The 56,383-nt window shown below is 58.9% G+C and carries 51 protein-coding genes and 1 tRNA gene (2 of these 52 only partly in view); 23 read left to right on the top strand and 29 right to left on the bottom strand.

What is annotated here, in order from left to right; genetic code table 11:
- Positions 1 to 590, bottom strand: the beginning of a protein-coding gene (locus QIT27_RS00510) for an efflux RND transporter permease subunit (protein WP_285262582.1). 2,551 nt of this gene lie to the left of the window's left edge; only the first 590 of its 3,141 coding nucleotides appear in the window; it begins with the start codon at positions 588 to 590; the stop codon falls past the left edge of the window.
- Complete coding sequence (locus QIT27_RS00505) at positions 590 to 1,654, bottom strand: efflux RND transporter periplasmic adaptor subunit (RefSeq protein ID WP_285262581.1); 1,065 nt, start codon at positions 1,652 to 1,654, stop codon at positions 590 to 592. Before QIT27_RS00505 ends, QIT27_RS00510 begins: the two co-directional genes overlap by 1 nt.
- Before the next feature lie 184 nt (positions 1,655 to 1,838).
- Between QIT27_RS00505 and QIT27_RS00500 the strand changes: the two genes are divergently transcribed.
- Positions 1,839 to 3,023 carry a BaiN/RdsA family NAD(P)/FAD-dependent oxidoreductase gene (locus tag QIT27_RS00500; protein WP_285262580.1) on the top strand — a complete coding sequence of 395 codons (1,185 nt, stop codon included), beginning with the start codon at positions 1,839 to 1,841 and terminating at the stop codon, positions 3,021 to 3,023.
- Between the two features lie 84 nt (positions 3,024 to 3,107).
- Here QIT27_RS00500 and QIT27_RS00495 read toward each other — a convergent pair whose 3' ends face one another.
- The 4 genes from QIT27_RS00495 to QIT27_RS00480 form a co-directional block, all read right to left on the bottom strand.
- Positions 3,108 to 3,407 (bottom strand): YqjK-like family protein, encoded by a 300-nt coding sequence (locus QIT27_RS00495; RefSeq protein WP_253017245.1) that lies wholly within the window; start codon positions 3,405 to 3,407, stop codon positions 3,108 to 3,110.
- Positions 3,382 to 3,786, bottom strand: coding sequence for a phage holin family protein (locus QIT27_RS00490; protein ID WP_159341671.1), 405 nt, complete (start codon positions 3,784 to 3,786; stop codon positions 3,382 to 3,384). Before QIT27_RS00490 ends, QIT27_RS00495 begins: the two co-directional genes overlap by 26 nt.
- Positions 3,786 to 4,118 (bottom strand): ElaB/YgaM/YqjD family protein, encoded by a 333-nt coding sequence (locus QIT27_RS00485; protein WP_159341672.1) that lies wholly within the window; start codon positions 4,116 to 4,118, stop codon positions 3,786 to 3,788. The genes QIT27_RS00490 and QIT27_RS00485 overlap by 1 nt, the downstream gene beginning before the upstream one ends.
- Positions 4,119 to 4,193: 75 nt before the next feature.
- Positions 4,194 to 5,225 (bottom strand): phospholipase A, encoded by a 1,032-nt coding sequence (locus tag QIT27_RS00480; RefSeq protein ID WP_285262579.1) that lies wholly within the window; start codon positions 5,223 to 5,225, stop codon positions 4,194 to 4,196.
- Between the two features lie 179 nt (positions 5,226 to 5,404).
- On the opposite strand from QIT27_RS00480, the gene mscK reads away from it, so the two are divergent.
- The gene (gene mscK / locus QIT27_RS00475) at positions 5,405 to 8,740 is read left to right on the top strand and encodes a mechanosensitive channel MscK (RefSeq protein ID WP_285262578.1); all 3,336 of its coding nucleotides are present in this window, start codon (positions 5,405 to 5,407) and stop codon (positions 8,738 to 8,740) included.
- A gap of 3 nt (positions 8,741 to 8,743) precedes the next feature.
- Here the strand turns inward: mscK and QIT27_RS00470 are convergent, their stop codons facing one another.
- Genes QIT27_RS00470 through QIT27_RS00460 form a run of 3 tightly spaced genes read right to left on the bottom strand, consistent with a single transcriptional unit; the run spans position 8,744 to position 12,810 of the window.
- Positions 8,744 to 9,496 carry a TlyA family RNA methyltransferase gene (locus QIT27_RS00470; RefSeq protein WP_285262577.1) on the bottom strand — a complete coding sequence of 251 codons (753 nt, stop codon included), beginning with the start codon at positions 9,494 to 9,496 and terminating at the stop codon, positions 8,744 to 8,746.
- 35 nt (positions 9,497 to 9,531) lie between these two features.
- Positions 9,532 to 11,556, bottom strand: a complete 2,025-nt coding sequence (locus QIT27_RS00465; RefSeq protein ID WP_285262576.1) for a hypothetical protein — start codon at positions 11,554 to 11,556, stop codon at positions 9,532 to 9,534.
- A gap of 30 nt (positions 11,557 to 11,586) precedes the next feature.
- The gene (locus QIT27_RS00460) at positions 11,587 to 12,810 is read right to left on the bottom strand and encodes an ATP-grasp domain-containing protein (RefSeq protein WP_285262575.1); all 1,224 of its coding nucleotides are present in this window, start codon (positions 12,808 to 12,810) and stop codon (positions 11,587 to 11,589) included.
- A gap of 208 nt (positions 12,811 to 13,018) precedes the next feature.
- Here QIT27_RS00460 and QIT27_RS00455 point away from each other — a divergent pair, with 208 nt between their 5' ends.
- The 3 genes from QIT27_RS00455 (at position 13,019) to QIT27_RS00445 (ending at position 14,732) form a co-directional block, all read left to right on the top strand.
- On the top strand, positions 13,019 to 13,348 hold the full coding sequence (locus tag QIT27_RS00455; RefSeq protein ID WP_009100748.1) for a DUF1820 family protein: 330 nt from the start codon (positions 13,019 to 13,021) through the stop codon (positions 13,346 to 13,348).
- A gap of 84 nt (positions 13,349 to 13,432) precedes the next feature.
- Complete coding sequence (locus QIT27_RS00450) at positions 13,433 to 14,068, top strand: TIGR04211 family SH3 domain-containing protein (protein WP_159341678.1); 636 nt, start codon at positions 13,433 to 13,435, stop codon at positions 14,066 to 14,068.
- A 31-nt stretch (positions 14,069 to 14,099) separates the two neighbouring features.
- Positions 14,100 to 14,732: a thiopurine S-methyltransferase gene (locus QIT27_RS00445; protein ID WP_285262574.1), complete on the top strand. Its 633-nt coding sequence runs from the start codon at positions 14,100 to 14,102 to the stop codon at positions 14,730 to 14,732.
- 20 nt (positions 14,733 to 14,752) lie between these two features.
- On the opposite strand, the gene QIT27_RS00440 is transcribed toward QIT27_RS00445, so the two are convergent.
- The 5 genes from QIT27_RS00440 to cysP all read right to left on the bottom strand — a co-directional run bounded on the left by QIT27_RS00440 (position 14,753) and on the right by cysP (position 19,276).
- A complete protein-coding gene (locus tag QIT27_RS00440; protein ID WP_159341680.1) occupies positions 14,753 to 15,346 on the bottom strand; it encodes a YajG family lipoprotein in 594 nt (197 codons plus the stop codon).
- A 110-nt stretch (positions 15,347 to 15,456) separates the two neighbouring features.
- Positions 15,457 to 16,551, bottom strand: coding sequence for a sulfate/molybdate ABC transporter ATP-binding protein (locus QIT27_RS00435; RefSeq protein ID WP_285262573.1), 1,095 nt, complete (start codon positions 16,549 to 16,551; stop codon positions 15,457 to 15,459).
- Positions 16,548 to 17,375: a sulfate ABC transporter permease subunit CysW gene (gene cysW / locus QIT27_RS00430; RefSeq protein ID WP_285262572.1), complete on the bottom strand. Its 828-nt coding sequence runs from the start codon at positions 17,373 to 17,375 to the stop codon at positions 16,548 to 16,550. The genes QIT27_RS00435 and cysW overlap by 4 nt, the downstream gene beginning before the upstream one ends.
- The gene (gene cysT / locus QIT27_RS00425; protein ID WP_159341683.1) at positions 17,375 to 18,229 is read right to left on the bottom strand and encodes a sulfate ABC transporter permease subunit CysT; all 855 of its coding nucleotides are present in this window, start codon (positions 18,227 to 18,229) and stop codon (positions 17,375 to 17,377) included. Before cysT ends, cysW begins: the two co-directional genes overlap by 1 nt.
- Positions 18,230 to 18,238: 9 nt before the next feature.
- Positions 18,239 to 19,276 (bottom strand): thiosulfate ABC transporter substrate-binding protein CysP, encoded by a 1,038-nt coding sequence (gene cysP, locus QIT27_RS00420; protein WP_159341684.1) that lies wholly within the window; start codon positions 19,274 to 19,276, stop codon positions 18,239 to 18,241.
- 243 nt (positions 19,277 to 19,519) lie between these two features.
- Here cysP and rpe point away from each other — a divergent pair, with 243 nt between their 5' ends.
- Positions 19,520 to 20,218 (top strand): ribulose-phosphate 3-epimerase, encoded by a 699-nt coding sequence (gene rpe, locus QIT27_RS00415; protein ID WP_159341685.1) that lies wholly within the window; start codon positions 19,520 to 19,522, stop codon positions 20,216 to 20,218.
- A 58-nt stretch (positions 20,219 to 20,276) separates the two neighbouring features.
- On the opposite strand, the gene QIT27_RS00410 is transcribed toward rpe, so the two are convergent.
- Positions 20,277 to 21,575: an NAD(P)/FAD-dependent oxidoreductase gene (locus tag QIT27_RS00410; RefSeq protein ID WP_285262571.1), complete on the bottom strand. Its 1,299-nt coding sequence runs from the start codon at positions 21,573 to 21,575 to the stop codon at positions 20,277 to 20,279.
- Positions 21,576 to 21,719: 144 nt separating this feature from the next.
- Between QIT27_RS00410 and QIT27_RS00405 the strand changes: the two genes are divergently transcribed.
- A complete protein-coding gene (locus tag QIT27_RS00405) occupies positions 21,720 to 22,379 on the top strand; it encodes a phosphoglycolate phosphatase (protein ID WP_285262830.1) in 660 nt (219 codons plus the stop codon).
- A 3-nt stretch (positions 22,380 to 22,382) separates the two neighbouring features.
- On the opposite strand, the gene QIT27_RS00400 is transcribed toward QIT27_RS00405, so the two are convergent.
- Complete coding sequence (locus tag QIT27_RS00400) at positions 22,383 to 23,300, bottom strand: metal ABC transporter solute-binding protein, Zn/Mn family (RefSeq protein ID WP_159341688.1); 918 nt, start codon at positions 23,298 to 23,300, stop codon at positions 22,383 to 22,385.
- A 292-nt stretch (positions 23,301 to 23,592) separates the two neighbouring features.
- Between QIT27_RS00400 and QIT27_RS00395 the strand changes: the two genes are divergently transcribed.
- The 5 genes from QIT27_RS00395 to trpC all read left to right on the top strand — a co-directional run bounded on the left by QIT27_RS00395 (position 23,593) and on the right by trpC (position 30,705).
- Positions 23,593 to 25,332: an NAD(P)H-dependent oxidoreductase subunit E gene (locus tag QIT27_RS00395; protein ID WP_285262570.1), complete on the top strand. Its 1,740-nt coding sequence runs from the start codon at positions 23,593 to 23,595 to the stop codon at positions 25,330 to 25,332.
- Positions 25,329 to 28,145, top strand: coding sequence for a formate dehydrogenase subunit alpha (gene fdhF, locus QIT27_RS00390; RefSeq protein WP_285262569.1), 2,817 nt, complete (start codon positions 25,329 to 25,331; stop codon positions 28,143 to 28,145). The genes QIT27_RS00395 and fdhF overlap by 4 nt, the downstream gene beginning before the upstream one ends.
- A gap of 86 nt (positions 28,146 to 28,231) precedes the next feature.
- Positions 28,232 to 28,837 (top strand): anthranilate synthase component II, encoded by a 606-nt coding sequence (locus QIT27_RS00385; RefSeq protein WP_083024600.1) that lies wholly within the window; start codon positions 28,232 to 28,234, stop codon positions 28,835 to 28,837.
- 36 nt (positions 28,838 to 28,873) lie between these two features.
- Positions 28,874 to 29,893 carry an anthranilate phosphoribosyltransferase gene (gene trpD / locus QIT27_RS00380; RefSeq protein ID WP_285262568.1) on the top strand — a complete coding sequence of 340 codons (1,020 nt, stop codon included), beginning with the start codon at positions 28,874 to 28,876 and terminating at the stop codon, positions 29,891 to 29,893.
- Between the two features lie 8 nt (positions 29,894 to 29,901).
- On the top strand, positions 29,902 to 30,705 hold the full coding sequence (gene trpC, locus QIT27_RS00375) for an indole-3-glycerol phosphate synthase TrpC (protein WP_285262567.1): 804 nt from the start codon (positions 29,902 to 29,904) through the stop codon (positions 30,703 to 30,705).
- A gap of 42 nt (positions 30,706 to 30,747) precedes the next feature.
- Here the strand turns inward: trpC and ydiJ are convergent, their stop codons facing one another.
- The 3 genes from ydiJ to QIT27_RS00360 all read right to left on the bottom strand — a co-directional run bounded on the left by ydiJ (position 30,748) and on the right by QIT27_RS00360 (position 35,892).
- On the bottom strand, positions 30,748 to 33,849 hold the full coding sequence (ydiJ, locus tag QIT27_RS00370; protein ID WP_285262566.1) for a D-2-hydroxyglutarate dehydrogenase YdiJ: 3,102 nt from the start codon (positions 33,847 to 33,849) through the stop codon (positions 30,748 to 30,750).
- 88 nt (positions 33,850 to 33,937) lie between these two features.
- Positions 33,938 to 34,528, bottom strand: a complete 591-nt coding sequence (locus QIT27_RS00365; RefSeq protein WP_285262565.1) for a DUF4202 domain-containing protein — start codon at positions 34,526 to 34,528, stop codon at positions 33,938 to 33,940.
- 110 nt (positions 34,529 to 34,638) lie between these two features.
- Complete coding sequence (locus QIT27_RS00360; protein WP_159341696.1) at positions 34,639 to 35,892, bottom strand: dicarboxylate/amino acid:cation symporter; 1,254 nt, start codon at positions 35,890 to 35,892, stop codon at positions 34,639 to 34,641.
- Positions 35,893 to 36,135: 243 nt separating this feature from the next.
- Between QIT27_RS00360 and serS the strand changes: the two genes are divergently transcribed.
- Positions 36,136 to 37,413: a serine--tRNA ligase gene (gene serS, locus QIT27_RS00355; RefSeq protein WP_285262564.1), complete on the top strand. Its 1,278-nt coding sequence runs from the start codon at positions 36,136 to 36,138 to the stop codon at positions 37,411 to 37,413.
- Here serS and QIT27_RS00350 read toward each other — a convergent pair.
- On the bottom strand, positions 37,355 to 38,185 hold the full coding sequence (locus QIT27_RS00350) for an SIMPL domain-containing protein (protein ID WP_159341698.1): 831 nt from the start codon (positions 38,183 to 38,185) through the stop codon (positions 37,355 to 37,357). The genes serS and QIT27_RS00350 overlap by 59 nt on opposite strands.
- 194 nt (positions 38,186 to 38,379) lie before the next feature.
- Between QIT27_RS00350 and QIT27_RS00345 the strand changes: the two genes are divergently transcribed.
- The gene (locus tag QIT27_RS00345) at positions 38,380 to 39,513 is read left to right on the top strand and encodes an AI-2E family transporter (protein WP_159341699.1); all 1,134 of its coding nucleotides are present in this window, start codon (positions 38,380 to 38,382) and stop codon (positions 39,511 to 39,513) included.
- A gap of 88 nt (positions 39,514 to 39,601) precedes the next feature.
- On the opposite strand, the gene trxA is transcribed toward QIT27_RS00345, so the two are convergent.
- The gene (trxA, locus tag QIT27_RS00340; RefSeq protein WP_159341700.1) at positions 39,602 to 39,985 is read right to left on the bottom strand and encodes a thioredoxin; all 384 of its coding nucleotides are present in this window, start codon (positions 39,983 to 39,985) and stop codon (positions 39,602 to 39,604) included.
- A 276-nt stretch (positions 39,986 to 40,261) separates the two neighbouring features.
- On the opposite strand from trxA, the gene cysB reads away from it, so the two are divergent.
- A complete protein-coding gene (gene cysB, locus QIT27_RS00335) occupies positions 40,262 to 41,236 on the top strand; it encodes an HTH-type transcriptional regulator CysB (RefSeq protein ID WP_253017289.1) in 975 nt (324 codons plus the stop codon).
- Between the two features lie 58 nt (positions 41,237 to 41,294).
- Here the strand turns inward: cysB and QIT27_RS00330 are convergent, their stop codons facing one another.
- Both QIT27_RS00330 and pabB read right to left on the bottom strand, forming a co-directional pair.
- Positions 41,295 to 41,915 (bottom strand): phosphoadenosine phosphosulfate reductase domain-containing protein, encoded by a 621-nt coding sequence (locus tag QIT27_RS00330; protein WP_285262563.1) that lies wholly within the window; start codon positions 41,913 to 41,915, stop codon positions 41,295 to 41,297.
- Positions 41,916 to 42,033: 118 nt separating this feature from the next.
- Positions 42,034 to 43,392 (bottom strand): aminodeoxychorismate synthase component I, encoded by a 1,359-nt coding sequence (gene pabB, locus QIT27_RS00325; protein WP_285262562.1) that lies wholly within the window; start codon positions 43,390 to 43,392, stop codon positions 42,034 to 42,036.
- A gap of 250 nt (positions 43,393 to 43,642) precedes the next feature.
- Between pabB and QIT27_RS00320 the strand changes: the two genes are divergently transcribed.
- The 5 genes from QIT27_RS00320 to prpF all read left to right on the top strand — a co-directional run bounded on the left by QIT27_RS00320 (position 43,643) and on the right by prpF (position 50,435).
- Positions 43,643 to 44,386 (top strand): GntR family transcriptional regulator, encoded by a 744-nt coding sequence (locus QIT27_RS00320; RefSeq protein ID WP_285262561.1) that lies wholly within the window; start codon positions 43,643 to 43,645, stop codon positions 44,384 to 44,386.
- Positions 44,387 to 44,398: 12 nt separating this feature from the next.
- Positions 44,399 to 45,298, top strand: coding sequence for a methylisocitrate lyase (gene prpB, locus QIT27_RS00315; protein WP_285262560.1), 900 nt, complete (start codon positions 44,399 to 44,401; stop codon positions 45,296 to 45,298).
- An 80-nt stretch (positions 45,299 to 45,378) separates the two neighbouring features.
- Positions 45,379 to 46,506, top strand: coding sequence for a bifunctional 2-methylcitrate synthase/citrate synthase (gene prpC / locus QIT27_RS00310; protein WP_285262559.1), 1,128 nt, complete (start codon positions 45,379 to 45,381; stop codon positions 46,504 to 46,506).
- Between the two features lie 31 nt (positions 46,507 to 46,537).
- Positions 46,538 to 49,177, top strand: coding sequence for a Fe/S-dependent 2-methylisocitrate dehydratase AcnD (gene acnD / locus QIT27_RS00305; RefSeq protein ID WP_285262558.1), 2,640 nt, complete (start codon positions 46,538 to 46,540; stop codon positions 49,175 to 49,177).
- 79 nt (positions 49,178 to 49,256) lie between these two features.
- Positions 49,257 to 50,435, top strand: a complete 1,179-nt coding sequence (prpF, locus tag QIT27_RS00300; protein ID WP_285262557.1) for a 2-methylaconitate cis-trans isomerase PrpF — start codon at positions 49,257 to 49,259, stop codon at positions 50,433 to 50,435.
- A gap of 66 nt (positions 50,436 to 50,501) precedes the next feature.
- On the opposite strand, the gene QIT27_RS00295 is transcribed toward prpF, so the two are convergent.
- Positions 50,502 to 50,786: a ComEA family DNA-binding protein gene (locus QIT27_RS00295; protein ID WP_159341707.1), complete on the bottom strand. Its 285-nt coding sequence runs from the start codon at positions 50,784 to 50,786 to the stop codon at positions 50,502 to 50,504.
- 273 nt (positions 50,787 to 51,059) lie between these two features.
- Here QIT27_RS00295 and pyrF point away from each other — a divergent pair, with 273 nt between their 5' ends.
- Entirely contained in the window at positions 51,060 to 51,761 is a 702-nt protein-coding gene (gene pyrF / locus QIT27_RS00290) for an orotidine-5'-phosphate decarboxylase (protein WP_253017304.1), read from the top strand.
- On the opposite strand, the gene lapB is transcribed toward pyrF, so the two are convergent.
- From lapB to QIT27_RS00275, 3 genes are all read right to left on the bottom strand, one after another.
- Positions 51,762 to 52,955: a lipopolysaccharide assembly protein LapB gene (gene lapB, locus QIT27_RS00285; RefSeq protein ID WP_285262556.1), complete on the bottom strand. Its 1,194-nt coding sequence runs from the start codon at positions 52,953 to 52,955 to the stop codon at positions 51,762 to 51,764. It lies immediately after the preceding gene.
- On the bottom strand, positions 52,956 to 53,261 hold the full coding sequence (locus tag QIT27_RS00280) for a lipopolysaccharide assembly protein LapA domain-containing protein (RefSeq protein ID WP_159341710.1): 306 nt from the start codon (positions 53,259 to 53,261) through the stop codon (positions 52,956 to 52,958).
- Between the two features lie 98 nt (positions 53,262 to 53,359).
- The gene (locus QIT27_RS00275) at positions 53,360 to 53,656 is read right to left on the bottom strand and encodes an integration host factor subunit beta (protein ID WP_139525607.1); all 297 of its coding nucleotides are present in this window, start codon (positions 53,654 to 53,656) and stop codon (positions 53,360 to 53,362) included.
- A gap of 222 nt (positions 53,657 to 53,878) precedes the next feature.
- Between QIT27_RS00275 and QIT27_RS00270 the strand changes: the two genes are divergently transcribed.
- On the top strand, positions 53,879 to 54,172 hold the full coding sequence (locus tag QIT27_RS00270) for an FAD assembly factor SdhE (protein WP_159341711.1): 294 nt from the start codon (positions 53,879 to 53,881) through the stop codon (positions 54,170 to 54,172).
- A complete protein-coding gene (locus QIT27_RS00265) occupies positions 54,132 to 54,530 on the top strand; it encodes a hypothetical protein (protein WP_253017306.1) in 399 nt (132 codons plus the stop codon). Before QIT27_RS00270 ends, QIT27_RS00265 begins: the two co-directional genes overlap by 41 nt.
- Positions 54,531 to 54,534: 4 nt before the next feature.
- On the opposite strand, the gene nadB is transcribed toward QIT27_RS00265, so the two are convergent.
- A complete protein-coding gene (gene nadB / locus QIT27_RS00260) occupies positions 54,535 to 56,121 on the bottom strand; it encodes an L-aspartate oxidase (RefSeq protein ID WP_285262555.1) in 1,587 nt (528 codons plus the stop codon).
- Positions 56,122 to 56,313: 192 nt separating this feature from the next.
- A tRNA-Leu gene (locus tag QIT27_RS00255) sits at positions 56,314 to 56,383 on the bottom strand; it runs 17 nt beyond the window's last position.

The raw sequence follows: 56,383 nt of genomic DNA, 5'->3' as shown, positions 1-56,383 counted from the left end.
CCGCGAGCCGCCAAGGCGTTACGGTCGAGCCAGATGCGCATGGCATAATCCTGCCCGCCGCCCACGCGAACGCGGGCAACGCCCGGCTGCACCGAGAGGCTATCGACAAGAAAGCGGTTGGCGTAGTCGGTGAGCTCGGCAATTGAGTAGTCCGCTCCCGAGAGGCTGAGCCAAACGACGATCTCTTCGCTGCTGTCGGCTTTGGTAACTTCCGGGTTGTCGGCGTCGTCGGGTAGGTTGCGCAGTGCGCCTGAAATGCGGTCGCGGATATCGTTAGCGGCAGCGTTGATATCCATGGTGATGGCGAATTCGATCTCGATGCGCGAGCGGCCATCTTCACTTTGCGAGGTGATGAGTTCGATGCCCTCCACCCCGGCAATGCGATCTTCTAACACTTGGGTAATGCGTGTTTCTACTACGCTGGCAGAGGCACCGGGGTAGCGGGTATCGATACTGACGATGGGCGGGTCGACCGTAGGGTATTCTTGCAGCGGCAAGCGGTTGAGCGCCAGCAAGCCAAAGGCAATGATCAGGGCGGCAATCACCATGGCCAGAACGGGCCGCTGGACGGAAATGTCGGATAAACGCATTAGCGATCAGCCTCCAGCAGCGAGCGAATGTCCGTCGTGTCATCGGCAATGCCCAATATGCGTACTTCCTGGCCTTCCCGGGCGAGCTGCAGGCCGTGAATCACGACCAAGTCGCCTTCACGAATACCTTCCAACACCTCGACTTCTCCACTGCGCCGCTCGCCAATAGCGACTTCACGACGCTCTAAGCGCGGGGCCTCTTGCTGTTGAATCACCATGACAAAATGGCGGTTGCCGCTGGGTTGAAGGGCGGCTTCGGGCAGCACTAACGCATCGCGCACGCGCTGCTGCACGATGACTTCCATCAGCATGCCAGGGCGCAGCTTTAAGTCAGGATTGGCCAACTCGGCGCGCACGTTGACGCTGCGGGAGACGGGGTCGATACGGGTGCCGATACTCGAGATCTCGCCGCGAAACACTTCATCCGGGTACGCGGCGGTGGTGGCGCTCAGGCTCAGCCCAGCTGAGAGTCGGTCTAGAAATACTTCGGGCACGGTGAAGTCGAGTTTCATGACGTCGAGCTTGTCGAGAGTCACCAGCGCCATGCCAGGCGTAACGAGTGCGCCCACACTGACATTGCGAAAGCCCACCCGGCCGCTGAACGGCGCGTGGATGCGATAGTTTTCCAGGCGGGCTTCCAGCGCTTGGGCATCAGCTTGCGCTTGGCGAAGCTGGGATTGAGTATCTTCGACGTCGGCTCTGGCCGCGAGGTTGCGCTGCTGTAGCTGCGAGGCGCGGCCAGAGGCGTTACGCCGTTCATCGGTAATGGCTTGGGCAGCCCGTAACAGCGCCTGCTCCTCGCTGTCTTCGAGGCGAATCAATAAACGGCCACGCTCGACCTGCTCGCCATCGTCGAAATTGATTTCAGCGATGGTGTCCGTGACGGTAGCGGATAGGGTAACGCTCTCATCGGCGTTCAAGGTGCCCAACGCTTCCAGCGGATCGGACCATGTTTCGGTCTTGACGTGGTAACCAATGACCGGTGGCTGCGATTGCGCATAGGCACCAGCGGCCCATCCTAGCAGGAGCAAGAGGCAGCAAAAAAAGCGTTTAAAAGCGAACATAGGTGTCTCTATCGTATTGAGCAGGAGGCGCAGCTGAGAGCAATCGTTAGCCATAACGCCCAGCGGTGTTGTTGCGACTAGGTTTTTCTTATGCTTTTCTTGTACATAGCTTTTTAAAATGTACAGTAATTTAGGGCGTCTTACCTGCTAAAATGCCCGACTTTTCATCTTGGGAGCCTCTGTTATGGTCTACGACGTCGTGGTCATCGGCGCGGGTGCTGCGGGATTGATGTGTGCGGCACAGGCTGGCTATGCCGGGCGACGTGTCTTAGTGCTCGACCATGCAAACAAAGCGGGTAAAAAAATCCTAATGTCTGGGGGAGGCCGCTGTAACTTTACCAATCTTGATACAGCGCCTGGACACTTTTACTCTGAAAATCCTTATTTTTGCATTTCTGCGTTGAAACGTTATCGCCCGGAACATTTTGTATCGCTGGTCGATACCCACGGCGTCGACTACGTGGAGAAAGCGCCTGGGCAACTCTTTTGCGCCGACTCTGCCAAAGAAATCGTCCGGGTTCTACTGACCGAGTGTGACTGGGCGGGAGTGGAAGTGGCGCTCAAGACGTCCATCTCGCGACTGGAGCGCCAAGGCGAGGGCATGCGCTTGACCACTTCCATGGGTACCATCGATGCAGGCGTGGTCGTGGTCGCCACAGGAGGGCTCTCCATTCCCACTATGGGCGCGACGGGCTTTGGCTACGAAATTGCGCGCCAGTTCGGCCTGGAGGTGCTGCCCACTCGCCCCGGCCTGGTGCCGTTTACCCTGAGCGATAGCTGGAAAGAGCGTGCCGCAGCGCTTTCCGGGGTCAGCTTGCTCACGGCGGTAAGCTGCAAGGAGGCGCGCTTCGTCGAACCGATGCTGTTCACTCACCGGGGGCTCTCTGGGCCGTCCATGCTGCAGATTTCCAGCGTATGGGAGCCGGGTAACGTGATCTCCATCGACCTCTTGCCGGGCGAAAACGCGGCTGACGCTTTGCGTCATGCGCGTCATGAAACCCCAAAAAGGCTGCTGTCGACGTGGCTAGGCGAGCGTTTCCCTAAGCGTATTGCCCAGGCGCTGCAAGAGTGGTACCCCGATGCTCACTTGGCCAGCCCGTTGGCGCAGTATAGCAACGATGCGCTCGATGTTTGGGCCCAGCGGCTCAACCAATGGCAGCTAAAACCGGCAGGCACGGAAGGGTGGCGCACGGCGGAGGTCACCATGGGGGGCGTGAGTACCGATGCAATCTCATCGAAAACCTTCGAAGTCAAAGACCTTCCACAGCTGCGCTTTATTGGCGAAGTGTTGGATGTGACGGGGCAACTGGGCGGCTATAACTTTCAGTGGGCGTGGGCCAGCGGCGTCGCCTGTGGTCAAGCGTGCTAGGCGCTATTGATGCGCACGAAAAAGCCGCTGCGTTGCTCCGCAGCGGCTTTTCTAAAGCCTCAGCTCAGCGAATATGATGTGAGATCACGTCGCCACTTTGGTCAGTAACTTCAATTTCCTAAAGAGCATGTAGCCTGCGAGCACCTTACGGCCAGCCGCCATGGCACCGCCAGGATGGCGCGCAATGCGCAAAGCCGCGATGCCGCCGATGGCATACAGGGGAAGCTTGAGGCTTTTCCATTGACTGTCCAGCGGCGACGACGCGCGTAGAAGCGTGTCGCTGTCGATCAGCATGTCGATGCGCTGCTGCTCCAGCTCAGCCAGTAATGCCGCCTTACGCTCTGCTCGGGTAGGCGGTTTAACGACGCTGTCGTGACGGCTCATCCTCATTCACCTCCAGCAGGGCGCGATCAGCGGCGAGCTGCTTTAGTGTTTCTTTGAGCAGCGTGTGACGCTTGGCTTGGCGCAGGGCAATGACGGCCAGCAAAATGCTGAGTGCAATGAGCACGCCAGCGCTAACGCTGATCGCGGTCAGGCGATACGTATCCCAAAAGAGCACGACCACCAAAGCGGTTAGCGTGGCGACGCCAAGTAGCAGTAGCAGAAGGCTGGCACCTGCCAGCAGCAGCAATACCAATAGACGTGCGCGCTCTTCCTCTAACTCCAAAACCGCCAAACGCAGGCGGGTTTCACTGTTGGCAACCAGTGTTTTTAGCAAGCGTTTGGCGGCAGAAAAGACGCGTTGGGTAGGACCCAAAGCCATTAGCGACGTCCGAGCAGCATACCGACGACAAGGCCAGCGGCGGCACCGATGCCGATGCTAGTCCAAGGGTTTTCACGAACATAACGGTCACAGCAGTCGACCTGCTCGGAGAGCGTTTCGCGGGTATCTTCGTAGAAACGTTCGCCGCGTGCTTCCAGGCGGGCACGGGTATCCTTCAAACGTCGTTCGGCACGCTCGCGCAGATCGCGCATTTCACCGCTGGCGTCTTTGGAGGTGGCGTTCATCAGCTCTTCGACGGTCTCGCTGAGGTGACGCAGATCCTCTTTCAACTGGTCAGCACGGGCGGAGGTGTCTGTATTACGTTTTGCCATGATGTCTTCCTTTGACGAGTAAATGAGTGACGACTCCAGCATAGCAGTCGTCACCGGATAGACAACCCTACCGGGTTAACGGTTCAGCCCGGTGGCGCTGAATAGTGGGTTGAGGCTGAAACCAAGGCTCAAGCGATGCACGCGATGGTTGTAGTCGATCATGCTCTCCCCGTATCCGTAATAGTACTGCACATGGGCGCGAACGCCATTGAATGCGGGCCAGCTGTAATCGACCTGCGTGCCGTAATTGCCAGCGCTGGGGTTACCGCGCAGTTGACCGGCAACTTCATGATTGTTCTGCAGACGCTTGGCGAGACGAATGTCGCCATAGCCGACGAAGCGCTCGATGTCTGGGTTGTCATCGTCGCTCTCTGACTCTGGCACGCGCCAATGAGGCGCAAGGGTGAGCGCCCAATCACCGCTTTGGAAGGTGCTTTCCAGGTATACCCGGTTCCAACTCCGCGAGAGCGGGTCGGAACGGCCATTTGACTGGTGGATGAATGACACGCGATTGCGCGTATTTACCCAGCCCAGACCACTCCAGGCGTTGTCGAAGTCGATGAACACTTCAGGCTCGTAGTTGGTTTCCCGGAAAGGGGAGGAGGCGTCGGTATTGTAGGCCTGCCACCAGCTACGCTGGGTATAGGCGAAATAAACGTCGCCGATGTCACCAAAGACATTCTCTGCCAAGTTGAACTTGGCACTAAACTGAAACTTGACTTCGCCGCTATCCGGCTGTACTTCATCGGAAATGCTGCGGAAGTTCTCGACATTCTGGTTCGAATTGTAGCTGATGGGAAACAGGTAGTTGGTACGGTGCGTGGTGATCGAGAACGGGTTACGCGACGACTCCTGTTCCAACTGACGTCGCTCGCTCAGGTCTTCCAGCGCCGCTTCTACCGGCAGTGGTTCCGGTTCGACACCCCGTGCCGCCTCTTTAGGCGCTTCGATTTGCTGCAGTTGCTGGCGCAGTTGGTAAAGCTCGGTATTGAGTGCCTGAATACGCGCCTCAATGTCTTCTCGGGAATCGGCCAGAGCACTTTGGCTGAGCACGGTCGCGCTCGCGAAGGCCGCCATACCGGTTAACAGCAGTTTTCGGGTAACCATCAACGTGGCTCGCAAAGTAAGAGTAGAGATATACCAGCGTTGTTTCTATACAGGCCGCCTGTGTAAGTCAACTCTCGATGCAAAGGGGCACGGACAAGATTGCGTCACGATGGCTTACCTATGACAATAAGCCCCTTGCCCGACTTAGCGGGTCGACATGTCAATGAGGCATCCGTCACGTGGTTAGAAATGCCCTGAAGGCGGCCATCGGCTGCCTATGTATGGTGGCGATGTTAGCAGGTACCGCCACTGCTCAAAGCACTCCGGTTGAGCGCGTCCCTCCTCAAACAGAGCTGACCGAACGCCTAGCGGCGCTGGAATCGCTCGACACCGAGCTCACCGAAGACCAGCAGCGCGATCAGGCGGCACTGACCGCTGCCTTGCAAGCCTACGAGCGGCTGCAGGCCATCGAAGAGCGTCAGCAGGCGCTGGAACAGCGGGTCAACCAAGCCCCTGACCAGCTGCTGCGTTTGGAGCGCGAGCTGAGTGATGCCGAAGAGGAGAGCCAACAGCTATCGGTCGATCGCCTCAGCGATATGCCTTTAGAGGCGTTAGAGGCCGAGCAGGCGGACGCCGTAGTCGAGCTGCAGCAGCTACAGAGCCAAATGGCGGAAGTGAACTCCCAACTGCTTGCGGCACAAACGCTGCCGGAGCGGGCACAGCAGGCCATTTCCGATGCGCTGCAGCGCGCCGAAACGCTACGCCGTGAGCACGATACCCGTGCGGCGCTGCTCGCCGACCGCCAGCTCTCGGCCCGTGAGGATGCGCAGCTCATTCAGTGGCGCTTGGAGCGAGCACTGGCTGAGCAAGAGGTGAGCCTGAACCAGCGAGAGCTGAGTGCCAACAGCCGCTTGCGCGAGCTGGCCCAGCAGCGCCGCGACTTGCTGGCCTTGCAGATTGATCAGCAGGAGCAGCAGCTTAACCTGCTGCAGGGCGTCATCGACCGCCAGCGACGCCTTCAGTCCGAGCAGGCCATTGCCGATGCGGCCAAGAATGACCCACTCATCGCGGAAGGGCATCCGGTCGTGTTGAACGCTCAGCAGCTTAACCAAACGCTGAGCCTAGAGTTACTGCGGGCAACCGACCGCGCCAATGGCATCGTGCGGGAGAACATCGAGGCGCAGCGCCAATTGGAGCATGTTCGCCAGCTTCAGCGCAGTCTCAACGAGCAGATGGAAGCGATTCGTGGCAGCCAGCTGCTGTCGCGTATTCTCCGCGAGCAGCGCCAGTCGCTGCCGGACGTGGTGCCGCGGCGTGATTTACAGGACGAAATCGCCGACCTGCGTTTGAAACAGTTCGACCTCATTCGTCAGCGTGACCAGCTTCGCCAAGGGGAGCGCTTGGCCACCCAGCGCCTGGAGGAAGCCGGGGTCGATGTCACGCCGGGCTTGGTAGACTCTCTCACCCGGTTGTATCAGTCTCGTCGCGAATTGGTCGAGCAGCTCGAGCAGGCTTATGGCAGTTTGCTGAGCTCAGCCATCGAGCTGCAGCTCAATCAACAGCAGCTGCTCACCACTACTCGCGATCTGCGCGCCACGATCGATGAGCAGCTCTTTTGGGTGGCCAACAGCCGCCCGCTGGACGTGAACTGGCTGCGTCAACTCCCCCAGCATCTCAAACAGGAGTGGTACGAAGGGGAGTGGCGTGCCGTGTTACCGACCCGCTGGCAGGGACTCTCGTGGGATTTGCTGGTGGGCGCGCCGTTGCTGCTGCTGAGCGTGGTATTGATCGCCTTACGTGGTCGGATCAAACAGCGTTTGGCGCTGATTCATTCGCAAATTGGCCGTTTGAAGAGCGACACCCAACTGCATACCCCCAAGGCCGTCCTGCTCAATGCGCTGTTGGCGTCGCCGGGGCCGCTGGCGCTTGCGGGAGCGGGCGTTGCCCTGCGCACTGCCGAGGGTGGCCTTTCACTAGGGCTGTCGCCTGCGCTGCTTCAGCTTGGCTTGAGCTGGTTCGTGATCGCACTGGGGCGGCGCTTGCTGGTGCCCGATGGTGTGGCGGAGCGCCACTTCACCTGGGCGCCAGCGTATAACGCGCGGCTGCGCCGCCTGTTGATCGGCCTGGGGGTTGCCCTGGTGCCGGTCGTGGCCATTGCGGCCATGTCCGAACAGATGGAAACACCGCTGGCCATGCGGCCAGTGGCCATGGGGCTGTTCATGAGCGGGCTGGTGGCCATGGCTTGGTGGCTGGCGCAGCTCATTCTTGCTCATGTGCCGATTTTTGGTGTGCGGCTTTTCAGGTTGATCCTGGGGTTGGCGATGGCCGCCGTGCCGCTGGTGCTGATGGGGCTGGTCGCTTGGGGTTACGAGTACACGGCGCTCAGGCTGGTGGCGCGCTTTGCCATTACGCTCTACTTGCTGGGGCTTTGGGTCGTGGTGGAAGCGACGGTCGTACGCAGTTTGGCCGTGGCCGCCCGTCGGCTGGCGTATCGCCGAGCGCTGGCGAGGCGCCGAGCCCAAGTGCAAGAGGGGGCCGAAGGTGGGCTGGAGGTGGTCGAGGAGCCGCCGCTGGATATGGAAAAGATCAATGCCCAGTCGCTGCGTCTTTCCAAGCTGATCCTGCTGATTGGCTTCAGTGCGCTGCTCTATTTGGTGTGGTCGGACCTGCTCTCGGTGTTGGGTTACTTGGATCAGGTGTCGCTTTGGGAGGCGGGCGAGGGCGATTTGGTCGACAACGCGCTCTCTATTTCTGACTTTTTTACGGCGCTGCTGGTGGTCGCCGTCACCTTCATCATGGCCCGTAACCTGCCTGGCCTGCTCGAAGTGATGGTGCTGTCACGCTTGGCGCTCAAGCAAGGGAGCGCCTATGCCATTAGCTCGTTGCTCTCTTACACCATCGTGGGAACGGGCATTGTCATGTCGCTGGCGACGTTGGGGGTCTCTTGGGACAAATTGCAGTGGCTCGTGGCGGCGTTGAGCGTGGGGTTGGGTTTTGGTTTGCAGGAGATCTTCGCCAACTTCATTTCGGGGTTGATCATTCTGTTCGAGCGTCCTATTCGTATCGGTGACACCATTACGTTAGGGAATCTTCACGGCACGGTCAGCCGGATTCGCATTCGGGCTACCACGGTGACCGACTTCGATCGCAAAGAGATCATCATTCCTAACAAGACCTTCGTCACGGATCAGCTCATTAACTGGTCGCTGTCTGATAACGTGACCCGCGTGGTGCTGACCTATGGGGTAGCCCATGGCTCCGACTTACCGTTGGTGCATCGGCTGTTGCGCCAAGCCGCCGATGAAAATGCCCGCGTGCTGGATGACCCGGAGCCTCAGGTGTTCTGCTTGAGCTATGGGCCGCACAGCTTGAATTTCGAGTTGCGAATTTTCGTCAACGACTTGTTGGACCGCCTGTTCGCCGCCGATGAGGTGAATTGTCGGGTGGATGAGCTGTTCAAGGAGGCGGGAGTGAAGATCGCCTTCGAACAGCTCGATGTATGGCTGCATCGTGAGCAGGGGGAGTCGGTGAAAGTGCAGTCTCAACCGACTCTCCCGCCTGCCACATTGAGCTAGCCGTTAGCGTTTGCTGGCGAGTAGGAGAAATTCTCGGTTGCCATCTCCGCCGGTGATGGGGCTCTCTTGCCAGTGGCTGATGGCAAGGCCGCACTGCGCGCAGGCGGTGCGTATTTTTTGCTCCACCTCTGCGTAGCGACGAGGTTCTCGCACGACGCCGCGTTTATCCAGCGCCCCAGGGTCCAGCTCGAACTGCGGTTTGACCAGCGATAGAAGTTGCCCGCCAGGGGGCAGCAGCGCGGCAATCTCCGGCAGAATCAGCGTCTGGGAGATGAACGACACATCCATCACCGCAAGATCAATGGGGCGCTCGGCCAGCGCGTTCAACAGCGCCGCTGCCCTGCTCATGTGGCGGGCGTTAAGGCCCTCCAAGCAGGTCACGCGCGGGTCGCTGCGCAGGTGGCTGGCGAGCTGGTCGTGACCCACTTCCACACCAATCACGTGTCGAGCGCCAAACTGTAGGGCGCAATCGGTGAAGCCGCCCGTCGATTGGCCGATGTCCAGCACGCCTCGCTCGTCGAGGCGCATGTCCAGCGCGTGTAACACGCCCTCTAGCTTGAGCCCCGCACGGGAGGCGTAGCGCTCCTCTGGGTCTTCGTCGATATGCAGCGGCGTGTCCAAGGGCCACTTTTCCGAGGGTTTGGTGAGCCGCGTACCATCGCGCAAAAAAACGCGCCCGTTTTTGATCAGCCGTTGGGCACGGGTACGAGAACTGGCCAGCCCTTGGCTGACCAGCAGTTGATCGAGTCGTATCATCGTGGTCGTGTCTATCGTGGTTGAGGCGCCCCGTGTTACTGGGGCCCTGGGTCGGCCTGTAAGTCAGTGGATGGAAGGCGGGTCGCTCCCCAACTACGGTGCAAAAACCCCTTCACACGCTCCAGCTCTTCATCGGTGACGGTGGCCAGTTCGCCACGCTCCAGCGGGTCGTAGTGATAAATATAGAGCCGTGAGGTGAATTGCTCGAAGGGCAGGGAGGCTTCGCCAAAACGCTCGCCGTTGCCGGACGTGCTGACCTTGACGCCATCCCCCCAATCCTGGCCGCTGTCGTTGTTGGGGTTGTAGAAGTAGATCCGCATGACGTCGTTAGGATCCAGCGAGGCCCGCAAAATCGTAATGGCATGCCAGCCGATGAAACGCGCGGCGCTGTCGGTGACGGCGATACCGGCAGGCTGGGGATGAATCAGCGGCTGGTTGCCGTTGTAGTAAGGGTGATAGCTGGCATAGAAGTGGCGAATGAACGTATCCACTTCGCAGAGCTTACCGGTGGCGACATCGACGTTAATACTGAACCCGCGGCCAGACCACCAGCCGTGAAATTCGGGGTTCACCCAGCGGTGGGGGTCACCTTCCCGGCCAATGCAGCGTCGCCCCATTTCCGCGTAAATGCGGTCCAGGTGAGGCACCACGATCAAAGACACCGGGTCGAGGTCCATCGGCAGTTCGGCGGCCACGCCCGATACGCTCTCGTTGGAGGAGATGGGCTGGCCTTCGAAGTGCATGATGATTTCGTCATCCCGCGCGGCCCAGGTGACCATTTGCAGCAGATAGTCCGGGTCGTTATACGCCCACATCGAGAGCGCCCGGGCCGATTGGCAGGTTGGGTTATTGCCCTGGCCCACGCCCAGCGGCAGGCCCAGCATGCACAATACGCCCTCGATGAGTCGGGCACGGGGGGAGGCAACCTCGCCATAGGCCAGCGACAGCCGAGCCTCGGCCCACTCGGAGAGCTGAAGATTTAGCTGACGCCACATGGCTGGGGCCACCGGCGGCTGGTAGAGGATGCCGCGCTCTAGCAGAAGCGCTAATCCATACACCGCTTGTGCCGTCGCTGGATAGACGCCGCTGCGAATCAGCGCATGCACCAGCTCGCGGTAGCACAGCAAACAGTCGCGGCCCGTGGAGGAGAGCCCCAGCGCTTCGGATAGCAGATGGTCGCCCTCTTCCAACAGGTAGCGCAGCAGTACCGCATGGTAAGGGGAGACCAGGCCAGTATCGTGCATGGCGCGGGCAAAGCCGGTGGATTCGGCTTGTAACGTGGCGTTATCCATGCGCTCTAGGCGTGCGCGATAAATATCGATGCCGGGGTCTTCACGGCACGCCTGGGTCGGACCGTACAGCGAGCTAACCAGTCTATCGGCCCCGTGGCCGCTGGCTCCCAGGTCGATCTCGGGGTTGGCCTGACACAGTGCGATCTGAGTGATCATCTGTTTGATGGCATCGACCTGAATGGGTCGCTGTTTGAGGATGCGCCAAATTTCATCGATCAACTGGTCGATGACGTACTCATAGCCGATGCGCTCGGCCAAGTGTTGAAACAGGTGGCGAGAGATGTTCGCCAAACGCCCCTGGGTCTCCCGTTCGGCTTCACTGGGCGCATTGAAGAGAAGCCATAGATTGATCGCCATGACTTGAGTCAGGTAGTGGTGCGCCTGCTCTTGGGAAATAAGGGGATGGGGGTAATCGCCTTTAGCTACGGCCAGTAATCGCAGCTCGCTCAATGCTTCAATGACGACCACATTGGCATCGGCGCTTTTAAGCGAGTAGGTCGTCAATGTGGGAATTAGGTATTGTGGCGTCTCCCAATCCGATCCGGCAAAGATGCCAGCGGATTCAAAATCCGCCGCGCGCTGCTCTAGAGCAGCACAGCCGCCCGCCTGCATGAGCACGCGCCTAGCCGTATCCAATACGCGGGGCAGCTTTGCGGGTTTAGAAAAGGCAGGCGCCTGCGAAAGCAGGCGCACCGCATCATCGAATTTGCTCAGTAATCCATCGAGCTTGCCATCTTCGGTGGAAGTGGCTTCTTGCTTGGTCGTCACGGTGACTCCTTATCCCAGCCTTGGCGGGGATTATACATAGAAGTCGAGATCTTCTTGGCGTTTGAGCAGATCGCGAATCGTATGCGCATCGTCGCCTTTAAAGTAGATCAACCCCCAATGCGTACCAAAGGCGGTGCGTTTCGTGACGGTCTCTTCCACCGGTGGTGTCAGTTCGTGAGACTCGAAGTACGGGTGATCTTCCGTCTCTTCCGGGATTTCCAGACGGCTGACGACCCGGCGGCGCGGGTAAACCCCAAAGCAGCCCGCGAAGCCGTCGGCATCGACGATCTCTTTCGGGAAGAATTCAGCCACTTCTTCTTTAGTGCTTTTCGGATCGAAGACCAGCATAGACGCCTGGTAAGCGTTAAAGCCGTAAACCCGCTCCAGCAGTTCGAACACCTTGAAGCCCGGCGGACGGTAGGCCACTTCGCCAAAGTACATCTCGCCGTCGCTGGTGACGAAGTATTCGGGGTGAATCAGGCCAAACTCAATATCAAACGCCTTGATCAGTTTTTCGATCTGCGCGGTGATCTGCTCACGGTATTTTTCTAGTTCTGGAGAGGCAGGTACGAAGACGGAATAGCCTAGCGTGACGTACTCGGAAATGTTCAGGAAGGCGATTTTGCCGTCATGAATCCACGCCTCTACGGCGAACTCCCAACCGTCCAGGTGCGACTCCATCAACACCGGAAACTCTTCATCCGGGATGGTATCGACTTCGTCAGGGGTTCGAATGACCCGGTGGCCCAGGCAGCCCGCTTTATCAAACGCTTTGAGGTGAATCGGGTCGTTGGGGTCGCCATCGAGTTTCAGCAGCGTCTGGTTGACCCGCTTGAGGAAGCGAATCACGTCCTCTTTGTCATGGGCTTCTTCGAAAATGCCCACGCGAATCCCGCCAAGCTGGGCGCGACGTTTCATCAGCGCTTTGTCACGTAGGAGCAACGATTGTCCGTAAAGACGCGGGTTGTCCAGCAGTACCGAGTTGATGGCGCCCGCCCACTCCACGGTCTCTTCGAACAGGGGGATCGCGACGTCGACGCCTTTCTCTTTCAGCGTCTCGGCGATCTCCATGGAGCGGTCGTTGAGACGCTCGAAGTTCCAGGGGACATAGGGGATGTCGTGCTTTTGGCAGTACTCTTCCGCCCAGTCGGGTGCCACCACAATATATCGACGGTCAAAATTTTCCGCCGCTTCGATCGCATTGAGGCTCCAGCCTAAGAGGGCGATATAGCCCTTATTGGGATCCTTTTGCATGGTGTTGACTCCTCTGGGGTGATGAATGGTCTTGCCAAATACTCTCTTCACCATACACGACCCAAACCATTCTGGGCTAATTAGCAGCTTCTGAAGCGAAAATAGGGGGAATTCGCTGACTTTGGCGATGTCTGCTAAAGGGCAACACGCGAATATGGTAGGCTTGCGGCTTAACGATACGTTCAAGTGGCAAGAGGAATAGGCCAAGATGGCGGCCAAGCCGATCTACCGTGTGGTGGTTCACCAGCAGGGTGAAATTTGGGATTTATACGTCAGAGAGATATTTCAGAGCGAACTCTGGGGCTTTATTGAAGTCGAGGAGTTTGTCTTTGACGATGCGTCGCGGGTGGTGGTGGATCCAGGAGCGGAAAAACTGCAGCGTACCTTCGAGGGGGTCAAGCGTAGCTACCTGCCGTTGAACGCCATTGTGCGGATTGACGAGGTGGAGCGTGAAGGCCCGCTAAAGGCCGTGAAAAGTGATGCCCGCGTCGCAGAGTTTCCTCGTCCCTTCCCGTTACCGCCCCGCGGGGAAGGGTAAGCGCCTAAGACATGCGCAACGCTTTGAGCGACACGCGCGGCGGCTTCGTCGGCCACGCGCGTTTTTTGATCAGGACATGACGTCATGCAAGTAGAAAAATTTCGCAGTAATTGTTACGCCGCCGCGATAGGCGTGCTGTTAAGCGTGAGCAGCCAAGCAGCGCTGGCTCAATCCGATAGCCAAGCCTGGGTCAGCGATGAGCTGAGCACCTATGTACGTAGCGGGCCGACAGATGGCTATCGCATTGTGGGTACGCTCAATGCAGGCGAGCAGGTCGAAGTGCTCGACACCAGCGGTGACTACACACGCGTTCGCAGTAACAGTGGCGATACCGTGTGGGTACTCAGCAACGAGCTGCAGCAAACGCCCAGCGCGCGCCAGCAGCTCCCCGAGCTGCAAGCTCAGGTAGACGAGCTGACCCAAGAGTTGGACGGTATCAACGAAAGCTGGGAACAGCGGGTCTCCTCGATGACCGAAACGCTAGACATCCGCGAGCAGCGCATCGCTGATTTGGAAGCCCGTAACCTCGAGCTGGACAATGAAGCCGAACAGTCGCGCCAACAGGTGCGCGCGTTGCAAGCCCGTCTGGATACGCAAGAGGAAGACTTGCTGATGCGCTACTTCATGTACGGTGGCGGTGTGGCGGGCGCTGGCCTGCTGGTGGGGTTGATCGTGCCGCATTTGCCGCGCCGTCGTAAAAAGCGGGACCGCTGGTTCTAAGCGCGAGTTCCCAGTCATCGAGAGGTAGCTCATGGAGAATCCCTGGCGACAGCGTTGGCAAGAGGGGCGGATCGGCTTTCACCTTGAGGAGGCGCACCCGGCTCTGGTCGAACACTGGCCTACACTTGGCGTGGCAGAGGGGACCAAAGTACTGGTGCCGCTCTGCGGTAAGAGCCTGGATATGCGCTGGCTTGCTGATCGTGGGCATCCGGTGCTAGGAATCGAGCTGGCGCCGGAGGCCATCGAACAGTTCCTGGCCCAGCGCAGCGGCGGCGTTTCGCGCTATCGCCAAGCGGGGTTCGAGGTGTCTCGTCAGGGCAGCATCGAGCTATGGTGCGGTGATTTCTTTCATCTGCATATTCAACAGGCGGCAGAAGTGGGCGCGTTCTATGACCGGGCCTCGCTGATTGCGCTGCCGCCAGCGACCCGTGAGCGCTACGCCTTTCATTTGGCTCAGCTGATTCCGCCCGGAGCGAAGGGGCTATTGGTGGGCCTCACCCATGACGCTGGCGACGCGGGGCCGCCTTTCAGCGTGCCGGATGAGGAGATCGAACGGCTGATGGCGCCTAATTTCCGCATCGAGCGGCTTGCCCATCTGCCTGCCGATGACCGTGGCCGCAGCGAGAGCCTGTGGGCTCTGGAACGCCGCGGGCCACGGGTATGAGGGCTCGCTTGGCGAGCAACTCAACGAGCGAGCAGCTGGCCTAGTTCTGGGTCGCTGAACGCTCGGTTCAAGCCATCGCTGAGTAGGTCATTGAGCATGCGCGTATTGGCATCCTCACCGGGTTTGATCGCATAGCCCTGCGTACGGCGAGAGGTATACGTGCCGGTGTAGGTCGTCCCCTGGTTTTGCGCAATGGCGCGGAACACTCCTTCGATACGCGCTTCGTCGATCAGTGGCTGCCCGCTATCCCCACGCCCATAGTGCAAGCTGGCCAGCTCCAGCGTCAGGCTAGGGCGGTCCTGGGCGGCTTCCCGCGTGGGTGTAAAGCCCATGTCTCTGGCAGCGCGTTCTGCTTCGGCCTGCAGTTGTGGGATCAATTCATGGCTGTTGACGGTGATTTGCGCCGTCGACATGCTGCCGCCCGCTCGGGTACCAATCACTTCACTCGGCCGTGCATCGACGGCCACCACGGTGACCTGCTGGCCAGAGCCGGTTTGCGGCACGTTTGCGCTACGCGTAGGGTTGAGCTGAAGGTATTGAGGGCTGGCACAGCCCGCCAGCAATACGGTGGCCAACAGCGCAGCAGACGCGCGTAAAAAGTGACGCCGACGCATAAAACTCTCCGCAATCATCGTGGTTGTACGAGATAAATGTCTGTCGTAACAAGGCATTGAGGGTGAAAGCCCCAGTATAGCGCTGTGTTAACGCGAGAAGCCAGCAGCGCCTAGGCCACGCGCGCCTGTTGCTCGGGCGTTTTAGCGTCCTCTTTGAAGCGGTGCCACTGGCGTGGATGGGCGAACAAGCGCTGCCCACGGCGCATGTGTAAACGCTCGAAGTCGGCGTGGCGCACGGTGGCTTGCCAAGGTTTTGCCAGCCAGTCGGCCTCGAGCTCTACGCGCACTTCGGCCCCGACCGGGGAGATAGCGGTAATCGTCACCGGCAGGTGGCTCTCGGCGCTGGGCTCTTCCGCTAGACGCACCTCATGGGGGCGCAGCAACAGCTCTTCGTCGCCATCGGGCAAGTCGACGTTCAGGTGCGCGTCACCGCAGGTCAGCACGCCAGCGCGAACGCGCCCCTCTAGGTGATTCACATCCCCCAAGAACTCGAACACGAAGCGGTTCTTCGGCGCGCGGTAAAGGGTATCCGGCGTGTCGATTTGCTCGATGCGACCGTTGCTCATTACCACCACGCGATCAGACAGCTCCAGCGCTTCTTCTTGGTCGTGGGTGACGAAGACGCTGGTAAAGTTCAGCTCGTCGTGCAGACGGCGCAGCCAGCGGCGCAGATCCTGGCGCACCTTGGCATCCAACGCGCCAAACGGCTCATCGAGCAGCAGTACGTCAGGTTCCACGGCGAGCGCGCGAGCCAGCGATACGCGCTGCTGCTGGCCGCCAGAGAGCTGCGCAGGCAGGCGGTTCGCCAAGTGCTCGAGCTGGACCATTTCCAGCAGTCTAAACACCCGTGCCCGAATCTCGCCGTTGGAGGGGCGGCGCTTCTTCGGCATCACCGTAAGGCCAAACGCCACGTTGTCGTAAACGCTCATATGGCGAAACAGGGCGTAGTGCTGAAACACGAAGCCAATACGCCGATCGCGAACGTGCACGTTGGTCACGTCACGGTCGCCAAACAGGATTTTGCCGGGCTGAGGAGAGCGGTCGGCATTCTCCAAACCGGCAATGATCCGCAGCAGGGTGGTTTTGCCCGAACCGGAAGGGCCTAGTAGACCTACTAATTCACCTTCGTGAATATCCAGGTTGATCGGTTCGAGCGCCTGGGTGTTGGCAAAGTGCTTGGCAATATTCTGTAAGCGGATACTCATGAGAATGCCTCCCGGCGCGATGCGCGCCATTCCAGGCCTGCCTTGGCCGCAAGCGTTAACAGGGCAATCAGGGCCAGCAGGGCGGCGCTCGCGAACGCGCCCACGGCGTTGTAATCCTGATAGAGCTGCTCTAGATGCAGCGGTAGCGTATTGGTTTGCCCACGAATGGCCCCTGAGACAACCGAGACCGCGCCAAATTCACCCACCGCGCGGGCGTTGGTGAGGATGATGCCGTAGAGCAGTGCCCAGCGGATGTTGGGTAGTGTGACCCGCCAAAACGTCGTCCAGCCGGAAGCGCCCAGCGTTACAGCGGCTTCTTCTTCCCGTGAGCCTTGGGCCTGCATAAGCGGGATTAATTCACGCGCCACAAACGGGCAGGTGACGAAGATGGTGACCATCAGAATGCCCGGCCACGCGAACATTAGCTGAATATCGTGAGTGTCGAGCCAACTGCCAATCCAGCCGTTGCGGCCATACAGCAGTAGATAGATCAAGCCCGCCACGACGGGAGAAACGGCAAACGGAATATCAATCAGCGTTTGCAGAATGCGCCGCCCAGGGAAGCTAAAGCGCGTCACCAGCCACGCCAGCGCGACGCCAAACACCAAGCAGATGGGGATGGTCATTAACGCGATGACCAGCGTGAGACCAATCGCGTGCAGGGTGAAGGTATTGCTCACGTTCTCCCAAAACACCGCCACACCTTGGGAGAACGCCTGAGCAAAAATAGCCACCAGCGGCAGCAGCAGAAATAGCGCAGACAGCAGTAGGGCTGCGCCAATTAATAAGCGCCGCATTAAAGGCGCATCACCAATCCGGCGCATTATCCTTTCCCTCCATGCAGACGACGCACAAAGCGGCCCTGCCAGATATTGATGGCGAGCAGCAGCGCCAGAGAGACAAACAGCACCACCGAGGCAATGGCAGACGCCCCCGCGTAGTCATACTCCTGCAGTTTGACGAAGATCATCAGCGCGGTGATTTCGGTTTCGTAGGGCATGTTGCCAGCGATAAAAATAATCGCGCCGAACTCACCTAGTGAGCGCACGAAGGCAAGCCCGGTGCCGGTGACAAGCGCGGGCCATAGATGCGGCATAATCACTCGGCGAAACGCCACGCCATCGGTGGCGCCCAGGGACATCGCGGCTTCGTCCACCTCGGCAGGCAAATCTTCAAGCACCGGCTGCACCGTGCGCACCACGAAGGGAATACTGGTGAAAGCCATCGCCAGCGCAATCCCTACCCAGGTATACGCGATCTGAAGCCCCATCGGCTCGATGATACTGCCTACCCAGCCATTACCCGCATAGAGCGTGGCCAGGGTGATGCCAGCCACGGCAGTGGGCAGGGCGAAGGGGAGGTCCATCAAGGCATCGAGCAGGCGCTTGCCAGGAAACTCATAGCGCACGAGCACCCAGGCCAGTAGCAGGCCAAACACCGCATTCACCAGCGCGGCCACCGCCGCTGCGCCGATGGTGACCATGTAACTGGCGACCACGCGGCCCTCGGTGATGATCGCAAGGTACTCGGCCAAGCTCAGTTCGGAAAGCTGACCAAACAGGCCCGTCATTGGTAGTAGCAATACTAGCGAGATGAACAGCACGCTGATGCCCATCGACAGACCAAAACCCGGCAGCACGCGCGTGCTGCCGGATCGCCAAAATGCTAACTGGCTCATGGGATACCGTTAACGACGTTGCAGTTGATCGAGTAGAGCCCCGCCTTCGAAGTGGGTCTCCATCGCTTCTTCCCAGCTACCGAACACGTTTTCGACTTCGAACAGCTCGGTGTCGGGGAACTGGTCGGCAAACTCTTCAACCACCGTCTCGTTATGGACGCGGTAGTTAAAGCCTGCCAATTGGCGCTGGGCCTCTTCGGTGTAGAGGTACTCCAAGTAGCTTTGGGCTAAATCGCTGTTGCCGTTGCGCTCGGCGTTCTCACCCACTACGGCCACCGGGAACTCGGCCAGAATGCTTACCGGCGGGACGACCACTTCGTAGTCATCGCTGCCGTATTCGCTGCGGATGTTGTTCACTTCGGATTCGAAGCTGATTAGCACGTCACCAATGCCGCGCTCGATAAAGCTGGTGGTCGCGCCGCGACCGCCGGTGTCGAACACCGCCACGTTGCCCAGGAACGTGCGCATGAAGTCTTGAATCTGCTCTTCATCGCCATCGAACTCGTTCTCGGCGAAGCCCCAGGCGGCAAGATAGGTATAGCGGCCGTTACCGGAGGTTTTCGGGTTAGGGAAGACCATCTGCACGTCCTCTTTGACGAGGTCGTCCCAGCTCTCGATGCCTTTCGGGTTGCCTTTACGCACCAGGAACGCGGTGGTGGAGTAGTAGGGCGACGCGTTGTTCTCAAACGCATCCTGCCAATCTTCCGCCACCAAGCCAGCATCGGCGAGTACCTGCACGTCGGTAACCTGGTTAAACGTCACTACGTCCGCACGCAGGCCCTGCATGATGGCGCGCGCTTGGGCAGAGGAGCCACCGTGGGACTGGCTGATAGCGATCTCTTCGCCATGCTCTTCTTCCCACCACGCCTGAAACTCAGGGTTGATCGCGGCGAATAGCTCGCGGGCGATGTCGTAGGAGGAGTTCAGCAGCTCGCGCTCTTGGGCGACAGCGGCGCTGGAAAAGGTCATGCCAGAGACGGCGGTGCCCACGGCAGCGGCCAATAGACTGCGGCGAAGGCCGGTACGGAATGCAGAGGATAATGTCATTGCAGACTCCTTAAGGCTGAGGGCGATGTCATCGCGATGCCGATAAGGTTAAACCTAGGATTGGGGAATTACAATTGTGTTTTATATTCTATTTGGAAATATGTCTGGGCATATCGAGACAAGCGATGGGGACTTCTTGGGGAGGCCCTGGGCATAGGGCTTCTGAGTTGGCTCTGGTAAGATGGCCCGCTCGTGATTATCTCCGTTTCTTTCTCCCCGTTCCGCCTACTCGAGGACCCTTTCATGAGCGCTGCACAGGATTTTTTGATTGCCCCGTCGATACTTTCCGCTAATTTTGCGCGGCTGGGCGAGGAGGTCGATAACGTGCTGGCGGCCGGTGCCGATGTGGTGCATTTCGATGTGATGGATAACCACTACGTACCGAATCTGACCATTGGGCCGATGGTATGTAAGGCGCTGCGCGATCATGGCGTGACGGCGCCGATCGATGTGCACCTGATGGTGAAACCGGTGGATCGCATGATCAGCGATTTTATTGATGCCGGGGCCAGCTACATTACCTTCCACCCCGAAGCCTCCGAGCATATCGACCGCTCGCTGCAGCTGATTCGTGACGGTGGTTGTAAGGCGGGGTTGGTGTTCAACCCGGCAACGCCGCTTTCGTATCTTGATTATGTGATGGACAAGGTCGATATGGTGCTGCTGATGAGCGTCAACCCCGGCTTTGGCGGCCAGTCGTTCATTCCCGGTACGCTGGACAAGCTGCGTGAGGCACGGGCACGTATCGACGCTTCGGGCTTGCCCATTCGCTTGGAGATCGATGGGGGCGTCAAAGTCGATAATATCGCGGATATCGCCGCCGCCGGTGCCGATACCTTTGTAGCGGGTTCAGCGATCTTTAACGCCCATCAGGCAAGCGACCCGCACGGCTACGACAGCGTGATTCAGCAGATGCGCGCGGAGCTAGCTAAGGTTCGCTGAGGCGGAAGGCGCGCTAAGACATAAGAGGGGCGGGCTGATCCCCGCCCTTTGCATGTCCTTAGTGAAGTTTCATGCGTGGTTTGAGGTAGCGGTTCAATTTATCCACCAGCCAGGCAAGCCCGGTTTTTGGCGCACCGTGAATAGAGAGTTGATGCATACGGTAGAGCGATGCGTAGGCTTGGCGCGCCAACCAGCCCTCCAAAAACAGCCCCCGCGATGCCGAGCTGCGCATCAAGTTCCCGACCGCATCGTAGCGGGCCAGCGATACCAGCGAGCCGTGGTCGTGGTAGATGAAGTCTTGCAACGGCTTTTTGGTCAGGCATCGCTCAAGGTTCTTCGCCAATAGCTTGGCCTGCTGATGCGCGGCCTGAGCGCGCGGCGGTACCGTGGCCTCATCGCCTTGGGGGCAGCAAGCGCAGTCACCCATCGCAAAAATATGCGGGTCGTCCACGCTTTGCAGCGTCTGCTTGACGTTGATCTGATTGCGTTTGTTGGTGCTCAAGCCTAGCTCGGCCAAAAATGGCGGCGCTTTGATCCCTGCCGCCCACACGTTGAGATCGGTGTCGATCACCTCTCCGTCGCCTGTGACCAGCTGATACTCCTGGGCTTCTTGAATCGCCGTGCCGACATGCACGGTGACGCCCATGCTCTCCAACTCCTGTTGAACGGTCTGGCTGATACGTTCGGATAAACCGGGCAGCAGTCGTGGAGCCGCTTCGATCAAGTGTACGCTGATCGTTTGGTGATCCACCGCCGTGACGCCATAGGCATTGAGCAGGCGCGAGGCGTCTAACAATTCCGCCGAAAGCTCCACCCCCGTCGCACCGCCGCCGACAATCCCAATGGTGAGCTGGGTGTGCTGGCGCAGGTTGGGGTCGGTATAGCGCAGGAAGGTATTGATCATATCCCGCTGGAAGGCTTTGGCCTGCTGGGGGGAGTCGATGAAGTGGCAGTGCTCTGCAACCCCTTGGGTGCCAAAGTCGTTGGAAACGCTGCCCAGCGCCAGCACCAAGTAATCGTAGGTGAGCTGCCGGGCGGGCAGGACCTCCACGCCATCCTCGTCTTCGATGGGGGCCAGGTGAATGACCTTCTGTTCCCGATCCAAACCGTTGAGAGAACCGCGCTGGTAACGGTAGTAGTGGGCCGAGGAGTGCCCACGATAATCCACTTCATCCATGCTGGAGTTGAGCACCCCGGTGGCCAGTTCGTGCAGCAGCGGTTTCCATACGTGGGTGGCGTTGCGGTCGAGTAGGACGATCTCGGCACGCTTTTTTTTACCTAGCGTATGTCCAAGACGCGTGGCTAGGGCTAGCCCGCCCGCACCGCCGCCCACAATCACAATTCGGGGAATGGCCATTACTCTCTCCTTGGCAAATATAGCCACAGCATAGAACTTTCTGCAGTGTATGACGAAGGTCTAAGCGGGTAAGATGACTGAATTAATCGACATTATCGTGAACCAGTAGCTTAGACGCATCAGTGAGGCCAGCTCGTGCATACCATGTTGCAAGGAAAGCGGTTAATTGCCTTTGATTTAGACGGCACGTTAATCGACTCGGTGCCGGATTTGGCCGTTGGCGTACAGCGGGCGCTGCACGACGTGGGGCTGGCTCAACCGAGTGAAGCGCAGGTGCGCGACTGGGTGGGCAATGGGGCGCAGGTGTTGGTGGAGCGAGCACTGAACTGGGCGCTTAGTGTTCCTCCCGAGGCAGCGCTGCAGCAGAGCGCCTATGACGCGTTCATGCGCCATTACGGGGCCGCCCCCAATGCGTTAACCCAACCCTATCCCGGTGCCTTTGAAGCGCTTCATGCGCTGCATGAAGCGGGTTTTGTGCTGGCCTTGATTACCAATAAACCCGAGCGGTTCATCGCGCCTATTTTAAGCCACTTTGGCGTGCTTTCGCTGTTCACGTCGACGGTGGGTGGCGACTCGCTGGCCGAGAAAAAGCCCAGCCCGCTGCCGCTTCTGCACGTTGCCCAGACGCTGGACATTACCCCTTCGGCGAGCGTGATGGTGGGGGATTCCCGTCACGATATCGCAGCGGGCAAGGCGGCGGGCTTCACCACCGTGGCGCTGCCGTATGGCTATAACCACGGCGACCCCATCGAGCAGAGCCACCCGGACCTGCTCGTGGCCTCGCTTCGTGAGCTGGTAAGCTAGCGGCTACTCCCCGGCCCTGGCACCCCCTAGGGCCTCGTGCAGCAGCTCTGCGTTGTAGCGCAGCATGGCAGGGTAGTTATAAGCGGGGCCGTCGGGTTCGCTCAACGTATCCACGTAAAGCGGGCCTGCCAGTGTCAGGCCGGTCTCACGGGCCAGAGCATCCATGTGGATATAGGGCGTCGTGCTCTCATAGAAGAGAGCGGGCGGCCGCTTGTCGGCGAGCCGTTTGCTCATGGCAGCCATGGCATCCGCACTGCCCATCGTTTCGCTATTCATGCCCCAAATGGCAGCGAATTCAAACCCATAAGCGTGGGCGAAATAGCTCAGTGCCGCTTCGCTCGTGGTGAGCAGGCGGTTGGTTTGAGGAATCCCTTCCAAACGCTCGGTGAGTTGCTGGTCGAGCAGCACCAGCGCCTCTTTAGCTTCGGCTGCGCGGGTTTGGAAGGCCGCGGCCTTCTCTGGCGAGTGCACGCTGAGCGTTTGAGTAATGACATCGAGATAGGCCGCCGCGCCTTTAGGGTCCATCCACATATGCGGATCAGGACGCCCCTTATGCTGGCCCTGTTGTAATGCCAGAGTGGGGTAATCGGCGGTTTCGGCCAGGGCCATCAGTGTGAGCGTGTCACTGGCCATCGCTTCGACATGGCGAATCCACGGCTCTAGCCCATGGCCGTTATAGAACACGATATCGGCCTCTTCCACGGCGAGTACGTTAGGCGGGGTAAGCTCCCAGCGGTGTACGTCTTCACCAATCGGTACGATAGTCGTAATGGCGATGTCGTCACCGGCAACGCGTTTGACCAAGTCCTCGATCACTGAAAAAGAGGCAATGATCTTGAGCGACGACGCGGCGAGCGCTGGGGAGGAGGCGAGGAGTGCTGCTAACAAGAGCGTGATGATCCAAGGGGTTCGCTTATCCATGCCACGCTCCTAACTCATTAAAATGACAGCAAATAATAAAGAGAGTCGCGCCCCGTTGCCAGTTTTGCTCTGCTGGGTGAGCTGCTGTGGCAAGTGGCAAGAGACTGAAAGGCGCGATGGTTTCCCCGCTGACGCTTAACCTCTATGCTATGAAAAAGCCGTCAACGCAGGCGTCGCTCGTGGCGGGCTGCCCCATCAAGTCGCTTTCGTAACGTTTGGACGCTTCATTGAGCATAGCGGCTTTGACGGCGGTATTTGTAACGTTCTTTGGCCTAGCTCTGGATGGCGCGTCATGACCTCTCAACCTATTACGTCTTCTCGCCGCCGTCGCGGCTACCCAAAAGGGCGCGATGTGGCCCCTGTGGCGCTGGCGGCGCTTCGCGATTTGTTGGGCGATGAGCGCCAAACGCCCCGCTTGAAACGTCGCGACCTGCTGATAGAGCATTTACACGCCATTCAGGATGCCCACGGCTATTTGTCACTCGTCGAACTGCGTGCTCTAGCAGCCTACATGAACCTGCCTATGGCAGCGGTGTACGAGACGGCGACGTTCTATGCCCATTTCGATGTGGTGCACGACCACCAAGCGCCCCCGCCGGATACGACGATTCGCGTCTGTGATTCTCTTTCCTGCCAATTAGCGGGGGCCAGTGCGCTACACAAAGCGTTGGAAGCCCGCGTCGATCCTGACTGTGTACGGGTGATCCGTGCGCCCTGCATGGGCCGTTGCGATACCGCGCCGGTGGCCGAGGTGGGCCATCACCATGTGCTGTATGCCACCGCAGAAGGCGTCGAGGCCGTAGTGGATACCGGCCACTTTCACCCTGAAGCGATTTTGTGGCAGCGGCTTGACGCCTATCAGCAGGCTGGCGGTTACCAGTTACTGGCCCATGTGCGCAGCGGTAAGGTCAGCATTGATGATGTGCTGCAGGCGCTTGAAGTCTCGGGCCTGCGAGGCTTGGGGGGCGCAGGCTTCCCTACCTTTAAAAAGTGGCAGGCCGTGCGCCAAGCCGCCGGGCCGCGCTACTGCGTGATTAACGCTGATGAGGGCGAGCCGGGGACGTTTAAAGACCGCTACTATTTAGAGCGCGCGCCGCATCAGTTTCTTGAGGGCGCGCTGGTCAGCGCCTGGGCGATAGAGGCCGAGGCGCTCTATATCTATCTGCGCGACGAGTACCCCGGTCTGCACCGCGTGCTCCATGAGGCGATTGCAGAGCTGGAGCAGGCGGGTTTAGTCGCACCTGGATTCATCATCATGCGCCGGGGCGCTGGGGCCTATATCTGCGGCGAAGAGTCGGCGCTAATTGAATCTCTGGAGGGCAAGCCAGGTAAGCCGCGCCACCGCCCACCTTACGTAGCCCAGCAAGGGCTTTTTGGCCGCCCCACGCTGGTCAATAACGTTGAAACCGTCTATTGGATTCCCGCCATTTGGCGCAAAGGGGCGGAGTGGTTTGCCGGGCATGGGCGCAACGGTAGGCGCGGTTTACGCAGTTTTTCCGTCTCCGGGCGAGTGAAAAAGCCCGGCGTGTACTTGGCGCCAGCAGGCATCACGCTGCGCGAGTTGATAGAGGAGTATGCCGGCGGCATGGCGGAAGGGCATAAGCTTGCCGCTTACCTGCCCGGCGGCGCCTCGGGTGGCATTCTGCCCGCCAGCAAAGCCGATGTGCCGCTGGATTTCGACACGCTGCAGGCGCACGGCTGCTTTATTGGGTCAGCGGCGATTATCGTGCTGTCTGATCAGGATAATCTTCAAGCGGTGGCCACCAACCTGCTGGCTTTTTTTGCCGATGAGTCCTGCGGGCAGTGCACGCCTTGCCGGGTAGGCACCGAGAAAATGCTCAGCCTGCTAGAGCGTCCTCAATGGGACGTACAGGCGCTGACTCGACTGGCGCAGGTGATGCAGGACGCCTCGATTTGCGGCCTGGGGCAAGCGGCACCGAACCCCGTGTTAGGGCTGCTCAAGGATTTCCGCCCTGCGCTCGCCCAGCAGCAGATTATCGTCAGCGATGCCGCTGAAGGGAGTGCACCATGACCGCTTCGTTCACTATTGTCTTGGATGATCAAGAAGTCACTGCCTACCCCGGAGAATCCCTTTGGCAGGTAGCCAAGCGCGCCGGAGAGACCATTCCCCACCTCTGTTTCAAAGATGCCCCCGGCTACCGCGCCGATGGCAACTGCCGAGCCTGTATGGTGGAAGTGGAGGGCGAGCGTGTGCTGGCAGCAAGCTGTATCCGCGAGGCCAAACCCGGCATGGTGGTGCGCAGCGCCCACTCGTCCCGTGCCACACAAGCGCGTGAAACGGTATTGGAACTGCTGATGGCCGACCAGCCCAGCCGTGCCCAAAGCCCTGACCGCTCCAGCCACTTCTGGGAAGTAGCCGACCAGTTGGCGGTCGACGAAGCGACCGTTAAGTCGTGGCTGCCGCCACGCCGTAAAGCAGCCGTCAACCATGCAGCGGCGGCGCCAAAGGTGAGCCAGCCAGATACCAGCCACCCGGCGATGCACGTCAACTTGGACGCCTGCATTACCTGCAACCTGTGCGTGCGCGCCTGCCGCGAGGTGCAGAGTAACGATGTCATCGGCATGGCGCAGCGGGGCGCCGCCGCCACCGTGGTATTCGATTTTGCTGACCCGATGGGCCAAAGCACCTGCGTGGGCTGCGGCGAGTGCGTGCAAGCGTGCCCCACCGGGGCGTTAATGCCTGCCACCGTGGTCAATGCCGCAGGTCAGGGCGATTCTCAAAGCCAGCGGCAGGTGGATTCCGTGTGCCCCTACTGCGGGGTGGGCTGCCAGCTGACGTACCATATTAACGACGATGCCCTGGCTTATGTGGTAGGGCGCAACGGCCCCGCTAACCAGAACCGCCTGTGCGTGAAAGGCCGGTTTGGGTTTGATTACGTGAGCCACCCGACACGCCTGACCAAGCCGCTGATACGCTTGCCTGGGATTCCCAAGACTCTCGACCCTACCTTTGACCCTGCCAATCCTTTCAGCCATTTCCGTGAGGCCAGCTGGGACGAAGCGCTGGAAATCGCGGCGGGTGGCCTAATGGCGATTAAGCAGGCGCAAGGCCCCAAAGCATTGGCGGGCTTTGGCAGCGCCAAGTGCTCTAACGAAGAGGCGTGGCTGTTCCAGAAGCTGGTGCGTACCGGTTTTGGCAGCAATAACGTGGACCACTGCACGCGGCTTTGCCATGCCAGTTCCGTCGCAGCGCTGATGGAGTGCCTGGGTTCAGGCGCGGTGACCGCTTCGTTTATGCAGGCGCTGGAGGCCGACGTGGTGATTCTAACCGGCTGCAACCCGGCGGTGAATCACCCCGTGGCGGCGACATTCTTTAAACAGGCAGCCAAGCAGGGTACCGAGATCATCATTCTCGACCCTCGCGGGCAGGCGCTGGATGCTTACGCAAGCATGAGCGTGCGCTTTACACCGGGGGCAGATGTATCGCTGTTCAACGCGCTGCTCCACGTGATCATCGCGGAATGCCTGTATAACCAAGCCTACATCGACGCCCACACCGAAGGCTTTGAAGCGCTCAAGCAGAGCGTGGCTCACAGCACACCGGACGCCATGAGTGCGCTGTGCGGCGTAGCCCCCGACACCATTCGTGAGGTGGCGCGCCGCTACGCTAACGCCGAGAAAGCGATGATTTTCTGGGGCATGGGTATTTCTCAGCACACCCACGGTACCGACAATGCCCGCTGTTTGATCTCGTTGGCACTGGCCTGCGGCCACACCGGTCGCCCCGGAACAGGCCTGCACCCGCTGCGCGGCCAGAATAACGTGCAGGGTGCCTCAGATGCGGGGCTGATTCCCATGGTGCTGCCGGACTACCAGCCTGTGGGCGATAGCCAGCTTCGCGCCGCGTTTGAAGAGCTATGGAACACGCCGCTGAGCGATGAGCCTGGGCTGACGGTGGTGGAAGTGATGAATGCGATTCACGCAGGCGAGGTGCGCGGTATGTACATTTTGGGTGAAAACCCAGCGATGTCTGACCCGGACCTTACCCACGCCCGCGCCGCGCTGGGTAAGCTTGAGCATTTGGTGGTGCAGGATCTGTTTATCACTGAAACCGCTCAGTTCGCCGACGTGATTCTGCCTGCCTCTGCGTGGCCCGAAAAAGACGGCACCGTGACCAACACTAACCGCCAAGTACAGCTGGGCAGGGCGGCATTACCGCTGCCAGGAGACGCTAAGCCGGATTGGTGGATCATCCAAGAGATCGCTAACCGCTTTGGGCTGGGCTGGCGCTATCAGCACCCGCAAGACGTGTTTGCCGAAATGCAGCAGGGCATGCACTCGTTCAACCATATTAGTTGGGAGCGGCTAGCGCGGGAGAACTCCGTCACATACCCCTGCCCAGCCGAGGATGCCCCCGGCCAGGATGTGGTCTTTAGCGACGCCTTTCCGCGCGCTGGCGGGCTGGCTAAATTCGCCCCCACGCGCCCGCTACCGCCGGATGAGCCGGTGGATGATGATTACCCCACGGTACTGACCACTGGCCGCCAGTTGGAGCATTGGCATACGGGCTCCATGACGCGGCGTGCCCAGGTGCTAGACGCCCTAGAGCCAGAAGCGGTCGCCAGCCTCTCACCGGGCGAACTCCATCGCCTGGGGGTGGCACCGGGTGAGAGGCTCACCATAACCACGCGGCGTGGAACGATCACACTGACCGCCAGAGTGGACGATAAAATCCCCGATGGGATGGTCTTCGTGCCGTTTGCCTACGCCGAGGCCGCCGCCAATCTGCTCACCAACCCGGCCCTGGACCCCTACGGCAAAATACCCGAGTTCAAGTACGCCGCTTGCCGCTTGAGCAAGGCAGAGCCAGCCTTAGTTTCCTAAGCGCTGGCAAGCCCTGCAATGAGCCCCTCTGTTGGGGTATCATCCTGGTAATGCGGTTTTATTTATGTGATGGAGTAAGCGGGGCGATGGCGCAAGCGCAGGCAGTGCAACGGGTGTTGATGCTCGATAACTACGACAGCTTCACGTTTAACATCGTCCAGTACCTGGGTGAGCTGGATGCCGAGGTGATGACCTATCGCAACGATGAGATTACCCTGGAGCAGATGCGTGCCCTGGCGCCTACCCATCTGGTGATTTCGCCCGGCCCGTGTACGCCCAATGAGGCGGGCATTTCGCTAGCGGCCATCGAGCATTTTGCGGGCAAACTGCCTATTTTGGGCGTTTGCCTGGGGCATCAGGCCATCGGCCAGGTGTACGGCGGCAAGGTGGTGCGGGCACCCCAGGTGATGCACGGCAAAACCTCGGCCGTGGTACACCGTGGGCAGGGCGTGTTCAGCGGGCTGGAAAACCCGCTGGAAGTGACGCGGTATCACTCACTAGTCGTTGAGCAGGAGAGCCTGCCCGACTGCCTGGAAGTGACCGCCTGGACCGCCGAGGATGACGTAACGCCCGGGCTGATCATGGGCTTTCGTCACCGTACCCTTGATGTGGAAGGGGTACAGTTCCACCCTGAGTCGATACTCACGCGCCAGGGCCATGCGTTATTGGCCAATTTTTTACAACGCGGCTGATCGCCAAATTCATACGCTTTAGGGGCTTTCCTGCTCATGCAAATGCGAGACGCAATTAACGCGGTGATGCGCCGCGAAGACCTCTCTTTCAATGCGATGCACGCACTGATGCGCCAGATCATGACCGGCGAAGCCTCCGACGCGCAAATTGGCGGCCTGCTGGTGGGGCTGGCCATGAAAGGCGAAAGCGCTGAAGAGATTAGCGCCGCCGCCCAGGTGATGCGCGATTTAATGAAACGCGTCGAGCTACACACCGAGAACGTGGTGGATATCGTCGGCACCGGCGGCGATGGCGCGAACCTGTTTAATGTGTCCACGGCGTCTAGTTTTGTGGCCGCCGCTGGCGGTGCCCATGTGGCTAAACATGGCAATCGCAGCGTTTCCTCTTCTTCTGGCAGCGCCGATTTATTCGATATTGCCGGCATCTATCTCGACCTCAAGCCTGAGCAAGTGGCGCGCTGCATTGAGCAGGTAGGCGTTGGCTTTATGTTCGCACCCAACCACCACCCAGCCATGCGCTATGCCATTGGGCCACGGCGGGAAATGGGCGTGCGTACGCTGTTCAATATTCTTGGCCCGTTAACCAACCCCGCCAGTGCGCCCAATCAAGTGCTGGGCGTATATTCCGCGGAGCTAGTGCCTCTGATGGCCGAAGTATTGCGCAAGCTGGGTAGCCGCCATGTCATGGTGGTGCATTCTGAAGATGGACTGGATGAAATCTCCCTGGCAGCACCCACTCTGGTGGCAGAGCTAAAAGAGGGCGAGATTACCCAGTACACGATTACGCCCGAATCCCTGGGCATCGAGCGCCAAAGCCTCGCCACCCTTAAAGCGTCCAGCGCGGAAGATAGCCTGCGTTTGGTGAAAGCCGCACTTAGCGGTGAAGGAGCGGCGGCAGATATGGTGGCACTCAACGCCGGGGCTGCGCTCTACTGCGCGGGCGTGGCCGATAGCTTTAAAGAGGGCGTGATGGTGGCCCAGGATGCCCAGGCCTCCAAACTACCGCTTGAGAAGCTCCGAGAGCTTTCGCACTTCACTAGCGTCTTTAAAGGGTAAAACTTCCAATGAGTGACCAGGCAACGCCGACTATTTTAACGCGCATTTTGGCCCGTAAAGACCAGGAAGTCGCTGAGCGTCAGCAAGCAGTATCTGAAGCGGATCTGCTAGCGCTAGCGGAGAAGCAGAGTGCGCCCCGTGGCTTTATTGAAGCATTGAATCAGCGTATTGCGGCAGGCGACGCGGCAGTCATCGCCGAGGTGAAAAAAGCCTCGCCCTCTAAAGGCGTGATGCGTGAAGAGTTTCACCCAGCGGATATTGCCAAAAGCTACGCCCAGGGCGGCGCAGCGTGCCTTTCCGTGCTTACCGATGCCGACTTCTTTCAGGGCCATGAGGATTACCTGATTGCCGCTCGCGATGCCTGCGACCTGCCGGTGATCCGTAAAGACTTTATTACCCACGGCTATCAGGTCACTGAAGCGCGCGCCATCGGTGCGGACTGCATCCTATTGATTGTGGCGGCGCTCAATGACGCTCAGCTGCGCGACCTGCACCAGCAGGCCAACGCATTGGGGATGGATGTGCTGGTGGAAGTTCACGATGCAGAGGAACTAGAGCGTGCCCTGTCGCTGGACCTAAAGCTGGTTGGTATCAATAACCGCAACCTGCACACCTTTGACACCAGCCTGAATACCACTCTGGACCTGCTGCCGCGTATCCCTGAAGGCGTGACCGTGATTACCGAGTCAGGCATTCACACGCGTGATGACGTAGAGCTAATGCGTGACCACGAGGTCAATGGCTTTTTGGTCGGTGAAGCGTTTATGCGCGAAGAGGACCCTGGTTTGGCCCTCAAGCGGCTGTTTTTCTAAACGCCCACACGGATATCAGCAAGCCTCAGCAGGCCAGCCGCGTTAGCGGCTGGCCTGTTTGATACTGGTCAGCAGAGCTTGCAGAGGGTGGGGCAGGGTTTGCGCCGAGTAGCGTTTCACCTGGCTGCGGCAGGAGTAGCCGGTGGCCAGTAGCTTACCGCTGTTCTCTTCCGCTTCCACCTGGGGCTGCCACGACTGGGCGTAGATCGTTTTCGAGGTAGCGACGTTACGGGTCTCATGGCCGTAGGTACCGGACATACCGCAGCAGCCCGTGGTGGCCAGCTCTAGCTGCAAACCAAACGCTGCAAATACCTGCTGCCACGCTTTTGGGCTGCCCGGCGCATTGGTTTTTTCGGTGCAGTGGGAAAGCAGCTTAAAGCCAGGGTCTTTGAGCGTTAGCTGGCCGGGGGCGAGGGTGTTGACGCGGGTGGCTAGCCACTCCTGCAGCATCAGTACGTTCGGCACTTGCTCAGGGCCCAGCGCTTTGACGTACTCCTGGCGGTAGGTCAGCGTCATGGCGGGGTCGATGCCCACCATGGGCACCTCGAACTCACTAAGCGCGCGAAGGCGTTTGGCCTGCTTTTCTGCCGTGCGCTCAAAAGCACCTAAAAAGCCCTGTACGTGCAGCGGCTTGCCGTTGGCGGAAAACGGCATGACGAACACGCGCAAGTTTAGCCGCGATAGCAGCTCTACCACATCCATCACCAGCTTGGCTTCAAAGTGGGTGGTGAAGGCGTCTTGCACAATCACGACGCTGTTGGCCCGCTGCTGCTCGGTGAGTAGCGCAAGCGATGTGGGCGTGGCTTCCGCAACGCCCCAGGCGCGCAGCTGTTTTTTCACGCTAGCGCGAGATAGCGCGGGGGAATCGCTAATGCCGAGCCCTTTCTGCATGAGTTGCTCTACCCAGCGCTGGCCAAGGGCGGCGTTATACAGCGGAGCCATCTTGGTTAACGCAGGCAGCATAAATTCGGTGCCGCCAATCACGTAATCCCGCAGCGGGCGCAGATAGCGGCCGTGATACACTTCTAAAAACTGCGAGCGGAACTGCGGTACGTTGACTTTGATCGGGCACTGTCCCGCGCAGGACTTACACGCCAAGCAGCCCGCCATGGCGTCGTAGACTTCGTGGGAGTAGTCGTGGTGCTGCTGGCGGCTAACGGTGTTCATCACCCGCTTGGGGAAGCTTTTGATAAAGCCCCAGGTGCGCTCGGCTTTCTTTTTGCGCGACTCTTCCACCACGTCGATGCCCGCTTGCGACTGCAAGCGCAGCCACTCACGAATCAAGCTGGCGCGGCCTTTGGGGGAGTGGCGGCGGTCGCGGGTGGCCTTCCACGATGGGCACATGGGGTCGTCCACATCGTAGTTGTAGCAAGCGCCGTTGCCGTTGCAGTACACCGCTGCGTCATAGGCCTGCCAGGCCCGCTCGTCAATAGTGCGGTCGAGCTGGCCGCGCATGGGCACGCCGTCAACGGTGAGCAGTTCCGGGTCGCTCTCTTTCGCAATCAGCGTGGTACTTTCAGAAGGTGAGGCGATCTTGCCGGGGTTGAGCTGGTTGTGCGGGTCGAACGCCGCCTTGACCTGCTGCAGGCAGGGGTAAAGCTCACCGAAGAACTTCGGCCCGTACTCGGAGCGCACGCCTTTACCGTGTTCGCCCCACAGCAGCCCGCCGTACTTCTGGGTGAGCGCAGCGACTTCATCAGAAATCTCGCGAATCAGCGCTTCCTGGGCGGGGTCTTTCATATCCAGTGCCGGGCGCACATGCAGCACCCCCGCATCCACATGCCCAAACATGCCGTAGGAGAGCTGGCGCGCATCCAGCGCGGCGCGGAACTCGGTAATGAAGTCGGCCAAGTGTTCCGGCGGAACGGCAGTGTCCTCCACGAACGGCAGCGGGCGTTTTTCCCCCTGAACGTTACCCAGCAGACCCACCGAGCGTTTGCGCATGGCGTAGACTTTCTGGATCTGCGGGCGGCCTTCCGCCAGGGTGTAGCCTAATCGCTCTACGGTGGCATCCTGGCTCAGGTGCTGGGTAAACGCCGTTACACGCGCTGCGAGCTGTTCGGGGTCATCGTCGTTGAACTCGATCAGGTTGATGCCCTGAATAGGCGTGCTGCCCGCCGGGAAAAATTCTGCCACGCTGTCCCAAACGAGGTCTTCCATCGCCAGTTGCAGCACGGTGTCGTCCACGGTTTCAATGGACGTTGGCTTCGCGCTGCTGGCCATCAACGCTTTGGCATCCCGCAAGGCATCCATAAAGCTTGGGTAGCGTACGTTGACCAGCGTGGAGTGCTTGGGAATCGGCAGCACGTTGAGCACGGCTTCGTTTAAAAAGCCCAGGGAGCCTTCCGAACCGCACAGCAGACTATTCAGGTTAAGCTGGCCCTCTTCGCGCAGATGCGCTAGGTCGTAGCCGGTCAGGCAGCGGTTGAGCGGCGGGAATGTTGCTTCGATCAGCTCCCGCTGTTGATCGATTATCGTGGCGGCAGTGCGGTGTACATTGCCTAGCACACCCTCTTGCGCCAGCGCCTGCTGCTCCTCTTCCGCGTTGAGTGGGCGGCTGTGTAAATGCTGTCCGCCGAGCAGAATCGTATCCAGCTCTAGCACGTGGTGGCGGGTTTTGCCGTACTGGCAGCTACCCTGGCCACTGGCATCGGTGGAGATCATGCCGCCAATGGTGGCGCGATTCGATGTTGAAAGTTCAGGGGCGAAAAACAGCCCATGGGGTTTCAGCGCGGCGTTGAGCTGGTCTTTGACCACGCCTGCCTGTACCCGCACCCGGCGGGCTGCCACATCAATCTCAATGATTTGGTTCATATGGCGGGAGACATCCACCACGATGCCATCGGTCAGCGACTGGCCGTTGGTACCGGTGCCGCCACCCCGTGGGGTCAGGACGATATCCCGATGGGGCAGTTCGGAGGCAAGCTTGGCAAGGCGCTCTAAGTCTTCGGCGTGTTTGGGAAAAACCGCCGCCTGGGGAAGGCGCTGATAAATCGAGTTATCCGTTGCCAGCACGGTGCGGTTGGCGTAATCCGGCGCTATTTCACCTTCGAACCCACGCGCGCGGAGGGCTTCGAGAAAACGCACATAGTGGCTGCCAATTCGTTCGAAAGGGGCCGTGCGAGAATCCAGGGATGCAATCATAGAGGGTTGAGCCGTCACTGCTGGAAGCGGATAGGGGATAGCGTTACTTTACCGCAGCTGCTGCGCCGGTGCATCTTGACGTGCCGTCTCAGTGACTGCCTAACGCCTCTTTGACGAGCGCTGAACAGGCGTCGTTCATGGGTAGCGCCAGAGCCAGTGTGTGCGCCTGCGGCGACATCTTGCCCCAGGTCTTTTGCACAATGCGCACCATATGGTCGTGCTCTACCTTTCGGGAGAAATCGGCGAAGTAGTTTTCCAAGAACACTAAGCAGGCGCAGTCTTCCAGGGCTTGCACATCGCTATCGCGCCCCAGGCCTTGCTTGCGAATCATGCTGGCCACGCGCTTGGCCTCCTCTTGGGAGTAGCCCGCTTCTTCCATGATTGCCGCCGTGGTATCGCCTGCCTGGGCACTTTGGTCTCGCCGCCAAGTTAAGTAGCCAATGCGGCCTTCTGGGTAATCGCTTCGCGGCAGTTGCCAGCGCTGCAGATGCTGGGCGCGCACGGCAATGCGCAACAGTTCGCTCGGCGTCTCCTGCAGTCGCTCTAGCCACCGGCTCATGCGCTGTGCATAAGCCAGCTCTTTGGGCTGGGCGTCACCATTTGGCAGGGTGGTCGTCTGAGGGTCTTGGGCGTGCAGCGCATCGATAGCGGCAAGGGTCTTTTCAAAGGTGGACGACATGGCGGCTCGCTTGGGGAGAGTGGAAGAGTCGTATCCTAGCAGCTTGCCAGCCACTATAAAAAACGCCCGCTGCCAAGGGCAGCGGGCGTGTGAGGTGGCAGAACCTGGCATCAAGAACGGCTGGTGTTGTAAATCTCCTCGTTGAGCTCGCCCTCGCTTTTACCTACCAGCGTGGTGACCATCAAATCACCGGCTACGTTCACGCTGGTGCGTGCCATGTCTAGAATGCGGTCGATACCCGCCACCACGGCGATGGCTTCCAGCGGCAGGCCAATTTGTGCCATGACGATCGACAGCATGATTAGCCCTGCACCGGGAACGCCCGCTGTGCCAATCGAAGCCAGCGTACCGGTGGCAACGATCATGCCATAGTCCATCATGCTGAGATCGGTGCCGGTCATCTGTGCAATGAACAGCACCACCACGCCTTGATAAAGTGCCGTGCCATCCATATTGATGGTGGCGCCTACGGGCAGTACAAAGCCGGACACCCCTTCGGAGACGCCCAGGTTTTTCTGTGCGCAGCGAATCGAGACGGGCAGGGTGCCTGCCGAGGACGCAGAAGAGAAAGCGACGACAATGGCGTCCAGGCTGCCTTTCAGGTAACGCACGGGATTCAAACGACCCAGCAGGGAGATAAAGCCCGAGTAAATCACCAGAACATGCAGAATGCTGGCCACGTAGACCACGCCGATGAGTTTGGCGAGCGGTAGCAGGATTTCCAATCCGTATTGGCCGGAGACGTGTGCAATCAAACCAAACACCCCGAACGGGGCGAACGCCATCACGAGGCCGGTGAGTTTGTACATGGCCTCTGCGAAGCTATCGAAAACCTTCATGACCGGCTCGCCCTTCTCGCCGATCAGGGTAAGCGAGATTCCCAAGCCAATGGCAAAGACGATGATCTGCATGATATTGCCGTTCGCTAGGGCATCCAGCGGATTTCTCGGCACGAGGTTGACCAAAATAGAGACCAGAGAGGGCGCTTCATTGGCCGAGACCTCGGCATCGAAGCTCAGCCCCACTCCCACCCCAGGCTGTAGCAGAGTGGAAAGGACGAGGCCAATGGTGATGGCAAAGGCAGTGGTCACTAGGTAAAGCGTGATGGTGCGTGCACCGATACGGCCCATCTTTTGTGGATCCCGCATGGAGGTGATGCCCACCACCAGGGTGGAAAATACCAGCGGTACAATCAGCATCATGATGGCATTGATGAAAATATCGCCCAGTGGCTTAAATACACTCGCTGTTTCACCCAGCAGCGCACCGGCCAAGACCCCAAGGGCTAAACCCGCCAGGATTTTTTTCCACAGCGCGATACGCCGCCACCAGCCGAATGTTCCTTTCGTTGCGGTTTCCTGCACAACATTCTCCTTTTCTAAAACCCGTTGTTAGTGGTTCTTGCTATGAAGCGGCGGGCACTCTATCACTTTTGGCTAATGATTGGGGATGGGTATGTGATGTGCTCATGGCGCATGCCTGCGCTTCCTCTGCGCGTTGCTAAGGCCATGCCCCATAGCCCCCTGTCTCGCTTTTGCCTACAATAGCTCTCTTTGCCACGGCGTCGATGTGCCGTGTTCCACAGTATTCAGGCCAAGGGATAATCCATGCTCGATCCGAAACTGCTGCGCGGTGATCTTGATGCGACTGCGCAACAACTGGCCCGCCGGGGCTTCGAACTCGATACAGCAGCGCTGCAGGCGCTAGAGTCGCGCCGTCGTGAGCTGCAAACTCAGACCGAGCAACTGCAGAACGAGCGTAATATGCGCTCCAAAGCGATTGGTAAGGCCAAGGCCAACGGTGAGGACATTCAACCGCTGTTGGACGAGGTGAGTGATCTAGGCGATCGTTTGGACGCGGCCAAGCGCGAGCTGGCCGAGGTGCAGGCCGAGTGGGATGACGCGATTAGCGGTATTCCCAACCTGCCCCATGAGAGCGTGCCGGAAGGCAAGAGCGAAGACGATAACGTCGAGCTGCACCGCTGGGGGACGCCGCGAGAGTTCGATTTCGACGTGCTGGACCATGTGGATTTGGGTAAGAAGTCTGGTTATCTCGATTTTGAGCTGGCGGCCAAGCTGACCGGCGCGCGCTTTGCAGTGATGCGCGGGCCCGTTGCGCGCCTGCATCGCGCGCTGGCGCAGTTCATGCTGGATACACAGACCCAGCAGCACGGCTATGAAGAGTGCTACGTGCCTTACATGGTGAATCGCGATTCGCTGATGGGTACGGGCCAGCTGCCCAAGTTTGGCGAGGATCTGTTCAAGCTGAACGATGAGCGAGAGTACCACTTGATTCCCACATCGGAAGTACCGCTGACCAACTTCGTGCGTGATGAGATCGTCGAGCTGGCTGCGCTGCCGATGAAGCTCACGGCGCATACTCCATGTTTCCGTTCGGAAGCCGGCTCCCATGGGCGCGATACCCGTGGCATGATTCGTCAACACCAGTTCGATAAAGTCGAAATGGTGCAAATTGTAGAGCCGGAGAAGAGCTACGACGCGCTGGAAGAGATGCGTGGCCATGCAGAAGCCATTCTGCAGGCGCTTGAACTTCCGTATCGTGTAGTGACGCTATGTACGGGCGACATGGGGTTTGGCGCGGCAAAAACCTACGACTTGGAAGTGTGGCTACCGAGTCAGAACACGTATCGGGAAATCTCGTCAGTCTCCAACTGCGAAGATTTCCAGGCGCGTCGGATGCAGGCTCGTTACCGTCATCCGGAAGCCAAAAAGCCGCAGCTCCTGCATACGCTCAATGGTTCTGGCCTTGCTGTTGGCCGCTGCCTGCTGGCGGTGCTCGAAAACCACCAGCAGGCGGATGGGTCGATTACTGTTCCGGCTCCCCTGCAACCCTACCTGGGCGGCCTCGAGCGTCTTGCCCTCTAAGCGCCCACTCGACGTTCACCCCGGCATCGATGCGAATGGTGCCGGGGCGGTAGTCGCTGGCTGAACCGCTGCCCATGGCGTCACTTTCGGCGCGCATGGCCATCATGCGGGGTTGAAAGATGGGCGCCTGGGTCTCTTCGATGCGCTGAACGGGGCCAAGCGTGACATCGAGGGTGCTCGCCATGAGATCGGCTTTATGGCGGGCTTTTTCCAGCGCCTTGGTCAGTGCTTCGTCGGTCGCTGCGTCCCGGTCCTGCAGGTCGAACTGCACGCCATCCAGCGCATTGACGCCAGCGCCAATCAGCGCGTCCAGCACATCGCCTAATTGGTCTATATTAGTTAGCTCTACGCTGAAGGGGCGCTCCAAGCGGGTGCGCATCAGAGTATCTTGCTCGCCCCCTTCATTGCGCGGTCCCGCAACATGCTCAGGATAAACGTTCAGTGAACCGGCATTGATCGCGCGTTGCTCGATGCCCATCTCTTCCATGGCGGCGATGAGTTCGCTGGCCCGCTGCTCGAGACGTTCGCGAGCGCTGCCAAGCGCGGCACTGTCCGTATCTTCTAGGGTAGAGACGGCGGGCGTATTCTCCCATAGGCGTGCTGAGAGCGTGGCTTTATCGGGTTCGACTTCTACCCACGACTGCGCTTGAACGCTAAGGCTAGGGGGTGCAGGAGGAGCGGCATGAGCGCCCGGGGCGGCCAAGAGAGCCAATAGAGCGCCACCTATCACACCATGGCGGAGTCGTTTCAAAGGGTGCGTTGCTGTTTTCATTGGTCACTTCCTTGCTGAGAGAGCCAGTACGTTGTGTGCGCTGAATAGCGTGTGATGTCGCTGCTTTGAAGGGGGCGTGGCCATAAAGTTCACAGGCTAAGCTTAGACGAAAAACAGTTGCTGAATGTTTGCATGGTTTGTGCGATACCAGCCAAACCACCATCATGTATAGATAACATGCTAAGGAAAGGGCTATGTCGAAGTTGTCGGATGAGGATTATCGAAGTATTCCGCTCAATGCCACGCTGGCGCTCGCTGCGCTGGTGGTGATCATTGCGGGCATGAAAGTAGGGGCTGATTTATTGGTGCCGCTGTTGCTAGCGGTGTTCATTGCCGTGGTATGTACCTCTCCCGTTCAGTGGCTGCATCACTGCGGCCTCAGCCGACGAATGTCGGCGTTGATTACGCTGTTGGTCTTGGTGGGGTTTCTATCGCTGATTGGCTTACTGGTGGTCAACAGCTTTAGTACCTTCGTCGAGGCGCTGCCGGACATCGAGTCCAGGCTCTATGAGCACTATTGGGATCTGCTCAATACGTTGGCTTCCCATGGATTGGCCATCGACCCCGATCAGCTCAGCTCTATGTTCGCCATGGAAGAGGACGGTTCCTGGGTTGCCACGCTGTTGGGGGAACTTGGTTCGCTGTTCATGCAGGGCAGTATCGTCGCACTGCTGGTGATCTTCATGCTGTTCGAGACGCTGCACTTCCGCGATAAGGTGTCGCGCGCACTCGAGAATCCCGCGCCAAGCCTCAAGCGGTTCAGCGAGTTCAGTTTGACGTTGAAACGCTATTTGGCGGTGAAAACCGTGATTAGTCTGGCGACCGGCGTGCTGGTATGGCTCTCATGCCTGATGGTGGGGGTGGAATTCCCGCTGCTCTGGGGGGTGCTGGCCTTTGCGCTCAATTTCATCCCCAACATCGGTTCGGCACTGGCGGCGATTCCTCCGGTGCTGCTGCTCTTGGTCTCCCAGGATGGCGGTTTGCTGCAGGCATTTTTGTTGGCCTCGGCGTATCTCGTCATCAATTTCATTTTGGGTAACTTGATCGAGCCGCGAGTGATGGGCCAAGCGCTGGGGTTATCCACTTTCGTGGCGTTTCTTTCGCTAGTGGTATGGGGGTGGATCTTTGGTGCAGCGGGTATGTTGCTATCGGTGGTGCTCACCATGACGCTGAAAATCGCGCTGGATAGTCATCCACAAACGCGCTGGATTGCCCACTTGCTGGGGCCTGGCAGGCAACGAAACGTGCAGGTAAGACGACCTGGCGATGCGCGCCGACCGCCATGGCGGCGTGGCGTGTGGTCTAAGCGTGAAGAGAGCGACGTTTGATGACTAGGCGCGGCGCTGGTGAAAGAGAGACGTGAGGAAAGGGGGGAGCGGCGTTACCGCTGGCAGTGCCAGCGGTAACGTGAACGGCTTAGGCGTTCTGGTCGATGAACTGCGTCAGCTGAGACTTGGATTGCGCACCGACCAGAGAGGCAACCTTGGTGCCCGACTTGAACAGCATCACGGTCGGTACACCGCGGACGCCCTGTTCGGCGGCGATTTCCGGGGCATCATCAACGTTCACGCTGACGACTTTCAGATTGTCGCCACGCTCGGCGGCCACTTCATCGACAACAGGTGCCATGACTTTACACGGGCCGCACCAGGGGGCCCAGAATTTCAGCAGGACAGGCTGTTCGGCGTTGAGGACTTCTTGCTCAAAATTGGCGTTGGTGACATCAACATTGGTAGCCATTTGCTTCTCCCGTTTGCGTTGCTCTTGCTGTTTCGTTGCCTCAAATGGAGCAACGGTCATTACGCGATATATTAGCGCACTTTCACCGCGCCAAGTTGCCAGATGTTAGCGGGCGAGAAGGGTGCTGGCAAATTCCTGATGCGATTTGTCCTTAAATAGAAAAAATTAATAGATGTTCATAGTCTCTATTTTTTATACTATAAGGGAATTATAAGCCGTTTTTTTATTCAAAAATGTGCTCATTGAGTCATGGTAACCGGGCGCTTGGCCAAGCACAGAGTTGCAGCGCGAGGATGCGCTTTTACGTGCTTCCTGCATAGATAATAAGGTGAGGATATGAAGCTACAGCAACTTCGCTATATCTGGGAAGTCAATCGACACAATCTCAACGTTTCGGCGACGGCCCAGAGCCTGTTCACGTCCCAGCCGGGCATTTCCAAACAGATTCGCTTGCTTGAGGATGAGTTGGGGGTCGAAATTTTTGCCCGCAGCGGCAAGCACCTGACCCGTGTCACGCCTGCCGGGCAGTCGATCATCGAACTGGCTGGGCAGGTGCTCAAGCTTACTGAGAATATCAAGCAAGTGGCTCAAGAGCACAGCGACGAACGTCGCGGCAGCCTGTCCATTGCGACCACCCATACCCAGGCGCGCTATGCCCTGCCGCCGATCATCAGTGAATTCACCCTGAAATACCCGGAAGTGGCGCTGCACATGCAGCAGGGCACGCCTAAGCAAATTGCGCAGATGGTGAGCGAGGGGCAGGCGGACTTTGCCATTGCCACGGAGTCGTTGGAACTGTTTACCGACTTGGTGCTGCTGCCCTGCTATCGCTGGAATCGCTGCGTGTTGGTGCCGAAAGAGCACCCCTTGGCCACCTTATCAGGCCCGTTGACCCTGGAAGCGTTGGCCGAGCACCCGTTGGTGACGTACGTCTTTGGCTTTACCGGACGTTCACAGCTCGACGATGCCTTCAAAGCAAAAGGTCTGACGCCCAACGTTGTCCTCACCGCTGCCGACGCGGACGTGATCAAGACCTACGTACGTTTGGGAATGGGCGTGGGCATCGTTGCGCACATGGCCGTTGATCCCTCCCTGGATAGCGATTTGGTCGCACTGGATGCTAGCCATCTATTTGCCAGCTCGACGACGAAAATCGGCATTCGGCGCGGAACCTTCATGCGTGGCTACATGTACGACTTCTTGGCGCGTTTTGCGCCGCACTTGACCCGTGACCGGGTGGACGAGGCGCTCATGGCCGGGCCACGCTTCGAACAGGCGCTGTTCGAAGGGGTCGAGCTGCCCGAGTATTGAGCAAAAAAACCTGCTCCGACGCTACGTCGGAGCAGGTGATGTGTCCATGGTTGGCCGCTCAGTGCTGAAGGTGCAAGCCACACTCGCGCTTCTCTTCCACTTTGGTGGGATCGAAGTAGTCGAAGTTGTTAGGCAGGTCGTGGGCTTCTAAGTAGTAGTACATGTCTTTGGCGGTCCACTGCAGCAGTGGGGCCACTTTCAGTAAGCCGTCGCTGTTGCGGCTGACGACCTGCATCTTTGCCCGTTCGGGCGTATCTTCGGCGCGCAGTGCGGTAAACCATACGTCAGGCTGCATCTCACGCAGCGCGCGTTCAAAAGGTTCCAGCTTTACTTCTTGAGTGAAGGCAGCGTGGCGCGGGTCATCGATGCCGGGCATGGGCCCGTCCAGCGCTTCACGATGAGCGCGAGTACGCGTTGGCAAAAAGCTGACGATATTCAAATTCAAGCGCTGAATCAGCGCATCGGCGAACTGGTAAGTCGCTTCGGTGTTATAGCCGCTATCCATCCAGACGATGGGAATGTCCGGACGCACTTGCGTCACCATGTGCAGGATGACGGCTTCGAACGGGCGGAAGTTGGTGGTGCAGATCGGGCGCTCGCCCTGGCTGAACGCCCACTCGATGAGTCCTTGCGGGTCGTTGGCAAAATCACGATTGATCTGTTCAAGCGTTGAGGACATGCGGCCTCCTTTGTGAAAAAGCGTGCAATGTCTCTAGGCTACCAAAGGCGAGGGGCTTCTCCCCAATACCGTTTGGTTAGGCTTTTATATTTCTTTTCGATGTAAGAAGGCAGTGCGCTTATTCCAAAGCGCTGATCAAGTGGCGAATCTTGTCTAGCGTCTCGGTGTACTCTTCGCCTGCCTGCGAATCGGCCACCAATCCGCCGCCGCCCCACACATGTAGGTCACCCCTGTCAGCCACCATCGTGCGTATGGCAATCGACGTATCCATGCTGCCGCGCACGTCGATATAGCCCAAGCTGCCGCAATACACGCTGCGTTGGCAGGGTTCCAGCTCATCGATGATCTGCATCGCTCGTATTTTGGGGGCGCCGGTAATCGAGCCGCCGGGGAAGGCGGCCGTCAGCAATGAAAGCGGTGAGTGTTGAGGTGCCAGGTGACCTTGCACCACGCTGACCAAGTGGTGAACGTTGGGATAGCTCTCTAACTGGCATAGCTGCGGCACGCGAATGGAGCCAGGTACGCACACACGTCCCAAATCGTTACGCAGAAGATCCACGATCATGACGTTTTCGGCACGGTCTTTGGTGCTCTTGAGCAGGTCTTCAGCCAGCACGCGGTCTTCTTCGGGCGTTTTGCCCCGTGGCCGAGTGCCTTTGATGGGGCGCGTTTCCACCAAGCCATCACGACTTTGGATGAAACGCTCGGGAGAAAGCGACAGAACGGCGTGATCGCCCCAGGCCATGAAGCCGGAAAAAGGCGTGGGCGTGGCTTCCCTGAGCTGGAGATAGGCCTGCCACTCGTCGCCTTCGTAACGCGCCGAGAAGCGCTGCGCGAGGTTGATTTGATAGCAATCCCCGGCGCGAATATAGCGCTGCACGGCATCGAATCGCTCGGTGTAGGCCGCTTGGCTGAGCTCTGGCGAAAATCGCCGAGTAAGTTTAAACGGCGCTACCGGCGCATCGGGCGCCGCCAGCCACGCCATCACCTGTTCACGACGCGCCGGATTGCCTACGAACCACGCTTGCTCGTTCACATGGTCAAGTGTAATGCACCAATCAAATAGCCCTACGCGTAATGAGGGTAGGTGAGTGGCTGCCGGGTGTTGGCTAGCAATATCGGCGAGATCGCGGCCCAGGTCGTAGCTCCAATACCCCATCAGCCCGCCCAGAAAAGGCAGTTCGCTCTCCTCGTTAGCGTCAGGTAGCTGCTCGAGCAGCCACTGCTGCTGCGCCGTGACGTCGTTCGCAAGTGAGGCGGGGAGCGTCAGCGTGTCAGATGAGAAAAGCGTGTCGCCCTCTGAGGTGATGGCTAGCGTTGCCAGCGGGTCGCTGCTGACGATGTCGAAACGGCCGGTCGTCGCTTTTGGGCGGCCGCTATCGAGCAGCACAGCGCCTGGGCGGTGTCGCAATTTGGCGAAGATCGCCAAAGGATCGGTAGAGTAGGGCAGGGCTGAAATCGTCAACGCCGTTGTCATGAAGCAAACGCCAAGCCAGAGGGGGCGACGTATTTTAGAGGTCGCGACTTGATGACACCAGTGCCGTCGTCGACGCCTTTCTCACGCAGTCAGGCAGAAAAGGCTTATAAAACGCTGATTGTTGACACTGGTTGGGAGAGAAGGCGGATGCTTGCAACGAAAGGTGAATAAAAACGCCTATTTCGTATGGTTGACGGGGGGAAAGCAGCGGGCTAAAGTCCTTTTATTCTCTAATTGTCGACAATTTGCCATGACGTTACTTGCTACTACTTCCTCGACTTCTGATGAAACCGCTGCCGAGCCGGTATCGCCAGAGGTACGCACGCTCGCGGAGCGCGTGTTTCATCAGCTACAGAGCGCCATAGTGCGCGGCGAGCTAGCGCCAGGCAGTAAAATTACCGAGCCTGGGCTCTCCAAAACCTACGGTATCTCCCGTGGGCCGTTACGAGAAGCCATGCGTCGATTAGAAGCCCACCGTCTGATCGAACGTGTACCCCATGTGGGGGCTCGGGTGGTCAAACTTTCCATGAAAGAGCTATTGGAGCTGTTTGACGTGCGCGAAGCCTTGGAGAGCATGGCGGCCCGCTTGGCCGCCGAGCATATGTCACCAGAGGAGATACAGGGGCTGCGCGACGTGCTGGCACTGCATGAAAGCCAGGGCGATTTAAAACGCGGTGAAGCCTACTACCAGCGGGAAGGCGACCTGGACTTCCATTATCGCATCGTTCAGGGCAGCCACAACAAAATGCTGATGAATTTGTTGTGCGACGACCTTTACTACTTGGTGCGCCTCTACCGTACTCAGTTTAGCGCCAGCGGTACGCGCCCCCAGCGGGCGTTTGTCGAGCACCACCGCATCGTCGATGCCATCGAAGCAGGTGACGCCGAACTGGCCGAGCTATTGATGCGTCGCCATGTCAGCGCTTCCCGTGCCAATGTGGCTGACCGCTACGCCGCTATCCTCGAACAACAATCCACAACAACGTCCGATTAGGAGTCCACACTCATGTCGATCACCTCTTCCACGCTGACCCCCGGGGCACGCTTTCGCGCCGCGCTGGAAGCCAATCGCCCGCTGCCGATTTTAGGCACCATCAACGCCTATACGGCCATGATGGCCGAGCGAGTAGGGCATCAAGCCATCTACCTTTCCGGTGGCGGGGTGGCGAACGCGTCGTTTGGCCTGCCGGATCTGGGCATGACCACCATGAACGACGTGGTGGAAGATGCACACCGTATTTGCGGTGCGACGGACCTGCCGCTGCTGGTAGATATTGATACTGGCTGGGGCGGTGCATTCAACATTGCCCGCACCGTGAAAGAGATGCAGCGGGCGGGCGTGGCCGCCGTTCACCTGGAAGATCAGGTCGCGCAAAAGCGCTGCGGCCACCGGCCGAACAAGGCCATCGTCTCGCAGCAAGAGATGGTAGACCGCATCAAAGCCGCTGCCGATGCCAAGCTGGACCCGGATTTCTACCTGATTGCCCGCACCGATGCGTTCCAAAAAGAGGGGCTGGATGCGGCCATTGAGCGGGCGAATGCCTGCGTGGAAGCGGGTGCTGACGCTATCTTCGCTGAAGCGGTGCATACGTTGGATGACTATCAGGCGTTCTGCCAGCGAGTGAATGCCCCCATTCTGGCCAACATTACCGAGTTCGGCGCGACGCCGCTGTTTACTCAGCAAGAGCTGGGTGAAGTGGGCTGCCGCATGGTGCTCTACCCGCTGTCGGCGTTCCGCGCCATGAACGCGGCCGCGCTGAAGGTGTACCAGAGCATTTTAGAGAATGGCCATCAGCGTGAGGTGGTCGACACCATGCAAACCCGCGATGAGCTATACGACTTTTTGAACTACCACGACTTCGAACAGAAGCTCGACGCGCTGTTCGCCGAGCAGAAAGACGCGTAAGCCGCGCGTTCGGTTGTCACTAGTTTGACCCACCACATTGACCAACAACTCTTATAAATAAGCACGTCAGGAGACATCACATGGCTGATAAACCGTTAGCAGGTGCAGGATTACGAGGGCAGAGTGCTGGCGCCACCGCGCTATGTACCGTGGGTAAAACCGGTTCTGGCCTTACCTATCGTGGTTTCGATATCAAAGAGCTGGCTGAAAAGGCCAAATTTGAAGAGGTCGCTTACCTGCTGCTGAAAGGTAAGCTGCCTAACCAAGCCGAGCTTGACCACTACATTGCCAAGCTAAAAGGCCTGCGTGGCCTGCCTGATGCGCTGAAAACCGTGCTGGAGCAGATTCCTAAAGACGCTCACCCGATGGATGTGATGCGCACGGGGGCCTCCATGCTAGGCAACCTGGAAACCGAAGAGAGCTTTGACGAGCAGCAGGATGTGGCGGACCGCCTGTTAGCCGTGCTGCCCTCGATTATTTGCTACTGGTACCGTTTCAGCCATGACGGCGTGCGTATTGACACCGAAACTGATGACGCCTCGGTAGGCGGCCATTTCCTGCATATGCTGCGCGGCGAACCCGCCTCCGAGCTGCATGCCCGCGTGATGAACGTCTCGCTGATTCTCTATGCCGAGCATGAGTTCAACGCTTCTACCTTTACTGCCCGGGTGTGCGCGTCGACGTTGTCCGACATGCACTCTTGCGTCACCGGCGCGATTGGTTCGCTGCGCGGCCCGCTACACGGCGGTGCCAACGAAGCGGCGATGGCGATGATCGAGAACTGGGCATCGCCAGAGGAAGCAGAGCGGGAAATGCTGGGCATGTTAGAGCGTAAAGAGAAGATCATGGGCTTTGGCCACGCGATCTATCGGGAGTCGGACCCGCGCAACGCCATCATCAAGGAGTGGTCGAAGAAACTAGCGGATGACGTTGGTGACACCGTGCTCTATCCGGTCTCCGTCCGCTGTGAAGAGGTAATGTGGCGGGAGAAGAAGCTGTTCTGCAACGCAGACTTTTTCCATGCCAGCGCCTACCACTTCATGGATATTCCCACCAAGCTGTTCACGCCGATTTTCGTGATGTCGCGAGTGACCGGCTGGGCTGCGCACGTGTTCGAACAGCGCGCCAACAACCGCATTATTCGCCCCAGCGCTGACTACATCGGCCCTGAGAAGAGCGAATGGGTGCCCATCGAAGCGCGTGACTAATGAGTTGCGTGGTGACTAAGTGAGAGGCGTTATGAACACGAATTATCGCAAGCCGCTACCGGGCGTTCTGGTAGAGGGCGAGCCGGTAGAGTTCTTCGATGCACGCCAAGCGGTCGAGGATATCCAGCACGGCGCCTATGCCAAACTGCCCTACACCTCGCGCGTATTGGCCGAACAGCTGGTACGTCGCTGTGACCCTGAGCTGCTCACTGATGCGCTAAAACAGCTCATTGAGCGCAAGCAGGATTTAGATTTTCCCTGGTACCCGGCGCGGGTGGTATGTCACGACATTCTTGGTCAGACCGCACTGGTAGATTTAGCTGGCCTCCGTGACGCCATTGCTGATAAAGGCGGTGACCCGGCCAAGGTCAACCCGGTAGTGCCCACTCAGCTGATCGTCGACCACTCGTTGGCCGTCGAACATGCGGGTTTTGAGAAGGATGCCTTCGAGAAAAACCGCCAAGTGGAGGATCGTCGTAACGATGACCGATTCCACTTTATTAACTGGACCAAGCTGGCGTTTGAAAACGTCGATGTGATTCCCCCCGGCAACGGCATCATGCACCAGATCAACCTGGAGAAGATGTCCCCAGTGGTGCAGTGCCGCCCCGATGAGCAGGGTATGCGTATCGCCTACCCGGATACCTGCGTGGGCACCGATAGCCATACGCCGATGGTGGATGCATTAGGGGTAATCTCCGTGGGGGTCGGCGGCTTGGAAGCGGAAAGCGTCATGCTTGGCCGCGCCTCCATGATGCGCCTGCCGGATATTGTCGGGGTCGAGCTTACCGGCAAACTGCAGCCGGGTATTACCGGCACGGATATGGTGCTGGCGATTACCGAGTTTCTGCGTAAAGAGCGGGTAGTGGGCGCTTACTTGGAGTTTTTCGGGGAGGGGGCTGATGCCTTGACCGTAGGCGACCGCGCCACGATTTCCAACATGACGCCGGAATATGGCGCCACGGCAGCGATGTTCTACATCGACGATCAAACCATTGAGTATCTCAAGCTTACTGGTCGTGAAGATGAACAAGTCGGGCTGGTGGAAGCCTACGCTAAGCATACTGGGCTGTGGGCAGATGATCTCAAGAGTGTCTATTACGAGCGGGTATTGACGTTTGATCTCTCAAGCGTGGCGCGCACGTTGGCTGGCCCCTCTAACCCCCATGCCCACCTGCCTACGTCCGAGCTGGCCAAGCGGGGTATCGCCATCGACCTGGATAAAGCCCGGGCCGATGAGCAGGCAGGCAAAATGCCGGATGGCGCGGTGATTATTGCCGCCATCACCAGCTGCACCAATACGTCTAACCCGCGTAATATGGTGGCGGCTGGGTTGATTGCTCGCAACGCCAACCGGTTAGGGCTGACCCGCAAACCGTGGGTAAAGTCGTCGCTGGCCCCTGGCTCAAAAACCGTCAAGATGTACTTAGAAGAAGCGCACTTGATGGACGAGTTGGAAAACCTCGGCTTTGGTGTGGTGGCCTACGCCTGTACCACCTGTAACGGGATGTCTGGTGCGCTGGAGCCGCACATTCAGCAGGAAATCATTGACCGCGACCTGTACGCCACGGCGGTACTTTCCGGTAACCGTAACTTCGATGGGCGTATTCACCCCTACGCCAAGCAGGCGTTTTTGGCCTCACCGCCGCTGGTCGTGGCGTATGCCATTGCGGGTACCATCCGCTTTGATATCGAAAAAGACGTGCTGGGGTATGACACGCAGGGCAATCCGGTCACGCTTAAGGACATCTGGCCCGACGATAGCGAAATCGATGCTATCGTGAAGTCGGCGGTGAAGCCCGAGCAGTTCCGCCAAACCTACATCCCGATGTTCGATCTGGATAAAAGTGCGCGTACGCAGGTAAGCCCGCTGTATGAATGGCGGCCCCAGAGTACCTACATTCGCCGCCCGCCCTATTGGGAAGGCAATATGGCGAAAGAGCGCGGGCTGAAGGGCATGCGCCCGCTGGCGATTCTGCCGGACAACATCACCACCGACCACCTTTCGCCTTCCAATGCCATCATGCTCGATAGCGCGGCGGGGGAGTACCTGCACAAGATGGGCCTGCCGGAGGAGGACTTTAACTCCTACGCCACCCACCGCGGGGATCACCTGACCGCTCAGCGGGCCACCCTGGCGAATCCGAAACTGTTCAACGAAATGGTCCACGACGAGCAGGGCAAGGTGCTGCAGGGGTCGCTGGCGCGGATCGAGCCGGAGGGCAAGGTGACCCGCATGTGGGAAGCCATCGAGACCTACATGGCCCGCAAGCAGCCGCTGATCATTATCGCCGGTGCGGATTATGGCCAAGGCTCGTCCCGTGACTGGGCCGCCAAAGGCGTCGCGCTCGCAGGAGTGGAAGCCATTGTCGCCGAAGGCTTCGAGCGCATCCACCGCACGAACCTGATCGGTATGGGTGTGATGCCCCTGCAGTTTGAAGCGGGCACCACGCGACAAACGCTTGGGTTGGATGGCACGGAAGTCTTCGATGTGGAAGGCACGCCTGAACCCCGCGCCATGCTCACGCTGGTTATTCACCGCACCAGTGGCAGCACCGAGCGCGTGCCTGTGGTTTGCCGATTGGATACGGCTGAAGAAGTGACCATCTATTCAGCCGGTGGCGTACTGCAGCGGTTTGCTCAGGACTTTTTGGAATCCTCCATTGCCTAGTGGCTACCGCGCGATGGTAAGGGTGTGATGGATAGCGAATAGCCTGGCAGTTGCCAGGCTATTGTTTAAGAGGTGCGTCATGGCTCATAAAGCACAAATCCGTATTCCCGCCACCTATATGCGGGGCGGTACTAGTAAGGGCGTTTTTTTTACCCTGAGCGACCTACCCTCCGCCGCTCAGGTGCCGGGTGAGGCGCGGGATAAGCTGCTGCTGCGGGTGATAGGCAGCCCCGACCCTTATGAAAAACAAATTGATGGCATGGGGGGCGCTACGTCCAGCACCAGCAAAACGGTGATTCTCTCGAAGAGTGAATCGCCCGATCACGATGTGGATTACCTATTCGGCCAAGTCTCCATCGATAAGCCCTTTGTGGACTGGAGCGGTAACTGCGGCAATCTATCCGCGGCGGTAGGGCCTTATGCTATCGCCAACGGCTTAGTTGACCCTGCCAAGGTGCCGCACAACGGCATCGCGGAAGTGCGTATTTGGCAGGTCAATATTCAGAAAACCATTGTTGCCCAAGTGCCTATGACCGATGGTGAGGTACAAGAGACCGGCGATTTTGAGTTGGATGGCGTCACCTTTCCGGCGGCAGAAATCCCCGTCGCGTTTATGGACCCTGCCGACGGCGAGGGCGCGATTTTCCCCACTGGCAACGTGGTCGATGACCTAGAGGTGCCGGGCGTTGGTGTCCTGAAAGCAACGTTGATTAACGCCGGAATCCCAACGGTGTTCGTCAATGCCGAGGCGTTGGGTTATACCGGATGTGAGCTTCAAGAAGCGATCAATGGAGATGCCAAGGCGCTGGCAATGTTTGAGACGATTCGCGCCCATGGGGCCGTCCGCATGGGGCTGATTAACCATGTGGAAGAGGCCGCCAGCCGTCAGCACACCCCTAAAGTGGCGTTTGTAGGCCCCCCGGCCAGTTATACGGCGTCGAGTGGTAAAGCCGTCCATGCGGACGATATTGACCTTGTAGTGCGGGCGCTCTCCATGGGCAAGCTACACCATGCCATGATGGGCACGGCGGCAGTGGCGATTGGCGCAGCAGCGGCGATTCAAGGCACGTTGGTGAATATGGCCGCAGGAAGCGTCGAGCGTGACGCGGTGACGTTTGGGCATCCGTCTGGATCACTGCGGGTTGGGGCGAAAGCCAGTTTGGTCGATGGGCGTTGGCAGATCGATCAGGCGCTGATGAGCCGCAGTGCACGGGTATTGATGGAGGGTGAGGTCCGTATCCCCAGCGATACCTTCTGATCGGTGGCGGCATTCTGCCGCCGCTGGCTAGTGCCAAGCGGCGGCAGAGCACGGCGATGGCTCACGTTACTCGTCGAACGTGACCTGATCGCGCATGCGATCCACCGTGGCAGGCCCAATGCCATTGACGCGAGTCAGATCATCGGCGTCGGTGAAGGCGCCGTTGGTTTCGCGCTCTTCAATGATGGCGGCGGCGCGGCTGGGGCCGATACCCGGTAGTTCGGTCAACAGCTCTTCATCGGCGCTATTGACGTTAATGGGGGCAACGGTTTGCGCTAACGTGGCACTGGACAAGCCCAGGCTTAGGCTGATGAGCAGTGCGATAACAAAGCGTTTGACGGTTGTTGGCATGATTCATGTCCCTTTTTTGGTGCTTCGGAGCCAGCCACGTGCTCAACGTGATGGCGAGTAAACGCGGTCACCTTCATGGTCGCCGCCTTAATGAACTTAATCTTTTCAAAACGTAAGCGCTGTAAGCGATCAACGATAGCATTTGTAAGTCTTTTGCTACGGGAAGATGGCGAATCGCTTACACAGCTCCCTTAGTGAGACTGGTACACTTAGCGCGTATCACCCGTCAAAGACGTCGTTGTCCACCAGCGTTCACGAACACGGAGTAAGCGCGTGCCCACCGATTCCCCCCTGATTATTGCCTTGGATTACCCTTCACTCGATGCGGCGCTCTGCATGGCCGACCAGCTCGACCCGGCCCGTTGCCGCGTCAAAGTCGGTAAAGAGCTATTTACCCGGAGTGGCCCAGCCGTGCTGGAAGCGCTTCATGGTCGCGGCTTTGAGGTGTTTCTGGACCTGAAATTTCATGACATTCCAAACACGGTAGCCAGTGCCGTACAGGCGGCGGCGGAGCAGGGCGTGTGGATGGTGAACGTACACGCTTCGGGTGGGCGCAAGATGATGGAAGCGGCTGCCAAGCGGCTTGCCGACCATCGGCTCACCACGCATCTGATTGCGGTCACGGTGTTGACCAGTATGCAGTCGGAGGACTTGGCAGAGGCCGGCGTTACGGCAAGCCTCGCCGAGCAGGTCATGCGACTGGCCACCCTGACGCAACAGAGTGGCTTGGACGGAGTGGTCTGTTCGGCACAGGAGGCGGCGCACATTCAGGCGCAGTGTGGCAACGCTTTTTTGAAAGTCACCCCTGGCATTCGGCCACGCTTTGCCGCGGCGAACGACCAGCAGCGCATCATGACACCCGCTGACGCGATGCAGGCGGGCAGCACTCACTTGGTAGTAGGGCGTCCGGTGACGCAGGCCGAAGACCCCATGGCCGCGCTGGCAGCCATCGAGGCAGAGCTTGCCGGCGTGTGATTATTCGCCCTCGACGCCAGTGATCGGTTTGATCGTTCCCCAGCGGCGACAGCTCGGGCATTGCCATGCCAGGCTGTCGCTGCTGAAACCACAGCGTCGGCATCGGTGGCGAGGCCTGCCGGTCAGCAGGGCGTGAGTGTGGTGCTTCAGTAGCAACAGTCGCGTATCCGGTGTGTCTTTACCTGCGAGTCGTTCACTCTCGAGGTAAAGGTCCACTAGGTAATCTAGCCCGCCCAAACTCGGTGCCTCGCCCAGCCATTCACCGGTGCGTTCGATGGCACTGTCCACTCCTTCTCGTTGATGCACTAGGGCTCCCAACGCCACGATGACGCTGGTATAGGGGGCTTCCCCTAGCAGTTTGTACAGATGGGTTTCCAGGCTGGGTAGGTCATCGTTGCGAGTGTAAGCACGCTGCAGCGCGGGCAGCATGGTCGGAATGTGGGCAATGTCCTGCTGTGGAATGTGGTCGAGCCGCTCGATGGCTTTGGCGTAGTGGCCATTATCCATCTCCAGCTCGGCCAGCATCAGGGTGGCACGCACACAGCGTTCATCCAACTGCAGTGCTTTCTTGAGGTGTTTACGCGCAAGTGCGCGGCTGGACTGGTCGATCTCTTGCTGCGCAAGTTCGCACAGCCAGTGAGAAGCGGGGCGACGCATGGCCGGTTGCTGTTTCATCAGTGGCTGGACGACTTCTAACGCGTCCTGCCACTCTTTTTCCCGTTCGAGGAGGTCGATCAACAGCCGTTTGGCCTCTAGGCGCAGCCCTTCATGATGGGTGTGTTCCAGCAGAGTGCGCAGTAATCGTTGCGCTCTGTCATGCACGCCTAGGGCGATAAAATCACGTGCGAGTTCGAGCTGAATGGTTTCGTTGGTCGTAGTCGAGAGGGCGGGGCGGGCGAGCAGGTTCTGATGGATGCTCACGGCTTTGTCCGCTTCACCCCGTGAACGAAACAGTTTACCCAAGGCAATGTGGGTGTCGACGGTATCGCTATTGACATCCAATGCATGAATGAAGGTCTTGATGGCTTCGTCGGGCTGCTCGTTCAATAAGTAGTTGAGCCCGACGAAATACTCCCGAGAGAGGCCCGGAGGGCGAGCGGGGCGCTGAGGGCGGCGGTGGGCATAGCGTATCCCCAGGCCAAAGCCGATGGCTATGGCTGCCAAGAGAACGCCTAGCAGCACCGCATCCTGCATTTACGCCAGTTCCTTAAACCCCTGGGTACGTAAACGATCGAGCTCTTTACGCTGCTGCTTGTTGTGACGCTCGCTGCGAGCGAGCTGCGCCTTCAGGCGCACGTAAACGCCCAGCATGGCCAACATGCCCACGATGACGCCGACCGCTAACGTGGCCAGCAACCACACGGACAGCGATACGGCGGGCAGCTCGGCCCAGATCAGGTTCAGGGGAATCGCCTGCTGGTTATTGACGGCAAACAGAATGCCGACCAGCAGCACTACCAATAAAATAACGGCCAGAATCAGCCCTTTGATCCAACGCATGAGAGTTTCCTAGTCAGTGACGTTCACGATGCTGCTATTGTGTCTGAGTCTGGGCGTGGCGTCATCCCGCAGAAGGTCGGATAGCGCTATTCGGACGCTTAATAGCCTAGCGCACGGCTGGCATCGACTTGCTCACGCAGCTCCTTACCCGGTTTGAAGTGCGGCACGTACTTGCCGTCCAGGTCGACCGGATCACCGGTTTTGGGGTTACGCCCCGTGCGTGGCTCGCGATAGTGGAGTGAGAAACTACCAAAACCACGGATCTCCACTCGCCCTCCGTTGGCGAGCGCATCGGTCATATCATCTAAAATAATACGCACCGCCGTTTCGACTTCTTTGGCGGATAGCTCCGGTTGACGCATCGCAATTTGTTCGATTAGTTCAGATTTGGTCATCGGTTGGCTCCCTGCGAACTTTAAAGGCCGTAACGCGCATGCGACCTCGATAACTTCGAAATCAGCATACTGCGCATAACCGCATAAAACAATTCAGATAAAACAAGGTACTAGGTAAGTAAGTACGAAGCTGAATAACAGCATAGGCGATGCTCGGCGCTGGCGCGACCCAACAGCTTCGGTATACTGGCTTTTCATTTCATTTACTCGGAGAGGCTAACGTTGAGCGACGATACTTCCCCTGCTGCCGTTCTGCGAAAGCGGCTTTATTGGCACTCCCGGCGCGGTATGTGGGAGCTGGATCTGCTGTTGATCCCTTTTTTGGAGCAACGCTTCGATACGCTGAGCGAGCAGGAGCAACAGACTTACCAGCGGTTGATCGACGAGGAGGATCAAGATTTGTTCGTGTGGTTGATGCACCGTGAGTGGCCTGAAGATCCGGCGCTGCGCCACCTCGTGCAGATGATCGTTGAACATGCTGAAACCACCGACAACGCTGCATATCGCACGCTCTAAAATGGCTATGGGCGTACAAAGCGCCCTGGTGTCGGGCTTGGTGTTACTCGCCGCGTGGACGTTAGGCGTTTGGCTAGGTGCAATGGTGCTCGCCGCCGGTGTCTGGCTGACCATCAAGGCGTATCGAGCTCAGCCGAGCGGTGAGCTTCGTTTGGTTCAGCGTGGCGGTCAGTGGGAAGGTAGTTGGCTGCAGAGCACAGGAGAGGCAGGGGTGGTGCTGGGTGTCAGCTGCGACTATTTAGGACCCTGGCTGGTGGGTCTGCGCATCGGTTCCCAGCGCCTGTGGGTGTGGCCCGACTCTTCGGCGACTGCCAATCAACGCGCGCTGCGCCGCTGTTTTCATCGGCCGGGTCGCTGAGGCGTCAGTCCAACTGATCCAGTGTTAATTGCGAGGGGCGTGTATCCACGGCACGGTTGGGCCAGTCGGTCGAGTAGTGCAATCCTCGCGATTCGTGGCGCTGTGCGGCAGCCATGACCGTCATTTTGGCCAGCGTCAGTGCCTGCTTGAAACGCACGCTCTCCGGGTGGTTCTTCGTTGAGTTGCTCGTTTCCCACTCCTTCGTTAGTGCGGCCAGTGCTTCATTGGCGGCCGCCAGCCCATGATCGCTTCTGACGATGGAGACGTAGTGGCTCATGATGCCACGCATCGCGCGCCGCCACTCCAGTAGTTGGTGAGTGTTCAGAGGAGCGTCAGGGCGTAGAAGAGTCGCCTTGACGACGTCAGTCGACAGTGTCTTGGGCGGGTGTGATAAAGAAGCGCATAAGTGCTGCGCACAGCTGCGTGCGTATACCAAGCATTCGAGTAGCGAATTGCTAGCCATTCGGTTGGCGCCATGTAAGCCGGTGTAGGCGGTTTCGCCAATCGCATAGAGATTGGCGACCTGCGTGGCCCCCACATGGTTCGTGGCAACGCCGCCGCAGCTATAGTGGGCGGCTGGCACGACGGGGATCGGTTGACGAATGATGTCGATCCCTCGAGTGGCGCAGTGGGCCAAAATCGTTGGGAAGTGATGGCGTATGGCGGCTTCACCCAAGTGGCGAATATCTAGCCAAACGTGCCCGAGTGTGCCCCGTTGAATTTGCGCATCGATGGCTCGGGCCACCACGTCTCTTGGTGCTAACTCGGCGCGGGCATCCAGGTCGGGCATGAAGCGGTGGCCTGCTTCATTGAGCAGGTGTCCCCCTTCGCCGCGCACGGCTTCGCTGATGAGAAAGGCGGGGCCATCGGGGTCGAAGAGGCAGGTTGGGTGGAACTGCTGGAACTCCAGATTGCAGAGCGTTGCACCAAGCTCTGCGGCCATCATCACTCCTTCGCCGCTACTGGGCGAGGGCGTTGTCGTATGACGATAGAGCCCGCTGGCTCCGCCGGTCGCTAGTATCGTCCGGTGGGCGAAAAGCCGTTGTACCCGTTGGGCGCTGTCCACGCCTTGGGCGCCAATGCAGCGGCCGTCAGCATCCTGAAGCAAGTTCACAATGGTGATGTCACTGCGCTGAGTGATGCGAGGGTGCGCCGCGACCTTGCTCACCAGGGTATTGACGACGGCGCGGCCCGTCGCGTCGTCGGCGTGAATGATACGACGGGCATTGTGTCCGCCTTCACGGGTGAGGTGATAGGGATAGCGGGCATTCGGATCGGGGTCGGGAGTAAATGGCACGCCGTTGTCGATGAGCCACTGAATCGCATTCGGCCCGTGCGTCACGGTGAAGCGAACGGCGTCTTCGTCACACAGGCCGTCACCGGCAATCAACGTGTCCTTTATATGATCGTCCAAGCGGTCATCTGGTGATAGTACGGCAGCGATGCCCCCTTGTGCCCAGCGACTGGCGCCTTGGTCATCCTGGGCAGGGCGAACCAGGGTAACTGACAAATGATCAGCAACTTCTAACGCTAAGGTCAGTCCAGCGACGCCGCCACCAATAATCACGATGTCAGATGTTAGCGTGCTCATTCGGCCCGCTCCTTCCAATCACGAATAGAGTAAGAAGAGGCATGATAGCGTGACGACATAGCCCAAGCGATGCGTTTGCGCAAAAAAATCAGCGGGTTGGTAGGCAGTGAGGGGAGAATAGACACAAAAAAAGCCGCGTCGATGTAAACATCTCGCAGCGTCATCTATTCATTATTTCGAGTCAGTCATCAATGGTGCCCGGAGCCGGACTTGAACCGGCACGGAGTTACCTCCGAGAGATTTTAAGTCTCTTGCGTCTACC

This window comes from Halomonas sp. LC1, from assembly GCF_030247125.1.
In the GTDB taxonomy this organism is placed as follows: domain Bacteria; phylum Pseudomonadota; class Gammaproteobacteria; order Pseudomonadales; family Halomonadaceae; genus Vreelandella.
This window is presented reverse-complemented; position numbering and strand designations above follow the sequence as displayed.

Excerpts from the sequence above, each read along its gene's own strand:
- QIT27_RS00505 (WP_285262581.1), bottom strand. The coding sequence starts at position 1,654 with ATGTTCGCTTTTAAACGCTTTTTTTGCTGCCTCTTGCTCCTGCTAGGA.
- QIT27_RS00500 (WP_285262580.1), top strand. The coding sequence starts at position 1,839 with ATGGTCTACGACGTCGTGGTCATCGGCGCGGGTGCTGCGGGATTGATG.
- QIT27_RS00495 (WP_253017245.1), bottom strand. The coding sequence starts at position 3,407 with ATGAGCCGTCACGACAGCGTCGTTAAACCGCCTACCCGAGCAGAGCGT.
- QIT27_RS00490 (WP_159341671.1), bottom strand. The coding sequence starts at position 3,786 with ATGGCTTTGGGTCCTACCCAACGCGTCTTTTCTGCCGCCAAACGCTTG.
- QIT27_RS00485 (WP_159341672.1), bottom strand. The coding sequence starts at position 4,118 with ATGGCAAAACGTAATACAGACACCTCCGCCCGTGCTGACCAGTTGAAA.
- QIT27_RS00480 (WP_285262579.1), bottom strand. The coding sequence starts at position 5,225 with ATGGTTACCCGAAAACTGCTGTTAACCGGTATGGCGGCCTTCGCGAGC.
- QIT27_RS00470 (WP_285262577.1), bottom strand. The coding sequence starts at position 9,496 with ATGATACGACTCGATCAACTGCTGGTCAGCCAAGGGCTGGCCAGTTCT.
- QIT27_RS00460 (WP_285262575.1), bottom strand. The coding sequence starts at position 12,810 with ATGCAAAAGGATCCCAATAAGGGCTATATCGCCCTCTTAGGCTGGAGC.
- QIT27_RS00455 (WP_009100748.1), top strand. The coding sequence starts at position 13,019 with ATGGCGGCCAAGCCGATCTACCGTGTGGTGGTTCACCAGCAGGGTGAA.
- QIT27_RS00450 (WP_159341678.1), top strand. The coding sequence starts at position 13,433 with ATGCAAGTAGAAAAATTTCGCAGTAATTGTTACGCCGCCGCGATAGGC.
- QIT27_RS00445 (WP_285262574.1), top strand. The coding sequence starts at position 14,100 with ATGGAGAATCCCTGGCGACAGCGTTGGCAAGAGGGGCGGATCGGCTTT.
- QIT27_RS00440 (WP_159341680.1), bottom strand. The coding sequence starts at position 15,346 with ATGCGTCGGCGTCACTTTTTACGCGCGTCTGCTGCGCTGTTGGCCACC.
- QIT27_RS00435 (WP_285262573.1), bottom strand. The coding sequence starts at position 16,551 with ATGAGTATCCGCTTACAGAATATTGCCAAGCACTTTGCCAACACCCAG.
- cysW (WP_285262572.1), bottom strand. The coding sequence starts at position 17,375 with ATGCGCCGGATTGGTGATGCGCCTTTAATGCGGCGCTTATTAATTGGC.
- cysT (WP_159341683.1), bottom strand. The coding sequence starts at position 18,229 with ATGAGCCAGTTAGCATTTTGGCGATCCGGCAGCACGCGCGTGCTGCCG.
- cysP (WP_159341684.1), bottom strand. The coding sequence starts at position 19,276 with ATGACATTATCCTCTGCATTCCGTACCGGCCTTCGCCGCAGTCTATTG.
- rpe (WP_159341685.1), top strand. The coding sequence starts at position 19,520 with ATGAGCGCTGCACAGGATTTTTTGATTGCCCCGTCGATACTTTCCGCT.
- QIT27_RS00410 (WP_285262571.1), bottom strand. The coding sequence starts at position 21,575 with ATGGCCATTCCCCGAATTGTGATTGTGGGCGGCGGTGCGGGCGGGCTA.
- QIT27_RS00405 (WP_285262830.1), top strand. The coding sequence starts at position 21,720 with ATGTTGCAAGGAAAGCGGTTAATTGCCTTTGATTTAGACGGCACGTTA.
- QIT27_RS00400 (WP_159341688.1), bottom strand. The coding sequence starts at position 23,300 with ATGGATAAGCGAACCCCTTGGATCATCACGCTCTTGTTAGCAGCACTC.
- QIT27_RS00395 (WP_285262570.1), top strand. The coding sequence starts at position 23,593 with ATGACCTCTCAACCTATTACGTCTTCTCGCCGCCGTCGCGGCTACCCA.
- fdhF (WP_285262569.1), top strand. The coding sequence starts at position 25,329 with ATGACCGCTTCGTTCACTATTGTCTTGGATGATCAAGAAGTCACTGCC.
- QIT27_RS00385 (WP_083024600.1), top strand. The coding sequence starts at position 28,232 with ATGGCGCAAGCGCAGGCAGTGCAACGGGTGTTGATGCTCGATAACTAC.
- trpD (WP_285262568.1), top strand. The coding sequence starts at position 28,874 with ATGCAAATGCGAGACGCAATTAACGCGGTGATGCGCCGCGAAGACCTC.
- trpC (WP_285262567.1), top strand. The coding sequence starts at position 29,902 with ATGAGTGACCAGGCAACGCCGACTATTTTAACGCGCATTTTGGCCCGT.
- ydiJ (WP_285262566.1), bottom strand. The coding sequence starts at position 33,849 with ATGATTGCATCCCTGGATTCTCGCACGGCCCCTTTCGAACGAATTGGC.
- QIT27_RS00365 (WP_285262565.1), bottom strand. The coding sequence starts at position 34,528 with ATGTCGTCCACCTTTGAAAAGACCCTTGCCGCTATCGATGCGCTGCAC.
- serS (WP_285262564.1), top strand. The coding sequence starts at position 36,136 with ATGCTCGATCCGAAACTGCTGCGCGGTGATCTTGATGCGACTGCGCAA.
- QIT27_RS00350 (WP_159341698.1), bottom strand. The coding sequence starts at position 38,185 with ATGAAAACAGCAACGCACCCTTTGAAACGACTCCGCCATGGTGTGATA.
- QIT27_RS00345 (WP_159341699.1), top strand. The coding sequence starts at position 38,380 with ATGTCGAAGTTGTCGGATGAGGATTATCGAAGTATTCCGCTCAATGCC.
- trxA (WP_159341700.1), bottom strand. The coding sequence starts at position 39,985 with ATGACCGTTGCTCCATTTGAGGCAACGAAACAGCAAGAGCAACGCAAA.
- cysB (WP_253017289.1), top strand. The coding sequence starts at position 40,262 with ATGAAGCTACAGCAACTTCGCTATATCTGGGAAGTCAATCGACACAAT.
- QIT27_RS00330 (WP_285262563.1), bottom strand. The coding sequence starts at position 41,915 with ATGTCCTCAACGCTTGAACAGATCAATCGTGATTTTGCCAACGACCCG.
- pabB (WP_285262562.1), bottom strand. The coding sequence starts at position 43,392 with ATGACAACGGCGTTGACGATTTCAGCCCTGCCCTACTCTACCGATCCT.
- QIT27_RS00320 (WP_285262561.1), top strand. The coding sequence starts at position 43,643 with ATGACGTTACTTGCTACTACTTCCTCGACTTCTGATGAAACCGCTGCC.
- prpB (WP_285262560.1), top strand. The coding sequence starts at position 44,399 with ATGTCGATCACCTCTTCCACGCTGACCCCCGGGGCACGCTTTCGCGCC.
- prpC (WP_285262559.1), top strand. The coding sequence starts at position 45,379 with ATGGCTGATAAACCGTTAGCAGGTGCAGGATTACGAGGGCAGAGTGCT.
- acnD (WP_285262558.1), top strand. The coding sequence starts at position 46,538 with ATGAACACGAATTATCGCAAGCCGCTACCGGGCGTTCTGGTAGAGGGC.
- prpF (WP_285262557.1), top strand. The coding sequence starts at position 49,257 with ATGGCTCATAAAGCACAAATCCGTATTCCCGCCACCTATATGCGGGGC.
- QIT27_RS00295 (WP_159341707.1), bottom strand. The coding sequence starts at position 50,786 with ATGCCAACAACCGTCAAACGCTTTGTTATCGCACTGCTCATCAGCCTA.
- lapB (WP_285262556.1), bottom strand. The coding sequence starts at position 52,955 with ATGCAGGATGCGGTGCTGCTAGGCGTTCTCTTGGCAGCCATAGCCATC.
- QIT27_RS00280 (WP_159341710.1), bottom strand. The coding sequence starts at position 53,261 with ATGCGTTGGATCAAAGGGCTGATTCTGGCCGTTATTTTATTGGTAGTG.
- QIT27_RS00275 (WP_139525607.1), bottom strand. The coding sequence starts at position 53,656 with ATGACCAAATCTGAACTAATCGAACAAATTGCGATGCGTCAACCGGAG.
- QIT27_RS00265 (WP_253017306.1), top strand. The coding sequence starts at position 54,132 with ATGCTGAAACCACCGACAACGCTGCATATCGCACGCTCTAAAATGGCT.
- nadB (WP_285262555.1), bottom strand. The coding sequence starts at position 56,121 with ATGAGCACGCTAACATCTGACATCGTGATTATTGGTGGCGGCGTCGCT.